Here is a 55,962-nt window from a genome sequence, read left to right on the forward strand (position 1 = left end):
AAATCATTACAAAAAATTCGACTATTTTCTACAAATGATGATACTTGACTTTCTCTTCATCATGAGACAACATCCAACGCTACACTGTGCAGCATAAAACGGCTGTTTCCTCTCCCGTCTAAAGGAGAGGCGCAGCTTTCCTGAATGCATCAAGACGTCTTGATCACCGCCAGCCATTCGATTCTCTTTTCGCCTCCGTCAAAACGACAGGCGCCCCCTCCGTTGGGGACGCCTGTTCCCGTTATTTTTTCAAATTGTAAAACGAGCGGATGCCTTGGTAAATGGCCGTGTGGCCGAGTTCATCTTCAATGCGGAGCAGCTGGTTGTATTTCGCGACGCGGTCGGTGCGCGACGGCGCGCCTGTTTTGATTTGGCCGGCGTTCGTGGCGACGGCGATGTCGGCGATCGTGCTGTCTTCCGTTTCGCCGGAGCGGTGCGAGACGACGGCGGTGTAGCCGGCGCGTTTCGCCATTTCGATGGCGTCAAACGTTTCGGTGAGCGTGCCGATTTGGTTCACTTTGATCAAAATCGAGTTGCCGACGCCTTTTTCAATGCCTTCGGCCAGTTTTTTCGTGTTTGTGACAAACAAGTCGTCGCCGACAAGCTGCACTTTTTTGCCGAGCCGCTCGGTCAGCAGTTTATGGCCTTCCCAGTCGTTTTCATCGAGCCCGTCTTCGATCGAGATGATCGGATATTTCGATACAAGCTCTTCATACCAAGCGACCATTTCTTCCGACGTTTTCACAACGCCTTCGCCTTCAAGATGATATTTGCCGTCTTCTTTGTTGTACAGCTCGGACGAGGCAACGTCCATGGCGAGCATCACTTGTTCGCCCGGTTTGTAGCCGGCTTTTTCGATCGCTTCGATGATCGTTTGCAGCGCTTCTTCGTTCGATTTCAAGTTCGGGGCGAAGCCGCCTTCATCGCCGACCGCGGTGTTGTAGCCTTTCGCTTTCAGCACCGCTTTTAAGCTGTGGAAAATTTCCGCCCCCATGCGCAGCGCTTCGCGGAAGCTTTCCGCCCCGACTGGCATGATCATAAATTCTTGAATGTCGACGTTGTTGTCCGCATGCACGCCGCCGTTTAAAATGTTCATCATCGGCACCGGCAGCGTTTTGGCGTTAAAGCCGCCCAAGTATTGGTACAGCGGCAAACCGAGCTCGTCCGCCGCCGCGCGGGCCACGGCAAGCGAGACGCCCAAAATGGCGTTGGCGCCAAGCTTGCTTTTGTTTTCCGTGCCGTCTAGTTCAATCAACTTCCGGTCGATCGCCACTTGGTCAGTGACCTCGAGGCCGATGATTTCCGGCGCAATGATTTCATTCACGTTTTCGACCGCTTTTAACACCCCTTTGCCGAGGTAGCGGTTTTTATCGCCGTCGCGCAGTTCGACCGCTTCATATTCCCCGGTCGAGGCGCCGCTCGGCACCAGCGCGCGGCCGAAGCCGCCGTCTTCTGTGTACACTTCCACTTCTACGGTCGGGTTGCCGCGCGAATCGAGCACTTCACGAGCGTAGACATCGATAATGGCAGACATTAAAACACACTCCTTTTTGTATCGTTTTCTCAAGATCATCGTTATTTGACAATCAACGATTTCCCGGTCATTTCGTTCGGCTGCGGCAAACCGAGCAAATCAAGCATCGTCGGCGCCAAATCGCCTAAGATGCCGCCGTCTCTCAGCTTGATGCCTTTTTTCGTCACGATCACCGGCACCGGATTCGTTGTATGCGCCGTTTGCGGCTTGCCGTCCGGCGTCAGCACTTCATCGGCGTTGCCGTGGTCGGCGGTGATGATGGCGATGCCGCCTTTGGCCAAAATGGCGTCGACGACTTTGCCGAGGCATTCGTCCACGGCCTCCACCGCCTTGATCGTCGGCTCGAGCTTGCCGGAGTGGCCGACCATATCTGGGTTAGCGTAGTTCAAAATGATCGCATCGTACTTATCGGCTTCAATTTCCTTGAGGAGCGCATCGGTCACTTCATAGGCGCTCATTTCCGGCTTTAAGTCGTACGTCGCCACTTTCGGCGAGTTGATCAAAATCCGGTCTTCGCCTGGAAATTTCTCTTCGCGACCGCCGCTCATAAAAAACGTCACGTGCGGATATTTTTCGGTCTCGGCGATGCGCAGTTGGCGCAGTCCGTGCTGCGACAGCACTTCCCCAAGCGTGTTGTCAAGGTTCGTCGGCTTGAACGCCACGTACCCTTTCACCGTTTCGCTGAAATGGGTCAAGCAGACAAAGAACAAATGCTTCGGATGTTTCGGGCCGCGGTCAAACTCGCGGAAATCTTCGTTCGTAAACGTGTTTGAAATTTGGATCGCCCGGTCAGGGCGGAAATTATAGAAGATAATCGCGTCATTGTCTTGAATCGTCGCCACCGGCCGGCCGTCTTCGCGGACGATGACCGACGGCAGGACGAATTCGTCGTAAATGCCGTGTTTGTACGAGTCCTCGATGCATTCGAGCGGATCGCGGTACGTCGGCCCTTCCCCGTACACCATCGCCCGATACGCCTTTTCGACGCGGTCCCACCGCTTGTCGCGGTCCATCGAGTAGTAGCGGCCCGATAACGTCGCGATTTCGCCGACCCCGTATTCCTTGATTTTTTCCTGCAGTTCTTTGATGTATTGCGGAGCCGTTTGCGGGCCGACGTCGCGGCCGTCCAAAAAGCCGTGGATGTACACACGCTTCACGCCTTCTTTCGCCGCTAAGCGCAAGAGGGCGTACAAATGGTGAATATGGCTGTGCACCCCGCCGTCAGAAAGCAAACCGAACAAATGAAGGCTCGTTCCGTGCTGCTTCACATGGTTCATCGCCGCCAAAAACGTTTCATTCCGGTCAAACTCGCCTTCGCGAATGGCAATGTTGACCCGCGTTAAGCTTTGGTACACAATGCGCCCGGCGCCGATGTTGAGATGGCCGACTTCCGAGTTGCCCATCTGCCCTTCCGGAAGCCCGACCGCCTCGCCGCATGCCTTGAGCGTTGTGTGCGGGTATTCGTTCCAATAGCGGTCAAAGTTCGGTTTGTTCGCCTGAGCGACCGCATTGCCGTACGTTTCGTCGCGCAGCGCAAACCCGTCCAAAATGATGAGCGCAACCGGTCGTTTACTCATGGCGGCCCGCCTCCACCAATTGCAAGAATGAAGCCGGCTCGAGGCTCGCCCCGCCGACTAAGGCGCCGTCGATCTGTTCTTGCGCCAAGAAGTCGCGGATGTTGTCCGGTTTGACGCTGCCGCCGTATTGGATGCGGATCGCTTCCGCCGCCTCCGGGCCAAACAGGCGCGAAACAACCGAACGGATATGGCCGCACACTTCGTTCGCATCTTCCGCCGTCGACGATTTGCCCGTGCCGATCGCCCAAATCGGCTCGTAAGCGATGACCGCTTGCTTCACTTGTTCCGGCGTCAAGCCGGCGAGCGCTTTTTCCACTTGCGAGGCGACAACGGCGTTCGTCTGCCCCGCTTCCCGCTCCTCAAGCGATTCGCCGCAGCAAACGATCGGCGTCAAGCCGCGGGTGAAAGCGGCCAATACTTTTTTGTTCACCGTCTCATCCGTTTCCGCAAACATCTGCCGGCGCTCCGAATGGCCGAGAATGACGTACGTCACGCCGAGGTCTTTCAGCATGACCGGGCTCACTTCGCCTGTGTACGCCCCTTGGTCGGCAAAGTGCATGTTTTGCGCCCCGATTTGCAAATCGGTGCCGTTTGTATTTTGCACCAACCGATCCAAAAACAAAAACGGCGCGCAAACGACGGAATCGACTTCCGCTCTCGGCGGTACAAGCCCTTTCACTTCCTCGACAAACTGAACGGCTTCCGCCAAGGTTTTATGCATTTTCCAATTGCCTGCAATGATGCGTTTTCTCATCGTTCACCCTTCCTTTCAATGGGCGGCGTCAGCCGCCATGCGCCAAATCCGGCGCCGCGGGTCATTTGTCTTCGAGCGCGACGACACCCGGCAGCTGTTTTCCTTCCATAAACTCGAGCGAAGCGCCGCCGCCCGTGGAAATATGATCCATTTTGTCGGCCAAGCCGAATTTCTCAACCGCCGCCGCCGAATCCCCGCCGCCGATGACCGAATAGGTGTCGGGCGCTTCCGCCAATGCTTCAGCGATCGCTCTCGTCCCGTGCGCGAACGCGTCCATTTCAAAGACGCCCATCGGGCCGTTCCAGACAACGAGCTTCGACTCGCGAATGACATCGCGGTACAATTCGCGCGTTTTCGGGCCGATGTCAAGCGCCTCCCAATCGGCTGGAATCGCGTCAATCGGCACGACTTTCGTGTTGGCGTCGTTCGCAAACCGGTCGGCGACGACCACGTCCACCGGCATATAAAAACGGACGCCTTTTTCTTTTGCTTTTTCCATAAACGATTTCGCCAGTTCGATTTTATCTTCTTCAAGCAGCGACTTGCCGACATCATGCCCAAGCGCTTTGACGAACGTGTACGCCAGTCCGCCGCCGATGATCAAGTTGTCGACTTTTTCAAGCAAATTGTCGATGACGCCGATTTTGTCTTTCACTTTCGCACCGCCGATGATCGCTGTAAACGGGCGGTCCGGATTCGAAAGCGCCTTGCCAAGCACTTCGAGTTCTTTTTCCATCAAAAATCCGGCCACCGCCGGCAAGTAATGGGCGATGCCTTCCGTCGACGCATGGGCGCGATGGGCGGCGCCGAACGCATCGTTGACATATAGATCCGCAAGCTCCGCAAACGCTTTGGCGAGCTCGAGATCATTTTTCTCTTCGCCCGGATAGAAGCGGACGTTCTCAAGCAAGAGCACATCGCCTTCGTTCAAACGGTCGACCGCCGCCTTCACCTCATCGCCGATCGCTTCATTCGTTTTCACGACCGGGCGTTCAAGCAGCTCGCCGAGCCGCTTGGCAACGGCATCCAAACGCAATTCTTCGACCACTTTTCCTTTCGGGCGGCCGAGGTGGCTCGCCAAAATGACTTTCGCCCCGTGCTCGATCAAATAGCGGATCGTCGGGAGTGCGGCGCGAATGCGTGTGTCATCAGTGATCGCGCCTTCTTCCATCGGCACGTTGAAATCAACGCGGCAGAAGACGCGCTTCCCTTTGACATCAACGTCGCGAACCGTCTTCTTGTTCATCGTTCCAGCCCCCTTCAACGATGGTGTTGGAAAAGGAAAAGGAGTGGGGATCATTTCCCCGCTCCCCTCCATTTTCCTATTATAGACTTGAACAGGCGGAAAACTCAATGCCGAGCCCGTCTTACAGCCCTTTCGACGCGATGTACGCCGCCAAGTCGACGACGCGGTGCGAATAGCCGGTTTCGTTGTCGTACCAGGAAACGACTTTCACCATTTTGCCCTCAATGACCATGGTCGAGAGCGCATCGATCGTCGACGAAGCCGGATTGCCGTTGTAGTCGCGCGAGACGAGCGGTTCTTCGCTGTAAGCCAAGATGCCTTTCAATTCGCCTTCGGCCGCCGCTTTCAATGCGGCATTCACCTCTTCGACCGTCACTTCTTTTTCCAGCTCCGCCACCAAGTCAACAACGGATACGTTCGGCGTCGGCACGCGCATCGCCATGCCGTTCAACTTTCCTTTCAATTCCGGCAAAACGAGCGCGACCGCTTTCGCCGCCCCGGTCGTCGTCGGAATGATCGATTCCGCGGCCGCGCGAGCCCGGCGCAAATCTTTGTGCGGCAAGTCCAAAATTTGTTGGTCGTTCGTGTACGAGTGAACGGTCGTCATCATGCCGCGGACGATGCCGAATTGTTCATGCAGCACTTTGGCAAACGGCGCCAAGCAGTTCGTCGTGCACGACGCGTTCGAGATAACATGGTGGCTTTTCGGGTCGTATTTGTCTTGGTTGACGCCCATGACGATCGTAATGTCTTCGTTTTTCGCCGGGGCGGAAATGATCACTTTTTTCGCGCCGGCTTCCAAATGCTTCGCCGCATCTTCGCGTTTCGTGAAGCGGCCGGTCGATTCGACGACGATGTCAACGCCGATTTCGCCCCACGCCAAGTTGGCCGGGTCGCGTTCCGCTTTGACGATGATTTCTTTGCCGTTGACGACCAAGTTGTTGCCGTTGACGGACACTTCGGCATCCAGCTGGCCGTGAACGGAGTCATACTTCAACAAATGCGCAAGCGTGTTGGCATCCGTTAAATCGTTCACCGCCACCACTTCAATGTTCGGATTTTTCAATGCCGCGCGGAACACATTGCGCCCAATGCGGCCAAATCCGTTGATCCCAACTTTTACTGTCATCGTGTTTTCCTCCTTAACTTTGCTGCTGAATAGTATCGGCAAGGGAAGTTATTCCCCTACTAACGCTTTGGCGGCACCTTCGTCGGTGACGAGCAGTGAATGCGGCGCCCGCTTCATATAGGCGCGAATGGCTTTCGCCTTCGATGCCCCTCCGGCGACGGCGATGACATGCTCGACATGCGGGAGGTGTTCAAGTTGAATGCCGACTGTTTTCACTTTATGGACGACGTCGCCGTACTCGTTGAAATAGTAGCCGAACGCCTCGGCGACGGCATGGCGGGCGATGATGTTCTCCATCTCTACAGGCGGCGTCTTCCGCCGCTTGGCCATCGTCACCGCTTCACCGATGCCATGGACGACCATGCGGCATGATTGGATGAGCTCCAGCACTTCCTTCACGGCTGGCTCTTCGACAAGCGACGCGTACGCTTCATCGCTCAGCTGGTCAGGCACGTGCAGCAACCGATAGCGGCCCATCGCTTTTTCCGCCATTTTCGCACAAATCGTGTTCGCCTGATTCTCGACATCTTCGCCAAGGCCGCCGCGCGCCGGCACGAACAACACATCGCGAAGCTTCGAATCCGGCGTCATCATCTCCGCGACCGCCGCCATCGTCGTTCCGCCGGCCACGGCGACGATGTCCCCGGGCTCAAGCAGCTCCTTCATGCAGGCGACACACGCTCTACCCATTTCTTTTTTTACCCAAGGGGAACGGTCGCTATCCCCGGCAACGACAATCACCCGCGGAATGCCGAGCTGTTCCTGCAGCGCGGCTTCCAGCTCTTTGAGTCCGAGCGCTTCCCGCATCAAATCATTGAGCGTATGAAGGAGCGCCTGGCCTTCCTCCGTCAACCGCATGCCCGACACATCGGCGGAAAGCAAGTTTTGTCCTTTCAAAAATTCTGTTTCCGACCGGAGCACCCGCTCACTCATGCCGAGGCTCGCCGCCAGCGCCCGCCGCCCGATCGGCGCCATAAGCGAAATGGAGTGCAAAATTTGATATCGTTTTTGCATAACGTCAAGCAAGTCAGGCAATAATTTTTTTTGTGCCTCCAATAACGGCTGCATGGATCCTTTCTCCTCGATTGAATATAGGGACATCTTATGTCCCGGTATGACATATTATGTCCCGCAGTGCCATAAAAAATTCCTCCCGCGCCATTTTCATTATAGCAGGAGGACGATAGCCGTTCAACTGTTTTGCGCCCGCCGCAACCGTTTTCTCACCGCTTCTTTTTCAATCGCTCCCCAGCCGATTTCTTCGCCATCCAATTCCACAACCGGGATCATCAGCTGATATTTTTCCAGCAGTTCATCATCTTTGTAAATATCAATTTCTTCCAGCGTAAACGAATAGTCCGCCCGCAGCTCCGTCAAAACGGCTTTCGCTTTGTCGCAGAGCGGGCAATTGGTTTTCGTATACAATCGGATATGCATTCATTTCTTCCTCTCTTTCTACAGCAGTTGCCGTTTCGATTGGCCGCCCGTTACGGCAGGCCGATATATTGCCTCCGCTTTGCCGAAGACGGGATGCGCAGCTGCTCGCGGTATTTGGCGACCGTGCGGCGCGAAATGGCGATGCCGTGCCGATCGCGAAGCAAATCAGCAAGCTGTTGGTCAGACAGCGGCGCCCGCCGATCTTCCTCGGAAATAAGGGCCTCAATGATCGCTTTCACGCGGGCGGACGATGCCGCTTCATCCCCTGCGGCCGTCGCGGCATTCGAAAAGAAACGGCGCAGCTCGATCGTGCCAAACGGCGTTTGCACATATTTATGACGCACCGCACGGCTTACCGTCGATTCATGGACGCCGAGCTCCTCGGCCACCTCGCGCATCGTCATCGGTTTAAGCGCCGCAAGACCGAACTCCAAACACGGACGCTGGCGCTCGACAATGACCGCCATGAGCCGAAGAAGCGTCTGTTTTCGCTGCTCTAGGCTTTTTGCAAGCCATGTAAACTGCCGATATTTTTCTTTGATAAACTGTTCGGCATGCCGGTCGCCGGATGCGGCGATGCGCCGCTCGTAATCCCGATTCCATCCGAGCTCCGGATGGATGTCATCATTATAGGCGGCCATCCAGTCTCCATCCGCCCCGCGGGTGACGATGACATCCGGCACGACCAAAGGCGGCGTTTCGCTCGAATAGTGAATGCCCGGCCGCGGCTCGAGTGTGCGAATGAGCTCGAAGACGCGCTGCAGTTCGCCAAGGCTGACGCCAAGCTGCTTGGCCAGCGTTTTCCACGACTTTTCCGCAAAAGGAACAAAATGATAACGGACGATCGTTTCCGCCAGCTCGTCGCGCTCAGGAAGACGTTCAAGCTGCAGCAAGAGGCATTCCGCCAAATCGCGGGCGCCGACTCCCGGCGGGTCGAGCGACTGCACAAGGCGCAGCCCCCGTTCCATCTCTTGTTCCGATGCGGAAAACCGCGCCGCCAGCTCGGCAAGCGGCACGCGCAAATAGCCATCCTCATCGAGCGAGGCAATGAGATAACGGACGATGCGCTCTTCCCGATCACCGAGCTTTAACGCAGGCAGCTGAGAAAGCAAATGGCCAACAAGTGTCTCTGCGCGGGCGCCAATGTTCTCGAGCCATTGCTTTTGGTCTCTTTCTGTCCGGCTTGGCCGTTGCCGCACCCGGGTGCGGCGAATTTCCAAAAACGGGTTTTCCAGCGACTGTTCATATAAAAACGCTTCCAAATCCACTGCGGAATATTGCAACAGTTCAATCGCCTGCACAAGTTCCTTTGTCAGCGACAACTGCAGCCGCTGCTCTTGCCATAACTCCGCCCTCATCGTCACGCCTCCCTTTCTTTTATTGTACACGACGGGAGCGGGAGGGGGTAGGAGAAATTTTTGACGGCGGAAAGCGGCCTTGTCGACCGCCCGAACCGGCGCCTGTTCAGACGAAAAAACCCAATGCCCCGCCCGAACCCTTGATTTGGGAACCCTCTCGAGGAAAGCGGCGCGTCCGCTGCTGATCTAAAAGAAAAACAGCCTCCTAGGCGGCTGTTTTGCCTCGGCAGGATTATAACCATATACCAAGTATATGTTTTTTAACCTAAGGGTCTTTATTCCTTCCCATTTCCTCCTCACCGCCCCGCGCACTCGTTTATACGTATCGCGCCGGACCCCATGATCTCCATCCAGTCGCCCCAGGTCATTCCGTCCTTTTTCTTCATGTGGTTTAGCTTTTGTTATCGTTCAATACCTCGTGCAACTTCTACACGTGTATCACCTCACCTAAATAAAAAACGCCGCCCAATCGGGTGACGCAACGGAAGGAGGATTCGGTTTGCACCTTTCACTTATTAGTGGCATTTACACGACAAAAAACAAAAAACTGTAGTCTGGATGAAGAAAGAGCGCTTCCAGATACTCCGTGGCGCCATACGCTTTGTCTGCGGACAAGGTCCGAATCGTGATCGACGGTTGGCGAAACCGAATCGAAGCCAGCTGCTCCAAACTCGTTTCCCGTTCCGCCATATTGTCACTACTCTGCAAACGTACTCGCATATTTTAGATGAGATGGAACAAAAAGAATCCCGGCAGGTCGATCTCGCGATGGCGGAACTGGATCGTACCAAATAGCCGTGCAAAATTCGTGCAAAATTTTTTCGGATTCTATCGTTTTTTTCGGGATTCCCCAAAAATGAAAAACGACCGCAAACGCGGTCGTATCAAGGAGTCTAGGAATTCCGATCCGAACAGGTCGGATACAAGTAGCGCCCTCGGCAGGATTCGAACCCACGCTAAGAGAACCGGAATCTCTCGTGCTATCCACTACACTACGAGGGCATGGAAGTTCATGATTTCTCTATTTCGTTCCGTCGCATGTTCTATTATAGCAGGATCGCGCAAAAATGCAAGAGGAAAAATGCCATCAAAAGCAGGAAAAATTGCACCTTTGTTCCTTCCCCCATCAACGGGGCAACAGGTTAAAAAAACGAAAAAGCGGTTATGATGAAAAAAGGGATGTTTGCCGCCAGCCGCGAATATGTTATAAAGGATGGGGAAGGTCGTTTTGTTTGACCTTCATTGACCATGCCTGTATGATTAAAGCGTACATATTGATCCATTAGGATGGAAAAGGAGGCGTTTTTGATGTATTTGATTCCAACTGTCATTGAACAGACGAACCGCGGGGAGCGGGCGTACGACATTTATTCGCGCTTATTGAAAGACCGAATCGTGTTCCTTGGCAGCCCGATCGACGACCAAGTGGCCAACTCGATCGTGTCGCAGCTGCTGTTTTTGGCGGCGGAAGACCCGGACAAAGATATTTCCTTGTACATCAACAGCCCGGGCGGCTCGATCACAGCTGGCCTGGCGATTTACGACACGATGCAGTTCATCAAACCGGACGTATCGACGATTTGCATCGGCATGGCCGCTTCCATGGGGGCGTTTTTGCTTGCCGCCGGTGCGAAAGGGAAACGGTTCGCGCTTCCAAACAGTGAAATCATGATCCACCAACCGCTCGGCGGCGCCCAAGGGCAAGCAACGGAAATCGAAATCGCAGCGAAGCGCATTTTGTTCTTGCGCGACAAATTGAACCGCATTTTATCGGAAAACACCGGCCAACCGATCGAAGTGATCGAGCGCGATACGGATCGCGACAACTTTATGACCGCGCAAAAAGCAATGGAATACGGCATCATTGACCGCGTGCTGACGCGCGCTGATGAAAAATAAGGCATGCACACGTTGGCAGAACCGCTATAGAGCTGCGCCTGCACCGACATTGACGAAAAAAGGCTGCTTCCGTCCAAAACGGAGCAGCCTTTTCCATTCCTTTCCCCGCCAGCCCCACATGCTGCTTTACTTTTCCTTTTGCACATAGGCGGCGAGCTTTTCGATCGCTTCTTGCTCATCCGGACCGTCGGCAATGAGCGTGATCACCGCTCCATGGCCGACAGCAAGGCTCATCAAGCCCATAATGCTTTTCGCGTTGACCCGTTTTCCGTCTTTTTCCAAAAACACATCAGCGGAAAAACGGTTCGCTTCTTGGACGAACAACGCCGCCGGGCGCGCCTGCAGCCCGGTTTTTAATTTCACTTCCACTTGTTTTTCCACCATTCTCCATCTCCCCTTTACAGCGATTTATGGAAATCGACCGGCTTTCCAGCCCGCAGCCGCTCCGCGATCTCATCAATTTTGCGCAGCCGGTGGTTGATGCCGGATTTGCTGATTTTTCCACCAGCAACCATCTCGCCGAGCTCTTTCAGCGTCACGTCTTGATGCTCGATGCGAAGCTTCGCGATTTCCCGCAGCTTGGCCGGCAGTGAATCAAGGCCGATCGTCTCGTCGATGTAGCGGATGTTCTCCACCTGGCGAAGCGCAGCGCCGATCGTTTTGTTCAAATTGGCGGTCTCGCAATTGACAAGCCGGTTGACCGAGTTGCGCATGTCGCGGACGATGCGAATGTCCTCAAAGCGGAGCAGCGCTTGATGGGCGCCGATGATGTTTAAAAACTCGGCGATTTTTTCCGCCTCTTTTAAATACGTAATAAACCCCTTTTTCCGTTCCAACGTTTTCGCATTTAAAAAAAAGTGGCTGTTCATCAATTCGCATAACGCCCGATTATGCTCCTCATACAGCGAAAAAATTTCCAAATGGTAGGACGACGTCTCCGGGTTGTTGACCGAACCGCCGGCCAAAAATGCGCCGCGCAAATACGAGCGCTTGCAGCATTTTTTCTTGACGAGCTCCGGGGAAATGTCATGGATGAGCGAAAAATCGCCGTTGACAATGTGAAGTTCACGAAGCAAAGAAGCCGCACCGTCGGTCACGCGGACGATGTAGACGTTGTTTTTTTTCAAGCGCATTTTCTTGCGGACAAACAGCTCGACGGCGACATCGTAGCCCTTTTTCAATAACGTATAAATGCGCCGAGCGATCGCCGCATTTTCCGTCTGGACATCGATGGCCATTCGCCCGCCGGAAAACGACAGTGAACCGTTCATGCGCAAAAGCGCCGACAGCTCGGCGCGCAAGCAGCAAGGCTTCACCTCTAAATGGGTCAATTCCTTTTTCGTTTCCGATGCAAAAGACACGATCGCTCCACCTCCATTCGTTCCCCGCATCCGGCCGGTTGGAGGTGCCTGACTTTCGGCGCGGCCATCGGGAGCATCACCGCCCATAATGGCGCTTTGCGGCCTACTCGGGTCCCGCCTTTAACGGTGAGGGAGAAGTCCGAGAAGAAGGGCGGCGACTTTCGCCGTATTATGGCGAATGACCCCATCCTCGTACGTGACAATATCGTCGCGGATGACTTGCAACGAAAGCCCGCTGCTGTCGTCACGCACCGGCTCGGCCCGCTCCGCCTCGTAGCGGCGGCGGATCGCTTCCGGGATCGCTCCGCTGTTGATGATCACCGCGTCCAAAAACGGGCCGCCAAGATGAGCATGAAGCGCCTCCACATGGTCGCTCACCGTATAGTGCGGCGTCTCGCCGGCCTGAGTCATAATGTTGCATATATAGACTTTTTTCGCTTTCGCCTTGCATACTTCCTGCCCGATTTTCGGCACGAGCAAATTCGGCAAGATGCTCGTGTATAGGCTCCCCGGCCCGATGACAATCAAATCGGCGCGGCGGATGGCATCAACCGTCTCCGGTAGCGGCTCAATGTCTTCCGGCGTTAAAAACACCCTCTTAATTTTTTTTCCCGCACTCGGGATTTTTGACTCGCCAGAGACAATGGAACCATCTTCCATCTCCGCGTGCAATACGACGCTCTTGTTCGCCGCCGGCAGAACCTGGCCGCGCACGTTCAACACTTTGCTCATCTCACGGATGGCTTTCACAAAGTCGCCGGTGATCGATGTGAGCGCCGCCAAAATCAAATTGCCGAGCGAATGGCCGGATAAGCCGTTGCCGTTTTGAAAACGGTGCTGGAACAGCTCGACAATGAGCGGTTCGACGTCAGACAGCGCGGCCAATACGTTGCGGACATCCCCGGGCGGCGGAATGTGCAGTTCATCCCGCAGCCGCCCGGAACTTCCGCCGTCATCGGCGACCGTGACAATGGCGGTCAAATCCAATTCATGCTGCTTCAGCCCCCTCAGCAGCACGGGAAGCCCGGTGCCGCCGCCGATGACGACCAGTTTCGCTGCTCGTTCGTTCCTCATCGGTGTATGTCCTTTCTCCTCTCCATGTCCCGGTGCGAGACAACCGTTTTATAGTCGGCCGAAAAATGGCGGGCGATATATTCTGCGAGCGCCACCGAACGGTGCTGGCCGCCCGTGCAGCCGATGGCGATCACCAGCTGGCTTTTTCCTTCTCGCTGGTAATACGGCAACATAAACGACAACAAATCAATGAGCTTTTCCAAAAACTTTTGCGTTTCCCCCCACTTGAGCACGTAGGACGATACGTCATCGTCCAACCCGGTTTTCGGCCGCATATGTTCAATGTAATGCGGGTTCGGCAAAAAGCGGACGTCAAACACCAAATCCGCATCAATCGGAATGCCGTACTTAAACCCAAACGACATGACGTTGATGGTAAACCCGGATTGAGCATGCGATGAGAACTGGCGGATGATTTTCTCCCGCAGCTCGCGCGGCTTGAGCCCCGTCGTATCGTAAATGATCTGCGCCCGTCCTTTCAGTTCTTCGAGCAGCTTCCGCTCCAAACGGATTCCTTCAAGCGGGGGCTCGTTCGGCGCAAGCGGATGCGTCCGCCGCGTTTCTTTGTAGCGGGCCACCAATGTCGAATCTTGGGCGTCCAAAAACAACACCTGGGGGACGACCCATGCCTGCTCAGCCAACTCATCGAGCGCAGCGAACAAATGATCGAAAAAGTCGCGGCTGCGCAAATCCATGACAAGGGCGACTTTGTTCATTTTATTCCCGGACTCTTTGACGAGCTCCAAAAATTTCGGCAGCAGCGTCGGCGGCAAGTTGTCAATACAAAAAAAGCCGAGGTCTTCGAAGCTTTGAATCGCCACCGTCTTTCCCGCGCCGGACATGCCGGTGATGATGACGAGCTGAATCGGCTGCAGCGCCCCATTTTGCCCCATTGTCGTCTCTCCTCTCCATCAACTCGGATCCAATCGATACGAAAGCAGTTCAAACTCCTCTGTATACACAAACACCCCGTACATAACCCCTTTGCCTTTCAAGGCGTAGTCCAAAATATGATAGTCGCCAGGGGCCATCGGCAGCGTCGAAAGCGTCTCCACCTGATGCCAAGCAAGCGTCCCTTCTTCGGAAGACGGCACGTTTTCGCCAATGAAGTCGTCGGCGAAAAACGTAAACATCATCCACTCCGACACTGTTTCATTCCCATTTTTCATCACGATCGTAAAGACGCCTTTCAGCTCTGGATTTTTCAAATAAATGCCCGTCTCTTCCCGGTATTCACGAATGCATGCTTCGCGCACCGTCTCGCCGGGCTCCATTTTCCCGCCCGGAGCGACCCACCAGCCGCGCCTCGGCTTTTGCAACAGCAGCACTTGGCCGTCTTTATATAATACGCAGTTTGTCACCCGTTGCAATTCGTTCACCCCAACCATCCGCAAACACGCACATAATCATCTTTATTTTACCATAAATAGTTAGGCCGCTCCACCTTCAAACCGCTGGAAACCGTCCGCTTCCCGTCTTCAAAAACCTCGGGGCCCAACATTCCGCTTCCAGCCGAAAGACGCCATCCCCGCCGTTTCAAGCGAAACGGCAGGATGCAAGCGCCCGGCAAAAAAAGAGACGCGGACAAACGCCCGCGCCAAAAAGGATCTATATAAAAGGGGGTCAATTACTTACTTATAGCATACGACAAATGTGTTGCGCCCGTGTTACATCTGGGTTAAATAACCATTACGATTTGATTGCGATTTGGTTACCGGATCAGCTGACCCCTTGCTTATGGAGCTTTTCTTTCAGTTCCTCAACGTAATGCTGGGCGCTTTGCGCGGCGATGCTGCCGTCGCCGGTAGCCGTCACGATTTGCCGGAGCGTTTTTTCCCGCACATCACCGGCGGCGAAAATGCCCGGCACTTTCGTCTCCATCTTTTCGTTCGTGACGATATAGCCGTTTTCATTCGTGATGCCAAGATTGGCAAACGGCTTCGAGAGCGGCACCATCCCGATGTAAATGAAAACGCCGTCGCACGGAAATTCGCGCTCCTCGCCCGTTTGCGTATGCACAAGCGTCACGCTGCCGACTTTTCCGTCCTTTTCGTTGATTTGTTTCACCGTATGGTTCCAGATGAAATCAATTTTTTCATTGGCGAACGCCCGGTCTTGCAAAATTTTTTGCGCCCGCAGCTTGTCGCGGCGGTGAACGATCGTCACTTTATTGGCAAACCGCGTCAAATAGACGCCCTCTTCGACCGCCGAGTCGCCCCCGCCCACGACGACCAAATCTTTCCCTTTGAAAAACGCCCCGTCGCACACCGCACAGTACGAAACGCCGCGGCCGCCGAGCTCCGCTTCACCCGGTACGCCGAGTTTTTTATATTCCGCTCCGGTGGCGATGATGACCGCGCGGGCCTTGTACTCTTTGTCGCCGACGATGACCGTTTTGTACGCCTCGCCATCGATGATTTCTTTCACATCGCCGTATGCGTACTCCGCGCCGAATTTTTTCGCATGCTCAAACATTTTCGTCGCCAATTCCGGGCCTAAAATCGTTTCAAAGCCAGGATAGTTCTCGACTTCCTCAGTGTTGACCATCTGCCCGCCCGGGACGCCGCGCTCGATCATCAGCGTCGACAAATTGGCGCGCGATGTATAGACAGCCGCCGTCAGCCCAGCCGGCCCGGCTCCGGCAATAATGACATCGTAAATTTTTTCGTCTGCCACACCGTCCACTCCCTCGCTTGAGAATCCTTCCATTTTCATCGTATAGAAGTCGATTCGCCCTGTCTATTGATTTGCTCATGTATAGAGCCGGCGCGCTTTTTGCACGTATTTTTGCACCGTCGCCGCCGAAACGCCGTATTTGGCCGCCATCTCTCTTTGCGTCACACGCTCTCCTTGCTGTCGGCGCCACATGTATTCGATCGCCGCCGCCCACGCGGCTCCGTTCGCAAATGGCTCGCGATCAGCCGACGGATGGACGGCCATCGCGAAGGCGAAGCGGCAGAGCGCTTCCTTTTCCTCATTATGCGCCGAAAGCGCATCGACCATGCGGCCGATGTTCGCCGCCCAAGCGGACGGGCCATCGGTTAAGCCGAACAAAAAGCAGTCGATAAACGGGCGCAGACGGGGATCGGACGGCAAGAGGCGGCATACCGCAAGCGACATCGATGCCTCTTTCGCCTGCGGCGAGCGGCTGAACAAGTACAATCCGTACAGACGGTCGGCCAGCTCGTCGCCCTCCAGCCAAGCCATCAAGCGGATGAGCGCCTCATCCACCGGCGCTGAAACGGCCCACGGCTCCTCACCGCGTTTTTCGGGATGAAGGGTGGCAAGCACCTCCCACATTTGCCGAGCGAGCGACTCATGGCCAGTATAGTAGGCAGCGCAAGCGAGCCAATAATAAAATGGCCCATCACCGTCAAAGCCTTGTTTATACAAACGGTGCAGCCAACGGAACGCCAGATCGAACCGCCCGACAAGCGCGAACGTCGCCCCGAGCTTGTATTGATGCTCGCGAAAAAACGGATACAAACCGGCCAGCGTCTCGCAAAGCGCGGCCGCCTGTTCTTCCTCACGCAAGTAATAGGCGAAGACAAGCGCGTTGCAAAGCGCATGCAAATTGCCGGGATCGCGTTTGAGCACTTCACGCACTTTCTGTTTCGCTTTGTCGACATCGCCGCTGTAAAAATAAGCAAGCGCCAAATTGTTATGCGCCGACCAAACGTCCGGATAGCGCGCGACGAGCGCTTCAAGCGCTTCAATCGCTTCCGCAAACCGCTCCTCCTCAAGCAAACGGCGGGCCCGATCCTCCAGCACCATCAGCTGCTCCTCTTCTTCCGTCCATTCCGATCCATCGAGCCGAAGCAGCTCAAGCAAGTCAGCGGCATCGTCGGCAAACTCTCCGGCCGGCTCATGCGCCAAATAACGCTCCGCGTATTGCCTCGCTTCACGAAACAAGCCGAGGCAGGCGAAATTGTTCGCCAAAAAATACAAACAGTCGTACATCGTTTCGTCCAAATCATGGATAATTTTAAACAGCCATTGATTGGAAAATTGATATTCACCAAGCTCCGACAGCACAAGGGCGAGCTGCAAGGCGAATGAGGCGTCGTACTCATCCAAACGAACGGCGCGCTCCAAATATTTCCTCGCCTTTTCCAAATCGCCTCGGTCGTATGCTTTCATTCCTTTTTTAAAAAAGTAATCTCCGCTTTGAATGAATGGTACAATCGTCGCTTTTCGTGATGATCGCTTCAGTTGTTTTCCCATTCTGTCCTCCGTCGTCCGTAAAATTCGTCGAACAACAGTATACCATATCGACGGCGAAAACAAGCAAGAAACTTTAGGAATGCGGTTTTTCCGTGCAAAAAAGGAACGCCGGCGCAATGACAGACGTTCCTTTTTCTCACCTAACCATCTTATTCTTTTTTGTCGCCCGCTCCCGCCTTTTGCGCGTGCCGCTCGGCAAGCGTCGCAAGCACCGCGTCAAGCGGTAGCTTTTGTTCGCGCAACAGCACAAGCAAATGGTACAATAAGTCGGCTGCTTCCCATTTCAATTCCTCGTGGTTTTGGTTTTTGGCGGCGATGATGACTTCCGCCGCTTCTTCGCCGACTTTTTTCAAAATCTTATCGACGCCTTTTTCAAACAAGTACGTCGTGTACGACCCTTCCGGCCGTTCGGCGTCGCGCTTGGCGATGATCTGTTCCAACTCGTTCAAAATGGCAAACCGGTCGGCCGCCGGCGTGCGCGCCGCGCCGTCCAGCGAGCGGGAAAAACAGGAATACGACCCGGTATGGCAAGCCGGGCCGGCCGGCTCGACGAGAACGAGCAGGGCGTCGGCGTCGCAGTCGTAGCGGATGTCAACAACGCGCTGCACGTTTCCAGATGTCGCCCCTTTATGCCATAGTTCTTGGCGCGAGCGGCTGTAAAACCATGTTTCTCCGGTCTCCAGCGTTTTTTTAAGCGACTCTTTGTTCATATAGGCAAGCGTGAGCACTTCCTTGCTTTGCGCATCTTGGACGATGGCAGGTACAAGCCCTTTTTCATCAAAGCGAATGTCCGCCGTCATCGCACGTTCACCCCTCTTTCTTTCAAGTACGCTTTCACTTGTCCGACCGACGTTTCTTTGTAATGGAAAATCGATGCCGCCAGCGCCGCGTCTGCTTTCCCTTTTTCGAACGCTTCGAGGAAATGCTCCGCCTTGCCGGCGCCGCCCGAGGCGATGACCGGAATCGGGACCGCTTCGCTCACCCGCCGCGTCAACTCAATATCAAAACCGTTTTTGCCGCCGTCCGCGTCCATGCTCGTCAGCAAAATCTCCCCGGCGCCAAGACGGACCGCTTCCTGCGCCCAAGCGACGACTTCCCAGTTCGTGGCGTTGCGGCCGCCGTGCGTATAGACGCGCCATGAACCAAGCGTTTCATCGTATTTCGCGTCAATGGCGACGACGATGCATTGCGAGCCGAAAAAGTCCGCCCCTTCGGTGATCAAGGTCGGATGGAGCACCGCGGCGGTGTTGAGCGACACTTTGTCGGCCCCGGCGCGAAGCATCCGCTTCATATCCTCAAGCGAGTGGATGCCGCCGCCGACCGTAAACGGAATCGCTAGCTGGGCGGCGACGCGCTCGACGACATCGACCATCGTTTTCCGCCCTTCATGGGAAGCGGAAATGTCCAAAAACACGAGCTCGTCCGCCCCTTGCTCATCGTACGCCTTCGCGAGCTCCACCGGATCGCCGGCATCGCGCAGCTGGACAAATTGCACTCCTTTGACGACGCGCCCGTCTTTCACATCGAGGCACGGGATGATGCGCTTCGTGATCATCGCTCGTTCACCGCCTTGAGCGCTTCCGCGAGCGTAAACTGATTCGTATAAAGCGCCTTGCCGACGATCGCGCCGCCGATGCCTTGTCCAGCATATTGGCAGAGCGCGCGCAAATCGTCAAGCGAGCTGACGCCGCCAGAAGCGATCACTTCTTTTCCCGTCGCCTCGGCCAACCGGACCGCGGCGGCGATGTTCGGGCCCGACAGCGTGCCATCGGTCGCAATATCGGTGAAAATAAACGTCTCCGCCCCCGCCTCAGCGAGCATCCGCCCGAGCTCTTCCGCCTTGACGTTCGACGTCGCAAGCCACCCTTCCGTCGCCACGAAGCCGTCGCGGGCGTCAATGCCAATCACGATGCGGCGGCCGTATTTTTGGAGCATCTTTTTCACAAACGGCGGGTCGGAAATGGCCGCACTTCCTAAAATGACGCGGGCGACCCCATTTTCTAAATAATGCACGATATCCTCTTCCGTCCGGATGCCGCCGCCCACTTGCACGTTGACGCCCAAACGGGCCGCCTCAACAACAAACCGGTCGTTGACGCGGCGCCCTTCTTTCGCTCCGTCCAAATCGACCATATGAATCCACTCCGCCCCTTGAGCGGCGAATTGCTCGGCCATCGCGACCGGCGAATCGCCGTACACCGTTTCTTTGTTGTAATCGCCTTGCAGCAGGCGGACGCACTTGCCGCCGCGCATATCGACCGCCGGATAAATCGTAAACGCCGCCATCAGCCGTTCCCCCTTCCCGTGGCGATGCCGACATAATTGTTCAAGATGCTCATGCCGACCGCACCGCTTTTTTCCGGATGAAACTGTGTGCCAAACACACAGCCGCGCCCGACGATCGCCGGAACATCAACGTCATATTCACTGCTCGCGAGCACGACGTCCTCATCCCCTGGAATGACATAATACGAATGGACAAAATAGACATGCCCTTCCTCGACGCCACGAAGGAGCGGCGACGGACGATGAAAGCGGAGCCGGTTCCAGCCCATGTGCGGCACTTTGTATGGCTCGCCGGTTTTCGTGACGCCCGGAAAGCGGACGACGCGGCCGCGAAGCAAGCCAAGCCCTTTTGTCGGCCCGTTTTCTTCGCTTTCGTCAAACAACAGCTGCATCCCTAAACAAATGCCGAGCAGCGGCGTGCCGTTTTCAACCGCCGAACGGATGAAAGCAGCTAGGCCTGTCTCATTTAAAATGTGCATCGCATCGCGAAACGAGCCGACACCGGGCAAAATCAGCCCGCGCGCCTGCTCGAGCTCCTCTTTGTCGCCGCTTAGGACATACGGACAGCCGAGCCGCTCGAGCGCTTTGCTGACGCTGTATAAGTTGCCCATGCCATAGTCGATGATCCCGATCATCGTCATCCCATTCCTTTCTTCCCTGATCCATGCCCATCCCCTTGTTCAATGAACAACGGTATGGCGGCATGCTTTTTTACGGCGCTCCTTCCATGTGCAAACCTCTCCTTGGCATCCGGTCGCCTTTCCTGCATCCATGGAGCTTTTCCCGCAGGAAGCGCTGCCTCGATCCGACCGCCTTTCCTGCGCCTGCGGAACTCTTTCCCCACGGGGGGCGCCCCACTCCATCGGCTACAGCATCCCTTTCGTCGACGGGACGCCTTTGACGCGCGGGTCGATCATCGTCGCTTCATCGAGCGCCCGCCCGAGCGCTTTAAACACCGCTTCGATCATATGGTGCGTATTGCGCCCGTAATGGACGATGACATGCAAGTTCATGCGCGCCTCCAGCGCCAGCTTCCATAAAAACTCATGGACGAGCTCGACATCGAACGCGCCGACTTTCGCTGCCGGAAACTCGCCGCGAAACTCGAAATGCGGGCGGTTGCTCAAGTCAATGACCACTTGCGCCAAGGCGTCATCCATCGGCACAAACGCGTTGCCGTACCGCTTGATTCCTTTTTTGTCGCCAAGCGCTTCCTTGACCGCCTGCCCGAGGCAAATGCCGATGTCTTCCGTCGTATGGTGGTCGTCAATATGCGTGTCGCCTTTCGCGTCAATGCGCAAATCGAACTGGCCGTGCTTGGCGAACAAATCGAGCATATGGGTTAAAAACGGCACGCCCGTTTCCAGTTCGGCTTTTCCTTCGCCGTCAATCGCCAAACGCAGCTCAATGCTCGTCTCGTTCGTCGTTCTTGCGATCGTTGCTTCCCTTGCCATCATTCATTCCCCTTTCTCGAGCCGCACCTCAATGGCGCGCGCGTGCGCCTCCAGCCCCTCGAGGCGGGCAAAGGCGGCGATTTTTTCTCCATGTTGTTTCAATGCGGCTTCGCTGTAAACGATCACGCTTGATTTTTTCACAAACTCATCAACGCTCAAGCCGCTTGAAAACCTTGCCGTACCGTTCGTCGGCAGCACGTGGTTCGGCCCGGCGAAATAGTCGCCGACCGGCTCGGAGCTGAAGCGGCCGAAAAACATCGCTCCCGCATGGCGGAGCCGGCCGAGCAGCGCGAGCGGTTCCGCCGTCATCACTTCCAAATGCTCCGGCGCCAGTTCGTTCACAACATCGACCGCTTCCTCAAGCGTCTCGGTGACGTAAATGGCGCCGTAGTTCTCAAGCGCCGCTTGGGCAATGTCGCGGCGCGGCAGCGTTTCAAGCTGCCGTTCGACTTCGCTCGCCACCGCCAGCGCCAATTTCATCGACGGCGTCACCAAAATGGCCGACGCCCGCACGTCATGCTCGGCTTGCGACAACAAATCGGCCGCAATCTCATCCGGTCGGGCCGTTTCATCCGCCAGCACAACAATTTCGCTCGGCCCTGCGATCATGTCGATCGCCACATGCCCGAACACTTCCCGCTTCGCCAATGCCACATAAATATTGCCCGGCCCGAAAATTTTGTCAACCGGCCGGATCGTTTCCGTCCCGTAAGCAAGCGCGGCGATCGCCTGCGCGCCGCCGACTTTGTAAATTTCCGTCACGCCGAGTTCATAGGCGGCGGCCAGCACCCCAGCCGGGAGCGTGCCGTCTTTGTTTGGCGGCGAGGTGATGACAATCCGTTTCACCCCCGCCACTTGTGCGGGAATAACGTTCATCAGCACAGACGACGGATAAGCGGCCGTCCCGCCTGGCACGTACAACCCGACCGCATCGAGCGGCGTCACCTTTTGTCCGAGAATGGTGCCGTCTTCTTTCGTCATCCACCATGATTCGCGCTTTTGCCGCTCATGGTAGTCGCGAATGTTCGCCGCCGCTTGGCGAATGATCTCCAGCATCTCCGCGTCCATCGCCGCATGCGCGCGCTTCATTTCCTCTTCCGTCACCTTGAGCGAATCCAAGCTTACGCCGTCAAACCGTTCTGTATATTCTTTGAGCACCGCATCGCCGCGGGCGCGCACGTTGGCGATGATATCAAGCACCGCGCGCCGCTGCTCCTCCGTTCCGCTTTCAATCGTGCGCCGCAGCGAAACGCCGCCTCGGATCCGTTCGATTTTCATCGTTCGCTCCCCTTTCTGTGACGTCCATCGGTTTTCGTCCATTGGCAATCTGTATAGATACAATTTGAAGCTTTACCATTTGCAGCTTTTACCGAGTATTTGATCGACTGTCGGACGACCGAACAACACCGCTTAAAGACCCATATATGGGTCTGTGAAGCAGGCGGTTGTTCGATCCTCCGTCACGCCTTGGCGTGACGGAGGCAAGCCTGTGGCTTGCCTCCGACAGTCGAAAATGGACAAACCGCTTTTCCGTCAAGGATATGTTAAACTTCTTCGTTGCATCTATATGCTATTTTCCAACGGCGTTGTCAACGCCGCTCCGCCATTCCCGAATCTCCACCAACCCATTCTTCGGAAACCGCCCATTTCCGCTCTGTCACACCTTTTTTCCTACGGCTGGGGAATGACCGCCGCCAATCGGTCGACCAACCGTTCAATGTCCCCGCCGTTTAGCCGGTAGCTCGCCGGGTTGACAATCAGGCGCGACGTCACCTCGGCGATCCGTTCAAGCTCGACAAGCCCGTTTTCTCTGAGCGTCCGCCCCGTGGAAACGATGTCCACGATCCGGTCGGCAAGGCCGATCAGCGGGGCGAGTTCAATGGATCCGTTCAGGCGGATGATTTCGACTTGCTCGCCTTGCTCGCGAAAATACGTTGACGCGATGTTCGGGTATTTCGTCGCCACCCTTGGTGCGATCTCGTTCATCTTGGCGCCGGGCAGCCCGGCGACCGCCAAATGGCAGCGGCTGATTTGCAAATCGAGCAGTTCGTACACATCCCGTTCTTCTTCCATCAGCACGTCCTTGCCGGCAATGCCCAAATCCGCGACCCCATGCTCGACATAGGTGACGACATCCATCGGTTTCGCCAAAATAAAGCGCATGTTTTCCTCTGGCACATCAATGACGAGCTTGCGCGACTCGGTAAATTCCGGCGGCAGCGCATAATCCGCTCGCCGCAGCAACTCGACCGCCTCTTCAAAAATGCGCCCTTTTGGCATGGCAATCGTCAGCATCATTCTTCCTCCTTGCTCCTCATCATGTCAAATGCGGCGCTGGTCCTCGATTACACCGCATGCTCTCCACCGCCATGGGCAGCCTCTCCCGTCCGTTCTTCGCATCCGCTCTGTCCCGCCAATCGCTGCCGTTTTCAACAGCGTCGATGACCAACCGGCGGCCCCTTCTCTGTTATGTTCACTGCCCATCGCGCCCGCTGCGGCCAAGCAAATACACGATCGACCGGTAGCGCTGGCTGTAGGCGTCAATATCACGAATGCCGGCAATGTGCTGCAAGACGACGCGCTTGCCTTCCGCCCGTTTCGCTTCGGCCAATTCCACCGCTTCCGCCAGCCGCTCTTGGCTGAACACGATGCACTCGATGTCATCGCGCACATCCGTTTCCCCAATCGCCTCAATCAACCGATCGACGCGCAACCCAAACCCCGTCGCCGGCGCCGGGCGCGAGAACTTCGCCAATAAATCATCATACCGCCCGCCGTTGCCGATCGGGAATCCAACCTGCTCGGCGTACACTTCAAACAAAATGCCAGTGTAATAGCTCATATGGCTGACAAGCGCCATATCGAGCTTCACCGCCTCGGCCACTCCGTACGTCCGAAGCGCCGCCATGAGCGCCGCCAGCTCATCGGCCGACCGCCGCCCCTCCTCGCTTGTGACGAGCGTTTTCGCCTGTTCGATCACGTCCGTTCCGCCACGCAAGGAAAGAAGATCCAACAGCCGCTTTTGATCGATCGACGAAAGCGGCCACGACTTCACATGTTCGCGGTAGCCGACGTAATTTTTCTCATATAAAAAACGGCGCAATACACTCGCCCGCTCCTCATTCCCTAAAATCTCCAAAAACAGTGCGTTCACATACCCAATATGGCCGACCGCCACCGAAAAGCGGCCCAACCCCACGCGCTTCAACAACGCGACCATTAAGCTGATGACCTCGGCGTCGGCCGTCACCGTGCCGTCGCCAATCAACTCCACACCGATCTGCTCAAACTCCGCCGGCCGCCCGCCTTCGCGCTGCTGGGCGCGGAACACATTGGCGTTGTACGCCAACCGGAGCGGATTGCCGTCTTCATAAAGCCTTGACGCCGCCACCCGGGCGATCGGCGCCGTCATATCCGGCCGAAGCACGAGCGTATGCCCTTGCTGGTCGAGAAGCTTAAACAGCCGATGATCGGCAATCGCCGACGCCGCCCCGACCGTTTCATAATACTCAAGCGTCGGCGTTTCAATAAACTCGTACCCCCAGCGCTCAATTTCCTCCGCCATCACCGAGCGCACTTGTTTTTTCAACTCATATAAAAACGGCAGCGTATCGCGCATGCCTAACGGTTTTTCAAACATAAACAGCTTTTTTGCCATGTCCCCACGCCCTTTATCAAAATGCTTTAGTTTGCTAATATGGTAGAGAAGTGAAGTTATTAGTAGTTTACTCCTTTGCGGCCACAGCGTCAAGGGGGGAATGCTTTACAAATAACAAAACGGACAAGATCGCTTCAAAAACAAGAAGCGCTTCGTTCCACACGGCATAGGCAGTGATCTGCACTCTAATGAAAATAGCGGCGATCCATCTTGCCAAAATCCCCAATTCTCCTTTTTTGTTTCTTTCCTTTTTTCCTATTCCAAAATGGAAAACCGCCCCCGTTCAATCGGAAGGCGGTTCATTCCGGCGGACGATGCGCATCGGGCAGCCGGCGACCATCGCCCCGGACGGGACGTCTTGATGGACGACGGTGCCCGCGGTGACGACGGCGCGGTCGCCGATCACCACGCCGGGCAAAATGGTCGAGTTCGCGCCGATCATCACCTCATCGCCGATCACGACATCGCCGAGGCGGTATTCGTCCACTAAATATTCGTCGGCGAGAATCGGCTTGAGAAAATCAAAGAGCACAAAAAAATACCACATCTACAAGTGCAAGAACAACGATTGCCCGTTTTACTAAGCCAATCTTCGCCGGATGACCAAGAAGGAGCGCTGACGTTTCAAGCAAGATTCTCAAGCCTTCGAGTTGCAGTGTCGATTCCGGGAGTTCCTGTTTGACTTTCTCCCTTTGGTTCCATCATCACTCATCAAACTGAAGGTCGATTTGTCCCGGATGGCCGTTTCACCGCACATTCTGGGGGCTCGTATTGACGTACCACGTCAACTTCGTGATGTTCTCCCGCATGACGGAGGCAGCCATGAAGGACATCCACGGCGGGCGTGTCGATCTCACATCAGACGGTGCTCAATGATGAATATTATAAAATATTCGATGTTTTAGTGTTATAATTGTTGGTAAGTGAAAATATTAGAAAAAATTTCTAGATGGCATAGGACTTAAGCACACTTTAAAAATCATGATGGCCGAATCCGACATAGACAGCATGACTGCGATCGCCAAGCATTTGAACATTAAAGAGACAACATTTCGTTCATCTATTATAATGGAAAGGGAGGAGAAGCCTTGTTAAAAAAGTTGCATGAGAATAAAGATTTGGTAAGAGAAATGAATAGACAGCTAATGGAACTGCAAAAAATCATTGAGAATATGGACGAAAAGCGGGGAAGAATATTTATTGAGTGGCTTGAAACACAAAACAAATATCTCGTCTGGGAAGAAACATTTGCCCCATCTTACCTAAGAGCTTATAAGCGGTCAGAAATCGTTTTAGCGCATTTTGGCTTTAATGTTGGCGCTGAATTCGGCGGCATGCACTATGCTGTTGTCATTCGCGATAGTTCAAAAAACAATCCCGTCGTCAACGTCGTTCCTTTATCTTCATTAGACGAAAACGAAACAGAACAGGATGTACATAAAGACTCGGTCTTTTTAGGTACGATTGAGGGACTGAACGAAAAAAAGGCAGTGGCCATTCCAAACCAAATGCGCCCTATAAGCAAAATTCGCATTTTCAAACCCAAAAAAGCAAAAGACGGCGTTTTCAAATTAACAAGCGAACAAATGGACTTGATTGACGAAAAAATCCGTAGGATGTACACTAAACTTAGAAAAGATCCAGAAAACCGTTCTTGACACTTCTGTCAAAATGCTTTATTATTTTCTTTGCATGAGATTCGGAAAACAAGCATACGATAAATAATGCCCTTTGAGTTCCTTGAACTCAAGTGCGGCCAAAAATATTTTTCAACTGACCGCCGCATGCGCGGTCCAAAAGGAAAAGCCGCCCCATTTACGGGGCGGCTTTTTACGTGTTTCGCTGACTTTGCATCTTGTGAACTCTCTCTTATACACCTTCACCGAAAGTTGTTATTCCCATTCTCACCTAAACAGGTTAGACGTCAACTACCCCCACTTCGCTAACGCTTGAAGTGGGGGCTTGCAACTCCCCAGAAGTGCGAGCGGACTTCGTCCTCCTTCCTTGACTTGGGGTTGCATCAGGGGCAGGTTGACAGCTGCCCAACGACGCAGGTCATGCCTGTGTCGTTCCTTCAACGATGTACTCTATTCCTTTTCGTTGAAGGTTCATGGCACCAATGCGGTCATCGTTTGAGGTATATCCGCATGTTCGGCAACAAAAGGTGTGTGTACGCTTGTTTCGATTGGCTTTTTCCGTATGCCCGCACTTTGGACATGTCAAAGAGGTGTAATGCGGAGCAACCACCATCACTTTTGACCCATGCAAACGCGCCTTATACTCTAACATTTGACGGAACTGATAGAAAGCCCACGATACGGTTTCATATCGGTCATGGATCCATACACGTTCTGTTTTTTCACGAATGCCTGTTAAAAAGAGATGTGTGGTATAAAAAAGGAAAAATGATGTTTTGATTTTCTCTATCATAATCGTCTTTCTTTGTCAAGTACACTTTGTGGTGAAGAGCCAACAATTTTTAGTTCTGCCACCTAAAGTTTCATATTTTCATCATTGATCCTATATAAATCCAACTGGAAGTTTAACTTATAGGGGGCAAAAAAACAGACTCTCTGTTTTTTCGTTTCTTTCATTTTTTCCTATTCCAAAATGGAAAACCGCCCCCGTTCAATCGGAAGGCGGTTCATTCCGGCGGACAATGCGCATCGGGCAGCCGGCGACCATCGCCCCGGGCGGGACGTCTTGATGGACGACGGTGCCCGCGGCGACGACGGCGCGGTCGCCGATCACCACGCCGGGCAAAATGGTCGAGTTCGCGCCGATCATCACCTCATCGCCGATCACGACATCGCCGAGGCGGTATTCGTCAACCAAATATTCGTGGGCGAGAATCGTCGTGTTGTAGCCGATGACGCAGTTGCGGCCGATGTGAATTTTTTCTGGGAAGAGAATGTCCGGCATGACCATAAAGGCGAGCGCGGTTTGCTCGCCGATCTTCATGCCGAGAAACGTGCGGTACAGCCAGTTTTTCAGCGGCAAAAACGGCGTGTAGCGCCCGATTTGAATGATGATGACGTTTTTCAGCACTTTCCAAAACGATACGGTGCGATACAACTGCCAGAGCGAGTTCGCCCCTTGGACAGGGTGTTTCGTCGTTCGTCTCACCGGGAGGACGGCTCCTCCTTTCATTCGTTGATGCCGACAATGGCCAACAAGTCTCTCATTTTTTCCAGCATATAGTCCGGTTCATATTGTTCCAAATACTCGCGCCCTTTAATCGCCCAGGCGACGCCGGCTGTTTTCACTCCGGCGTTTTGGCCGGCCAAAATGTCGTGGTAGTTGTCCCCGACCATGAGCGCTTCGTCCGGCGTTGACTGCAACATGCCAAGCGCTTTGTGAATCGGCTCGGGATCGGGCTTTGGCCGCGTGACGTCATCGAGGCCGATGACGCACGAGAAAAACGGCGCCAGCCGCGTTTTTCTTAACCCCATCAGGGCGGTGTCGTGCATTTTCGTCGTCACAACGCCGAGGCGAAAGCCATGGCGGTGGAGCGTTTCGATTGTTTCATACACGGTGTCAAACTCGCGGATCAGTTCGTCATGGTGGGCGTGGTTGAACGTGCGATACGTCTTCACCATCTCCTCGACCCGTTCCGGATCGAGGGAGCTGAACGTCTCATACAGCGACGGGCCGATGAACGGCAGGACGTCCTCGCGCCCGTAGCGGCCCGGGTAGTACTTCTCCAGCGTATGCAAAAACGACTGGATGATGAGCTCATTCGTATCAATCAATGTGCCGTCAAGATCAAACAAAATCGTGCGAATCGTCATGAAGCGGCTTCCTTTCTCATGGGATGTTCAAAACGGCGCCAAACGAATGCCACCGCCATGGTCAACAGCACCGCCGTCACCAAGCGGATGAAAAGCAGCGGCCAAACAGAGATGCCAAGCGGAACGAAAATGAGCGTATCTTCGACGACTGCATGGCATGACACGAGAAAAATGAACGCCAGCGTTAAATCGCGCTTCGAGACGCCGTCTTCTTTCGCCGCCTGAATCATGACGCCCGCTCCGTACGCCAGACCGAACACAAAGCCGGCCGCGAGCGTGAGCGATGTGTTCGGGCTCATGCCCAGCATCTTGGTCGCCGGCGCCATCCAGCGCGAAACCGTCTCGATCCAGTGGCGTTCTTTTAAAATTTGAATGACCGTCATGAGCGGGATGACGATCGCGACGAGCTGGACGATGCCGGTCGCCGCTTTTTTCAGCGCCGCCAAGATGATCTCTCCCCAACCGGACGGCGGGGCGGCTTCATGCGCGACAAACCCGTATCGGGCGATCTCCTGCCCCCCATCCCATAGATGGGCGATCAACAAACCGGAGACAACGGCCAAGCCAATGCGCACGGCGAGCATGAGCCAAACGCTCATACCCGTCCGCGAAGCGACGGAAGACTCGACGATCAAGTTATGAGAAAAGGAAAGCATGACAGCGAGAATGAGCACTTCTTTCACTGTAAACTCGATCGTCAGCATCGCCCCGATCGCGGCGTACAGCCCGAGCAAATTGCCGAGCACAAGCGGCACAGCCGCATCGCCGGATAAGCCAAACCATTTCATGAACGGCGTGACAAAGTCAATGAGCCACGAAAACAGCGGCGTCGGCTGCAACAGCGCTAAAATGAGCGTCACTGGAAAAATGATTTTGCCGAGCGCCCACGCGGTCTTCAGCCCGGCGAGCACGCCGCGCTGCAACATTCCTGTCATGTTCTCCTCTCTCCTTTGCTTGCCTTCATGCCGCGGTGCGATGAAACCTCAATTCTCTGGATGCCGCGCACAAGCATCTTTTTAATTCGCCCCAGGCCAACCTAAAAAAGAGGGAATGCGGCTCCCAACACGGTTGTTCCCATTAAGAAGCGCGGCGGCGAAGCAGCTTCATTCATCGTGGTTTCCCGCAAACCGAACAAGTCCGCAGCGTTTCGCCGCCTCTAACGGCTATTCATCCCGATAGCGCGCGTCCGCCCAGCCTTTCGCCCGGCGCGCGATCCAAAGCGCTACGGACAAAACAATGAGCGTCACAGACATTACTTGCGCCGCACGCAGGCTGCCGGCCAGCATCAAGCTGTCGGTGCGCATCCCTTCAATCCAAAAGCGGCCGACGGAATACCAAATCAAATACGACAAAAACAGCTCGCCGCGCCGCAAATTGACGCGCCGAAGCCAAAGCAAAAGACAAAAACCGGCCAAATTCCAAAGCGATTCATACAAAAACGTCGGATGCCAATAGCGGCCGCCAATGTACATTTGGTTGATGATCCAATCCGGCAAATGCAAATTTTCAAGAAACTGGCGCGACACAGGGCCGCCGTGCGCCTCTTGGTTCATAAAATTGCCCCAGCGCCCGATCGCCTGGCCTAAAATGATGCTTGGTGCGGCAATATCAGCGAGCTTCCAAAACGACAGCCCACGCACGCGGGCAAACACGACGCCCGTCGCCACCGCGCCAATCAAACCGCCGTGAATGGCGAGGCCGCCTTGCCAAACTTTTGGAATCTCTGACAAATGCTTTGAATAATAGTGCCATTCAAACAGCACGTAGTACGCCCGTGCGCACACAATGGCGATCGGCACGGCGAACAGCACCAAATCGACAAACGTCTCTTTCGGCAAGCCGCGCCGCACCGCTTCGCGCGTCGCAAGCCACAAGCCGATCAAAACGCCCGTGCCGATAATGACGCCGTACCAATAAATCGTAATCGGGCCAAGGTGCAAAAACACGCGGTCAAGCGGCTGAATCGTCGATTCCATCGTTTACCACCTCCTATGCTTCATGCCCAAACGAGATCCATTCCTTTGACGCAAGAAACGCCGCCGATCAGTCGTAATCGTGCGCGCCGTCTTCGATGGCGTCGCTCAAGCGCGCCGAAAACTCCTCGGCCGCATTGACCCCCATCCGTTTCAGCCGGAAGTTCATCGCCGCCACTTCGACGATGACCGCCAAGTTGCGGCCCGGACGAACCGGAATCGTCAGTTTCGGCAATTCGGTATCCAAAATTTTCACTTTCTCTTCTTCCAACCCGAGCCGATCGTACTGCTTCTCCGGATCCCAAAGCTCCAAGTCGACGACGAGCGAAATGCGCTTATGCGTCCGCACCGCCCCTGCGCCGAACAGCGTCATCATATTAATAATGCCGAGGCCGCGAATTTCAAGCAGATGCTCGATCAGCTCCGGCGCGCTGCCGACGAGCGTATCTTCATCTTCTTGGCGGATTTCCACACAGTCGTCGGCGACCAACCGATGGCCGCGTTTGACGAGCTCGAGCGCCGTTTCGCTTTTGCCGACGCCGCTTTTGCCCGTGATCAACACCCCGACGCCGTACACATCGACAAGCACCCCGTGCACCGCGGTGGTGGGGGCGAGCTTGCTTTCCAAATAGTTTGTCAATCGGCTTGACAGGCGGGTCGTTTTCATCGTCGAGCGCATGACCGGCACCGACTGGCGCTCCGACGCTTCGATCAGCTCCGGCGGCACCTCAAGTCCACGCGAGACGATGATCCCTGGCGTAATGTCGGTGCAAAGCCGTTCCATCCGCGACTTTTTTTCTTCCGGCGTCAACGTTTCATAAAACGACAGCTCCGTCCGTCCGAGCAACTGCAGACGCTCCGCCGGGTAATAGGCGAAATAGCCGGCCATTTCAATCCCCGGCCGCGATAAATCGCTTGTCGTAATCGGGCGGTAAATGCCCTCCGCGCCGCTGACGAGCTCGAGCTGGAACTGTTCAATGATGTCTTTCGTCCGCACTTTTGGCATACGTCGCCTTTCTCCCCTTTCTTCATCTTTTTCCATTGTAACACGTTTCGTTCCGCCATTGAATGGAAAACATCGGGGAAAACAAAACAGGGACGGCTCCCCCCGTCCCGATCAAGCCAAACACATCAAACCGAAACGATCTTCACCGCATCGTTTCTCCCATTGCAACCCCTTGCCGCATTCGCCATCTTTTCACACGATCACGGAAAACCATGGCGCCACCGGCCTTCCAATGGATCACGCCCCCGTTACGACCGGTTGCGCAGCGGCTCGATAATCGCTTTTTGCACAAGCAAATGGAAAAACGACAAGACGATCGACGCAAGCAGCGCGGTGCCAAAGCCGCCGATTTGGAACGCATCCCCCATCAGCGCGGCGGTCATCATGAGCGTGATGGCGTTAATGACAAACAAAAACAAACCGAGCGTCAACACCGTCACCGGCAGCGTCAACAAGATGAGCACAGGGCGGACGACGGCGTTGAGCACCGCCAAAATGACGCTCGCCAAAAACGCCGCGCCGATGCCGCTGAAATGAATATCATCAAAATAGCCGTCAATCGCCATGAGCAGCACCGTATTGATCAACACACCGATCAGCCAATTAAGCATCCCATCACCATCTTTATTCGAGTCTCGCGCCCGCCGGCCAATGCCTTTTTACAGGCTTCATGCGGCGCTGTTCGCTGCTCGCGCGGCATCGCTGGCAAACGGACGCTTTCTCTTATTTTAACACTTGAATCCCTTTTACGACATTCCAAACGATGACAACGAGGTTCACCGCTCCAGCAACAAGGAATCCAAGCCAGACGAGCCCGCCGCCAAAAAGAAACGATTCCCCACTCCAATGGCCAAACAACACCGGCGACGCGGCCAACGCAATGAACAAGAGGATCGTAACGGCCGGAATCAAATGCGACACGAGCGACCGCTTCGCATGGCGTTTGACTTCAAGATCTTCGACAACAAAATAGACGACAATCGGCAAAATGAACGGCGCAAAAAAGACGCTGAAATAACAAAGCGCGGATAACACTTTGTTCGTCGACAATCGGCAATCCCCTTTCCAAGTTTCCTTTACCTGTATATACGACGGCCGCTAGGAAAAGTTTCCTGCCGACGGCAAAAAAAGGCGGCGGCCGCCGGTGTCCCAAGCGGCGGACAAAGCCGCAAAGGCCTTTACGCCTTCACCGCTTCATATTGCGCCTGCATGCGCGCCCGGTCGCGCTCGAGAATCGGTTTTAAGTAGCGGCCGGTGTGCGACTCCTCCACCTCGGCCACCTCTTCCGGCGTGCCGACAGCGACGATTTGTCCGCCGCGGTCGCCGCCTTCCGGACCTAAGTCAATGATATAGTCCGCGGTTTTGATGACGTCCAAGTTATGTTCAATGACAAGCACGGTATCGCCGTTGTCGACGAGCCGGTGGAGCACATCAAGCAGCCGGGCGATGTCATCGACATGAAGCCCGGTCGTCGGCTCGTCCAAAATGTAGAGCGTCCGGTCGTTGGAGCGGCGGTGAAGCTCAGCGGCGAGCTTGACACGCTGCGCCTCGCCGCCCGAGAGCGTCGTCGCCGGCTGGCCGAGCTTCATATAACCGAGCCCGACGTCATAGAGCGTCTCGAGCTTGCGTTTGATTTTCGGGATCGAGGCGAAAAAGTCGAGCGCATCTTCGACCGTCATGTCGAGCACCTCGGCGATGTTTTTTCCTTTATACGTCACCTCGAGCGTCTCGCGGTTGTACCGTTTGCCGTGGCACACTTCGCACGGGACGTACACGTCCGGCAAAAAGTGCATCTCAATTTTGATGATGCCATCGCCATGGCACGCCTCGCAGCGCCCGCCTTTGACATTGAAGCTGAACCGCCCTTTTTTGTAGCCGCGCACTTTCGCTTCGTTCGTCGAGGCAAACACGTCGCGGATGTCGTCAAACACCCCGGTGTACGTCGCCGGGTTCGAGCGTGGCGTGCGGCCGATCGGCGACTGGTCGATGTCAATGACTTTATCGAGATGCTCCAGCCCGCGGATGCCGCGATGTTCGCCCGGTTTCGCCTTCGCCCGGTGCAGCTTTTGCGCCAGCGCCTTATACAACACTTCGTTCACGAGCGTGCTTTTGCCCGAGCCCGACACCCCGGTGACAGCGACAAACGTGCCGAGCGGGATTTTCACCGATACGTTTTTCAAGTTATGCTCGCGCGCGCCGACGACCTCAAGCCAACGTCCGTCCGGACGGCGACGCTCGGCCGGAATCGGGATGAATTTTTTCCCCGATAAATACTGGCCGGTGAGCGAGTTCGGGTCGTTCATCACTTCTTCCGGCGTGCCGGCGGCGACGACCTCGCCGCCGTGGATGCCCGCCCCCGGACCAATGTCAATCAAATAGTCCGCGGCCAGCATGGTATCCTCGTCGTGCTCCACCACAATGAGCGTATTGCCGAGGTCGCGCATGCTTTTCAACGTCGCGATCAGCCGGTCGTTGTCGCGCTGATGAAGCCCGATCGACGGCTCGTCGAGCACATACAGCACCCCCGTCAGCCGCGAGCCGATTTGCGTCGCCAAGCGGATGCGCTGCGCCTCGCCGCCGGAGAGCGTTCCTGCCGAGCGGCTGAGCGTCAAATAGTCGAGGCCGACGTTTTGCAAAAAACCGAGCCGGTCGCGAATTTCACGCAAAATAAGGCGGGCGATTTGCGCCTCTTTTTCGGCCAGCTCGAGCCCGTCAAAAAAGGCGAGCGCCTCGGTCACCGACATGGCGGTGACCTCGCCGATATGCTTGCCGCCGACAAGGACGGCCAGGCTTTCTTTTTTCAGCCGGTAGCCTTGGCATGTCGGACATGGTTGTTCCGCCATATACTTTTCCATCTGCTCACGGATGTAGTCCGAGCTCGTCTCGCGATAGCGGCGTTCGACGTTCGGAATGACGCCTTCAAATGCGATGTATTGTTCGCGCACTTGCCCGAAATCATTCGTATAGCGGAAATAAATCGGCTCTCCGCCGCTGCCGTACAAAATTTTATCGAGCTGCTCTTTCGGCAAATCCTTCACCGGCACGTCCATCGGGATGCCGTAATGGCGGCACACGGCTTCGAGCAGCTGCGGGTAATATTGCGAGCTTTGCGGCTCCCACGGAGCGATGGCGTGTTCTTTTAACGTCAGCTCATCGTTCGGGATGACCAAATCGAGATCCACTTCGAGCTTCGCCCCGAGCCCGTCGCAGTCCGGGCAGGCGCCGAATGGACTGTTGAACGAAAACAGACGCGGTTCAAGCTCCCCGATCGAAAAGCCGCAGTACGGACAAGCGTGCTTTTCGCTGAACAAGAGCTCCCCCTCGCCGATCACGTCAACGACAACTTTGCCGTCGGCGAGCTTCAGCGCCGTCTCAAGCGAATCGGCAAGCCTTGATGCGATGCCGTCTTTGATGATGATGCGGTCGACGACGACATCAATCGAATGTTTTTTGTTTTTTTCAAGCTCAATGTCCTCCGTCAACTCGCGCATCTCGCCGTCAATGCGGACGCGCACATACCCTTGTTTGCGAATATCCTCCAATGTCTTGGCGTGCGTCCCTTTTTTTCCCGAGACGATCGGCGCCAAAATTTGCATTTTCGTCCGCTCCGGGTAAGCGAGCAGCCGGTCGACCATTTGCTCGATCGTCTGCGATTGGATTTCAATGCCGTGCGTCGGGCAAATGGGGCGGCCGATGCGGGCGAATAGAAGCCGCAAGTAGTCGTAAATTTCCGTCACCGTGCCGACGGTTGAGCGCGGGTTGCGGCTCGTCGTTTTTTGATCGATCGAAATGGCCGGCGACAAGCCTTCAATCGCATCGACGTCCGGTTTTTCCATCTGCCCTAAAAACTGGCGGGCATACGCCGACAGCGATTCGACGTAGCGCCGCTGGCCTTCCGCGTAAATCGTATCAAACGCCAGCGACGACTTCCCCGACCCGGACAGCCCGGTCAAGACGACGAGCTTGCCGCGCGGGATTTCGACGTCAATGTTTTTCAAGTTGTGGGCGCGCGCCCCTTTGACGATAATTTTATCCATTCCGTTCACCCGGCCATCACCCTTCCGCTTTCAATTCGAAAATGATATCGCGCAGCTGGGCGGCCCGCTCGAAGTCGAGCGCTTTGGCCGCCTCTTTCATTTCCGCTTCGAGCTTTCGAATCAGCTCTTCCCGCTCTTGTTTCGTCATCGCTGCCGCCGGCTTTGCCTCGTACATCTCCGTCTCTTCCGCCGCATACGTCGCGCGGATGACGTCGCGAATCTCCTTTTTCACCGTGCGCGGCACGATGCCGTGCTTTCGGTTGTACTCTTCTTGAATCGCGCGGCGCCGCTTCGTCTCTTGAATGGCGATTTCCATCGATTTCGTCACTGTATCGGCGTACATGATCACATGGCCGTTCGCGTTGCGCGCCGCCCGGCCGATCGTCTGGATGAGCGAGCGCTCCGAGCGCAAAAACCCTTCTTTGTCGGCGTCCAAAATGGCGACAAGCGACACTTCTGGGATGTCGAGCCCTTCGCGAAGCAAGTTGATGCCGACCAGTACATCGTATTTGCCGAGCCGCAAATCGCGGATGATTTCAATGCGCTCGAGCGTCTTAATTTCCGAATGCAAATACGCCACCTTGATCCCCGCTTCTTTCAAATAATCGGTCAAATCCTCCGCCATCTTTTTCGTCAGCGTCGTCACCAACGTCCGCTCGTTCCGCTCGACGCGCTCATGAATTTCGCCGATCAAATCGTCGATTTGCCCTTTCGTCGGGCGGACGTCGATCGTTGGGTCGAGAAGCCCGGTCGGGCGGATGATTTGTTCGACAACGCCCGGGCTGTGTTCAAGCTCGTACGGCCCTGGCGTCGCCGAGACGTAAATAATTTGATTGATTTTTTGCTCGAACTCTTCAAACGTGAGCGGCCGGTTGTCAAGCGCCGACGGCAGGCGGAAGCCGTGGTCGACGAGCACTTGCTTGCGCGCCCGGTCGCCGTTGTACATGCCGCGCAACTGCGGCAAGGTGACGTGCGACTCATCAACGATGATCAAAAAATCGTCCGGAAAATAGTCAAGCAAGGTGTACGGCGTCGAGCCCGGCGGCCGCAGCGCCAAATGGCGCGAGTAGTTTTCGATGCCGGAACAAAAGCCCATCTCGCGCATCATTTCAAGATCATAGCGCGTCCGCTGCTCGAGCCGCTGCGCCTCCAAAAGCTTCCCTTGCGCACGCAGTTCGGCGAGCCGCTCCTCGAGCTCTTGTTCGATGTTTTGAATGGCGAGCCGCATTTTCTCCTCGCGCGTCACGAAGTGCGACGCCGGAAAAATGGCGACGTGCTCCCGCTCGCCGAGCACCTCGCCGGTCAAGGCGTCCACCTCGCGGATGCGGTCGATTTCATCGCCGAAAAATTCGACGCGAATGCAATGTTCATCGCGCGACGCGGGGAAAATTTCGACGACATCGCCGCGGACGCGGAACGTGCCGCGGCGAAAATCGATGTCATTGCGGTCGTATTGGATGTCAACGAGCCGCCGCAGCAACGCGTTGCGCTCGATTTCCATCCCGACGCGCAATGAAACGACGAGCTCCCGGTATTCTTCCGGCGACCCTAAACCGTAAATGCACGACACGCTCGCAACGATAATCACGTCCCGGCGCTCAAACAAGGCTGATGTCGCCGAGTGCCGCAATTTGTCGATTTCATCGTTGATTTTCGCGTCTTTTTCAATGTACGTATCCGTCTGCGGCACATACGCTTCCGGCTGATAGTAATCGTAATAGCTGACAAAATATTCGACGGCGTTGTGCGGGAAAAACTCTTTCAGCTCGCTGTACAATTGACCGGCGAGCGTTTTGTTGTGGGCGATGACAAGCGTCGGTTTGTTGACTTGGGCGATCACGTTCGAGATCGTAAACGTTTTGCCCGTCCCCGTCGCCCCAAGCAGCGTTTGATGTTTCACACCCCGCTGCAAGCCGTCCACAAGCTTGGCGATCGCCTGCGGCTGATCGCCTTGCGGTTCGTATGGCGACACTAATTGAAAACGGCCCTCCACCGTTTCGCCTCCTCCTTCGTACCATCTTTCCCCATTGTATCACATCGTGATGATCCATGCATCAAAAATGCGAACTCATATTCGCACCATTCTGCACAGCATTTTCCATTCCCCTAACGCGAAAAAGCGGACCCATTCATGCCCAAGGTCCGCGTCTTCGCTCCGTTCCGTTTCGACAATCCGAGGTTCAGCCGACGATGCCTTTTTCCAAAAACAGACGGTTGAACCGACAACGCCGCTTCATTTTTGCTTCAGATGGTCGAGCATGCGGCCGGCCCAAAGAAAGCCGGCGATCGTCGATGCAATGTCAGCGACGATTTCATGCAGCTCATCCGTATAGCCTTTCAAGTAGGAAGCGACAAGCAGCGCCGTCGTCAACAGCACAGCAATGTACCGATTGTACGTCACCCGCGCAAACAACAGCACCAATAGGCACGGAATGATGAGTGCCGCCAAAAACCACATGATCCATTCTCCTTTACGAAACAGCTTCAGACGCTGATGCGTTCCGATCACGGACGAACAGCAGCCCGAGTTCATGATGCTCATCCTCATAGAGCGCCCCTTGGACGAAACGGACTTCGCCGTTATGTCCGACGACATCCAACTTGCAGAACGCGCGGTTGCGTTGGAGCGCCTCGTAAAACTCGGTTTCGGTCCGCACCGGGGCGCCGTTTGTTTTGATGATGACTTCTCCGATCGAAAGCCCCATTTTTTCCGCTTTCGAGCCAGGAAGCACGCCGACAATCACTAAGCCGTGCGGATGGCGGGCAAAGCGGGGCGGACGGGCGCGGTCGGCGCGATGCCCGGAAAACGCGATCCATTCGCGGCCGATGATGGCCATAGCCCCCGCCGCCACCGCCAGCGGTGGATACCATATACCGGAAGCAGCCAATAGGGCGACAACGAACGCCAGCCGAACAACAAGCCGCCCCTCCGCGCGCGCCGCTTCCGCCGGCAGCATGTGCTGGCGGCGCTGGGAAAAGCCGAGAAGAAACGGCACGAGCCAAAATGAATAGCCGTCTCCCGGCGAAACGAGCGGCCACCAGGAAGCCGGAGGCAGCGCGCCGCCTGATACGGGCAGCACAACCGGCACAAACCAAAGACGCTGCGTCCATTGCAAGCCGACCGTCATCCCCCGCTTGCTTTTCGCAAGCTGCGGCGAGGCCGCCTCGTTTCGCGTGCGAATGATGAGCCATCCTTCCGAAAACAAAAGCAACGCAAGCCACACCGCCAAAGCCGGCGCCGCCGTCATGCCATCGGGAAGCCAGCGGGACAACGCGCCGCTTCGCTCCGCCAAACCGAACACGAGAAGCGCGCCGCCTGCCGTATACGCCGCTGACAACAACCGCGCTTCCATCGCCAAGCTAAAGAGCACCGTCAGCACCGTCACCGTCCAAACCGCTTCCTGCGGCACCGCGATCCCGATGCCGACGGCCGCCGCCGACAACACCAGCCCAACCGTCCATCCTTTTGTCCAAAGCCCGCGCCATTCGTTCCATAGGTTGTAGACGCGCACATGAAAATCGCGGCGCTCCCGCTTCACCCGCCGCCAACCGACGGCCAAAGCGAGCGCGGCGCCATAATAAAGAAGCGGCTGCCGCCAAACCGACGCGACGCCCTCAAGCCATTCCAGCCACCATGTTGCCATCCGCTTCACCCCTTGCGTCGTTCATCATTCTTTATCTTCTATTCTACCAAATGGCATGACCAATTCCCATGCCCACAGCCATCTTTTTTCGCCAATGGCGAATCTTCGCTGTTTTCCACTTTCTTTGCCGAATCAACACTAGTTTTGTCGGCTGGGAAGGATTTTCAAAGATGCAGAGGAAAAAGGATAAACAAGACGAAACAAGGAGGAGTGAAACGATGGAATTGAAAACGTCCGACGTCGCTGCTCGCCTTGGTGTATCGCCGAAAACGATCCAGCGCTGGGTGCGCAAATACGACATTCCGTTGCGGAGAAACGAGGCCGGCCACTACTTGTTTGATGAAAAAACGGTCGCCTTGCTCGAACGTGTCAAATTTGAACAAGGCGCCGCCATGGAAGCACCGCCAGAAGCAACACCCGAAGCACCGCCGGCCTCTAGCCGTTCTTCCACAACGCCGCCAAACGTTCCCATTCACGCTCTGTTCCAAGAATATATCGAACCGGAAATGGACCGCGTCTCCTCGCGTTTGGATGAACTCGAGCAACAATTGGAACAAAAAGCGGATGATGTTGTCTCCATTCAACTGTTGCATCACCGTCAAGAAATGGAGGAAATCGCCGCCCGCCTCGCCGTGCTGGAGCAAACGGTCGCCCGTCTTGAACAGCAGTTGAACACCCGGCCCCCATCCCCGCATGAACCGCCGAAAGAAGCGAAACGAAAACGGCGCGGCTTTAGGCGCGTGATGGGGCTGTTTGCCTGACGGGTTTCATGCAGGTTGGACCGAAAAGATCGTCGCCCTTTCAAGAAAAGATGATCGATCATTTTGTGAAGGTGTTTCACGCGTATATGATGGTGGTCATAAACGGTGCACCATTGGGCGTTGGAACACTTTCTTTTTTTATGGCTGTTCACCCTAAAGTTGTCCTGGACGGTTTCCAATTATGTCTTACTCACGCGCATAAAGAAAAATCAGTCCATCCATGTTTGAGCTATATAGCGGATCCAAAAACGCCTTGCTTGTCAAGTACGTGTTGTGGTGATAAGCCTTTTTGTTTTTCTTCTTCACTACTTCTTTACGATTTTTTTATTCTCTTTTAATCGCAGCGGTTTATAATGGATCATGTTGTGCAATCTTCCCGTATGGGAAAGGAGGGCGCGCGAGATGGAACAAAGAGAACGAAAAGCGGTCGCCATCGCGTTCATCGTATTGGCTCTCTACCTTTCTCCGCTGTACATGTTAGGCGAACACGCCCATATTCGCGTGCACGACAATATGGATTCGAACATCGCTTGGTATCGCGTGCTCGTTCGCAGCGGCCAACTGTTCGGCCCAATCGATGCCGTCATTCCGCAAGTGATCAACGGCTTGCCGCGCAACGCCTTCGGCACCGAATTCAGCGGCATCGTGTGGCTGCACGCTTTGTTTCCCTCCATGGTGGCGTACGCGCTCAGCCAGACGATCACGAGGGTATTCGCCTTTTTGGGTATGTATTGGCTGCTTAAGCGCCATTTTTTGCCTGACCGTGAATCATGGCTCATTCGCGTCGGGGTGGCGCTTGCTTTTGCGTTGACGCCGTTTTGGCCGTCCGGCATGTTAAGCACGCTTGGCATGCCGCTGGCGCTTTGGGCGTTCCTGTCAATCCGCAACGGAGAAGCGACATGGAAGGAATGGCTTGTCATTGTCTTGCTTCCGTTTTACTCCAGCTTTGTGCTTGGGTTTTTCTTTTTCTTAGCTGCGATGGCGGCGCTTTGGCTGTTTGACGGCGTTGTCCGCAAGCAGTGGAACAAGCGGTTTTTCGCCGCGATCGCCCTGATGACAAGCTTGTTTTTGGCCATCGAGTACCGCCTCGTGTACTCGCTTGTCTTCAGCGGCGAACCGACGAGCCGGAACGAGTTCCTCTCCTCGCGGCTCAGCTTCGTCCACTGCCTTCGGTTGACGTTGAAAAACTATGTGCTCGGCCATACGCATGTGATGACCGTCCATGGGCCGATCATCTTGCCGGTGCTTTGGGCGGCGTTTTTTCTCGTTTTGCGCCGCCGTCAGCGCGGGCCATTGGAGCGGCGCTTCCTTTTGCTGTTTTGGTTGAACATCGCCTTATCGGCTTGGTATGCGTTTTGGTTTTACAAAGGGTGGCAGCCGCTGAAAGAACGGATTTCCCTTTTGAATACGTTCAATTTCGCCCGCTTCCATTTTTTGCGGCCGATGGTCATTTACGTCGATTTTGCCTTGGCCTTGCAAATCTTAGCCAAGGAACGGACCGCATGGCGGCGCCTCGTGCCGATCGCCTTGGCGCTACAGCTGCTTTTGCTTGGCGGGTTTAACGAGGAAATCCGCTATCGCCTCGCTGGCACGCCGTCGTTCGAGCAGTTTTATTCCGAACATTTATTTACCAAAATCAAGCAATACATCGGCAAGCCGGTATCGTCCTACCGCGTCGCCAGCGTTGGGCTTCACCCGGCCATCGCTCAATACAACGGGTTTTATACGCTCGATACGTACAACAATTTTTACCCGTTATCGTATAAGCGGAAGTTTCGCCGCATCATTGCCAAAGAATTGGACAAAAGCCCAGTGCTGAAAGACTATTTCGACCATTGGGGCAACCGCGTCTATTTGTTTTCGGCAGAGCTCGGGAAACATTACATGTTCACGAAACGCTCGCATAAAGTCATTCGTCATTTCGAGATCGACACAAAGGCGTTCAAACAGCTTGGCGGCAAGTACATTTTTTCCTCCGTCCCGATCGAAAACGCCCGCGACATCCATCTCCGCTTCTTGCGGGCGTTCACCGATCGACAGTCAGTCTGGAAAATTTATGTATACGAAGTGGAGTGAAAGGGAGGCAAGAAACATGGTGGACAAACCATTGTTAGCCATCGTCGTCCCATGCTACAACGAAGAAGAAGTGTTGCCGGAAACGGCCCGGCGGCTGACCGCTTTGCTTGAGCAGCTGCTCGAAGAAGGAGCGGTCGCCATCGGCAGCCATATCGTGTTTGTCGACGACGGCAGCCGCGACCGGACATGGACGCTCATTGAAGAAGAAAGCGAACGAAACCCCTTCGTGGCGGGCATCAAGCTCGCGCGCAACGTCGGTCATCAGCGGGCGTTGCTCGCTGGGCTTGACACCGTCCGCGCGTACGCCGATTGTGCCGTGTCCATTGACGCCGATTTGCAAGATGATGTGGAGGCAATCCGCGAATTTGTGCAAAAATACCGCGAAGGGTATGACATCGTGTATGGCGTGCGGCGGAGCCGAAAGACAGACACGTGGTTCAAGCGTACGACCGCCCAAGCCTTTTATCGGTTCATGAGGGCCATCGGAATCGAGCTGATTTACAACCACGCCGATTTCCGTCTGATGAGCAAGCGGGCGCTCGATGAACTGAGCCGTTACACGGAAGTCAATCTCTTTTTGCGCGGGTTGGTTCCGCTCGTCGGCTTCCGCTCGACGTGCGTCTTTTACGACCGGCATGAGCGGTGGGCTGGACAGTCGAAATACCCGCTCAAAAAGATGCTCGCCTTCGCCTTTGACGGCATCACGTCCTTAAGCGTCGCACCGATTCGCGCCATTACGCTCATCGGTTTTTTGGCCTTTCTCGCGAGCGGTGCGGCCGGGCTGTACGCCCTCATCAGCAAACTTCTCGGGCGCGCGGAATCAGGCTGGACGTCGCTCATGATTTCCGTTTGGTTCATCGGCGGGCTGATGCTGATGAGCCTCGGCCTCATCGGGGAATATATAGGAAAAATTTATCAAGAAGTGAAACGGCGGCCGCGGTTTGCGATCGAAACGACCGTGCAGCTGCCGCTTCCGTCAGAAAGGGAGAAAACGCCGGCCCGCTTATAGAACGTCATAGATGATTCACGGGCCAATATAAAGATAAAAAGGACGCCTCGGGCTAAAAGCCGAGGCGCCCTTTTCTTTTTATCCGTCATCATTGGCCCGCTCACGACGAAAACAGCACACCAAGCGCTTTTTTCAGCTGCATATCATGCTTCGGGTCGCGGACGGCTTCCATAATTTTTGTTTGCAGCGCATCCGCCGTCGCCTCATCGATGCGTCCGGTAACAGGCAGCTGATTCGCTTTTTGGAACGCTTGGACGGCCTGTTCGGTTTCTTTGCTGAAGTAGCCGTCCGTGCGGCCCGGGTTGAAGCCAAGCCCTTTGAGCATTTTTTGCGCATTGGCGATTTGCTCGTCGTTCATGTCATACCGAAGCGGTTTTTCCACATGAAGCGGAGCGACGTGGAAGTAATCCGGCTGTACCACCGCGACATCGGGCTTAATGCCTTTTTTATGGATCCAATGCCCGTCCGGCGTCAGCCATTTGTACAGCGTCAATTTGATGTTGCTGCCGTCGCCCATCGGAATCGCCTGCTGCACCGTCCCCTTGCCAAACGTCGTCTCGCCGACCAGCTTGTAGCCGCCCGCTTCCTTCATCGCACCTGCCAAAATTTCCGACGCGGATGCGCTTCCTTTGTCGATGAGCACAACGATCGGGTATGGCTTTTTCGCCGTTAAATCGGAATAAAACTTTTGCCGATCGCCATCGCGTTCTTCAATTTGTACATATGGTTTGCCTTTCGGGATGAGCTGCTTCAAAATTTCCTCAACGCTTTGCAAATAGCCGCCCGGATTGCCGCGCACATCGATGATCAAGCCATCAATATGTTCGGCCTCAAGCTTCGCCAACTTCTTTTTAAAGTCGGCGGCCGTGTTTTCCGAAAACGACGTAATTTGCAAATAGCCCGCCTTTTTGCCGTTGTATGTTTTGATCGAGTCATACACCGTCTGAATCGGAATTTCGTCGCGGACGACCTTGACTTTCATCACGTTTTTGACGCCGGGGCGCAAAATGTCAAGCTCCACCGTTGTTCCTTTCTTGCCGCGGATTTTCAATACCGCTTCATATAAATCAAGCCCTTCCAGGCTTTCTCCGTTGACGCGCAAAATTTGGTCATTCGGCTTCAGCCCCGCTTTTTCCGCCGGCGAGTTTTTGATCGGAGCCACGATCGTCACCTTGCCATCGATCATGCTCACTTCGGCGCCGATCCCCTCAAACGACGAGTCGAGCGACTCGTTGAACTGCTCCGTCGTTTCCGCATCCATGTAGACGGAATACGGGTCATGGAGCGTGTTGATCATACCTTGAATGGCGCCTTCCGTCAGTTTTTCTTCATCCACTTTCTCCACGTACCGATTCTTAATGAGCTCATACGCTTGCCGGATTTTTTTCATCTCTTCGCTGTCGTTCGTCGACTTGGACGGCTCATTCGAAACAATCGTCGAAAGCGAGCCTTCCATCGGGCGGTCCGCCAACTGAAGGCCAGCGTACGTCCCTCCCGCCCCAATGAGCATCGATATGGCCATCAATGCGGCCGTCGTCGATTTTTTCACGTTGCTTCCTCCTCACCCTATGCTTGACCTTCCCCACCGCTTGCTGCGGTGCGAGAAGGGGGCTTTCTCCTCGCTCCTCCGTCAGTGAAGCAAATGAACATCCCTTCCGCCCCAACGCTGACGGCTTTTGCAAAACACGAAAAGGAAAAGCACCGCCTCACGCCGTGCCATGCCTTTATCTCCATCATATGTTAGGCTTGTACCGAGTATGCTAGTGCGTTGCCCATCCTTTACTAGTTTACACGCTCCTTGTTGATTTCTCAACTCATACAGAGCGGAAAAAGAGGCACCCCTCGCCCTTGGCGGCGAACGATGCCTCTTCTTGATTCGTCTTCTTGGCACGATCTAGGAGGGCGGTGAAAAACGGCTGATTCCCTTACTCAATGGGGGGAATGGGCGAAAAGCAGGATCGATGCAACAAGGTTTTTCTAATTGAGAAATGACATGGTAAAGCCGTATTCACGATTAAATCACCAGCCTCCTAGAATGGAAGCCAAACCAATGAACCGCACAAAAACGAAACGCTTTCACCCCTCTTTTGGCAAGTCGATGAGCATCAACCGCGATCCTTCGTTCGTCGCCAGGCGAAGCGCCGGTGTGTCCGTAATGCGGGCCGCGTCGCGCCGCTCGAGATGGGCCTCGCCGTTTAACGTCAAATCCCCCTCAATGACAAAGACAAAGATGTTCCGTCCTTCCGGCTGGGTAAACGTCAGCTCATGCCCGGCTTCCAAATCGGAAAGATAAATCGTCAAATCTTGATGAATGTGAGCAATCCCCGGGGAAGACGGGTGTTTCGTGACAATCGGCAGCAAGGCGTTTTTCATCTTGTCGACCGGAAACTCGGTCCGCTCGTACGACGGCGGCAATCCGTATTGTTCCGGCAAAAACCAAAGTTGCAAAAAGTTCACCTCTTCCGTCGCCGACGGGTTCACTTCCGAATGGACGATGCCGGTGCCGGCCGACATCCGCTGCACGCCGCCGAACGTTGTCACCGCCTTATGTCCGGTGCTGTCTTCATGTTGCAAATAGCCTTTCAGCACGATCGACACAATTTCCATCTCCCGGTGCGGGTGAGCGCCAAAACCGGCAAGCGGCGCAACGAAATCGTCGTTTAACACCCTTAGCGGGCCAAACTGGATGTTGTTCGGATCATAATACTCGCCAAATGAGAAGCTATGGTATGTTTTCAGCCAGCCGTAATCGGCATGATATCGGGACGACGCCCGGTCGATGCGGATCATCTTTTCCACTCCTTCATTGCAAGAAATGATGGGCCATCAAGCGCTTGCTGTTCCGAATCCGCAAGCGCCATAACCACCACCGCCTACGCTATTGATTCCCGTTTTTTTCTTGTCTCATCCTCGTTAGGCGCAACCATTTCTCTTCATTCAATAAATCTTGAATTCGAGATAATTATATAAAACTTCCGTTCGCCTGTCAACCTAAAAACAGGCGAAAAATGTCCCCCGGCTCGTAATGGGCATTTTGGACCGCTTGTCTCGCCATGTCAACGTCCGTGTCCTCAGGCAACGCGAATACCGCTTCACCGCGCTGGAAGCTGACATCCATCAGCTTGGCCCCAATCGCCCCCAGCGCTCTGGCGACATGTTGTTCACAGCCGGTGCATGTCATGCCTCGGACGGTCATTCGGTATGTTTTCATGGTAAAAATCACTCCTATCCAGAAATGTCTCTTTCTTAATTTGTTCAGATCCTCGCTCATGAAACCTATATCACTCATCCTCCTTTCGACAACGGGAAGATTTCCATTGTTGTGTACCATTATAAACAGTGTACTAAGGTACAGAGTCAAGGGGGATGTGGTGCGGCCAAACCATTTCCTTGATGTCCAATCAATCAAAAAATACGCAACTTGTCCTGCCAAAAGACAGACAAGTTGCGCAATGCCACCTACCGTTCGAAATTAGAAAGGAATATAGTCAAGCGGATTGACCGCATTCGTTTTCGCCTCGTTCCAGCCGCCGCGGTGCAGTTCAAAATGAAGATGCGGACCGGTCGAATGACCGGTATTGCCCATGTAGCCAATCATTTGTCCTTTACGGACGTGCTGCCCTTCGCCAACAAGACGCGCTTCTAAATGAGCGTACACGGTCGTATAGGTTTGCCCATTCATCACATGGCTGATGAAAATGACGTTGCCGTAGCTGCTAGAATAGTAGGAGCGGAACACAATGCCGTCCGCTGCAGCGACAACCGGCACAACGGGAGCTCGCTTGCCGATGTCGACCCCTGGATGGAAGTCCGTGCCGCCAAACCGGTAGCCAAAGCCCGAGGTGATCGGTCCGTTGGCCGGCCGGGTAAACGCCCCGCTCGATACAGGCGGCGTGCTGCCGCCGGATGGCGTTTCTCCTGATGACGCTCCTCCACCGTTTGGCGAGGCATATGTACGTCCTCTCTGTTTCGCTTCTTCTTCGGCCCGTTTTTGCCGTTCGAGTTCGGCAAGCTGCTCTTTCACCGCCGCTTCTTGTTTGGCGATCAGTTCTTTTTCTTCTTCAAGCGCCATCTTATGATCATGCTCTTCTTCCTCTCTTTGCTTCAAATCGGCCATCAGGCGATTTTTTTGCTCCAGCTGGCCCGCGAGTTTCGATTGCAGCTGCTTCAATTCTTGCAAATCCTCTTGCAGCTTGTTCCGCTTCTCCGTCAATTCGGCTTCCTTTTTCTCTTTTAACGCTTTATCGGCTTCCTGCTCGCGGATGATTTGTTGGTCCGCTTCCATGATCGTCGTCACGGCGCTCATCCGGTCAATGAAGTCGCTGAAGCTTTGCGCGCCGAGCAACACTTCCAAGTAGCTGATCGCTCCGCCGCTTTCCTGCAAGGAACGAAGCCGCTCCTTCAAAATTTCATTCCGCTTTTCAATCCGTTCTTGAATTTCGGCAATTTCTTGTTTCAATTGGTCAATGGCCTGCTCCGTTTGGTCAATATCGGCGCTGACGCTACGGATTTTGCCGCTCGTTTCCTCAATGGCCATGTTCAGCTTTTCCATATCGTTGGCGACTTGTTTTTGCTGCGACTGAAGGGCTTCGATGTTTTTTTGCGCCTCGCTGATTTGTTCCTGCACCTCTGACCGTTTCGAACGAAGCGCGTCGATCTCGCCTCGCTTTTGTTCGATATCACGAGTGCTGACCGCATCCGCCGCCGGCGGCAGAACGCCAAGGCCGAGCGCCGCGGCGACCGCGAGCGCCATCATGTTTTTCTTTTTCATCGCTTTCCCCTCTCCCTATGATTCTTATACTTTCAAAAACTTACGCACGGACATGACGCTTCCCCAAATGCCGATGCCGGCGCCAATCACTAGCAGCAGCCCGCTTAACTGCCACATAAACGGCGAAAACGGAAGAAGTTCAAAAAACGGCAAGGAAACCCACTGTTCATACACCTGATACACGTTGTAGTACACGATCGAAAGCGCCGCGATCGGGAAGAGAGCGCCGAGCATTCCAAGCCATAGCCCTTCCAAAAAGAACGGCCAGCGGATAAACCCGTTCGTCGCACCCACGAGCCGCATAATTTCGATTTCGCGGCGGCGGGCGAAAATCGTAATTTTGATCGTGTTGGAGATGAGAAACATTGCCGTAAACAACAATCCGAGAATGAGCACGAGCCCCACGTTGCGCGCCACTTTCAGTGCGTCAAACAGCTTCTCGACCGTCCCTTGGCCATAATTGACTTTATGGACGAACGGCAATGTTTCGATTTGTTTGGCGATTTTCACTGTATCTTGCGGGCGGGCCGCTTTCACGACGTATACATCGCTTAGTGGGTTGTCCTGTTCAAATAAGCGGAACGACGAGCCTTCCTCCCCCATGCTTTTGATCAGCCGCTTCAGCTCTTCGTCCTTTGATGAATAGCGCACTTCCTTCACGTTTGGAATGGCTTCAATTTGCCGGCGCAAGGCGTCTTTTTGCCGGCTGTCGGCCGTCAGCTCGATATGGACGCGAATTTCGACATCGTTTTCGACTTTTTGGGCAAAATGGTTGATGTTGAACATGACGACAAAAAAGACGCCGACAAGCAAAAGCGTCACCGTGACGGCGCTCGCGGAGGCAAACGTCATCCAACCGTTGCGGCCAAGGCTTTTGATGCTTTCCCGGACGTGGCGCTTAAACGTATGAAGCGTCATAGCCGTATTCCCCCTTCGCCTCGTCGCGGACGATTTTCCCGTTTTCGATGGCGATGACGCGCCGCCGGGTCGCGTTGACAATCTCTTTGTTGTGGGTCGCCATCACAATCGTCGTTCCCCGGTCGTTGATTTTTTCAAACAGCTCCACAATGCCCCATGAGGTTTCCGGGTCCAAGTTTCCTGTTGGTTCGTCGGCAATCACGATCTTCGGGGAGTTGACGATTGAGCGGGCGATGGAGACGCGCTGCTGTTCGCCCCCGGACAGTTCGTTCGGATAAGAGCGGATTTTATGCTTGAGGCCGACTAAGTCGAGTACTTCCATCACTTTTTTGCGGATCACTTTCGGCGATTCTTCAATGACTTCCAAGGCAAAGGCAACGTTTTCGTAAACGTTGAGCTTCGGAAGCAACTTGAAATCTTGGAACACAACACCGATATGGCGGCGCAAAAGAGGGACTTTGCTGTCTTTGAGTTTGGCAAGGTTGACGCCGTTGACCATAATGGTCCCGCTCGTCGGCTTTTCCTCGCGGTACATCATCTTAATAAACGTCGACTTCCCAGCTCCGCTGGGTCCAACGACATAGACGAATTCTCCTTGCTTGATGCGGACGTTGATGCCGTTTAACGCCACAACGCCGTTTGGATACGTTTTGTATACATCTTGCATTTCAATCATCATCATCACCTATTTTCGACTTCCCTGTTGCCATTTCTCGAGCTGTTTCGAATGAATCTTGCAAAATTCCGCAAGGATTATTATAACACGATTTTCTATTGTCGAATTTTACATTTATATTTCAAATGGGGAACAATGGAGAAACTAGGACAAAAGATGCAAAAACAGAAAACACCGCCCCGTTCTTAAGCGAACAAGGCGGTGCACCTTCCTTGAATGAAGCGATCTTTTCCTTTCAAAGAGTCAGAAACATCCGTCCATTATTTTTTCGCAGCCAGCCATTCCGCCACTTTGTCGGCGTCTTCCCCTTTAATGATTCCTGCCGGCATCGCGCCGCGGCCGTTGGCGATAATGTTTTTAATTTCATCTTTGGAATACTTGCTTCCAACCTTTTGCAAGTTCGGGCCGACCCCGCCCGACAGGTCTTGTCCATGACAGGACGCACAGTTTTGTTTAAAAATTTGCTCGGCAGCCGCTGCTGTATCCCCTCCGCCGTTGCTGCCGCCGTTTTTCTCCCCGGCATTGTCCCCGCCACCGCCGCACGCGGCAAGCGCGAGCGAAACGCCAAGGAACATCGCAGCCAATTTCCATTTCATGGCGAACTCCCCCCAGAAAACAAAAATTTCATTCTCCTTTATTATAACCGATTTCTTCCGCTTTACGTACGTTGAAATCCTTCGCCGAGCACCTCAGCGGCGTTCGCAACGATGACAAACGCTGTCGGATCAATGGTTCGGACCAATTGTTTCAATTTCGTGAACTCCGATTGCGCGACGACGCACATCAACACCGGCCGCTCATGTTCCGTGTAACCGCCATACGCGGGCAAGCGTGTCACTCCGCGGTCGATTTCGTGCAAAATGGCGCGGCGCACTTTTTCTTCTTCATTCGTAATAATAAGAGCGATTTTCGAATACCCAAGCCCGACTTGGACGAGGTCGATCGTTTTGCTCGTCACATACAACGCGATCAACGCATAGAGCGCCCGTTCAATATCAAACACAAACGCCGCGGTCAACACGATCAAGCCATCGATCAAAATGACGCACATGCCAAGCGACAGCCCGGTATATTTATGGATGATTTGCGCGGCCAAATCGGTGCCGCCGGTCGACGCCCGGCCGCGGAAAACAACGCCGAGGCCAAGCCCGACGCCGATGCCGCCAAAGATCGCGCCAAGAAGCGGATTCGTCGTCGCCGGCTCCATCCCTTTCGTCAAATAGACGACAAGCGGCAAGAACACCGTCCCGACAAACGTTTTCACGCCAAACTGCCGGCCCAAAAGCACAACGCCAGCGATAAAGAGCGGAATGTTGAGCGCCCATTGAACATAGGCAGGCTCAATGCCAAACAACGCGTGCATAATCGTGCTGATGCCGCTCACTCCGCCCGAGGCGATCCGATTCGGCAGCAAAAACACGTTAAACGCCACAGCGACGATCGCCGCGCCGATCAGAACATACGCATACTCCAAAGCCGCCTCCACCGCCGGAGGCATCGCTTTCTCTCTTCGCTTCCGCATGCTTCCCCACCCTCCTCTGTGAGTATAGCATGCCCGTTTTGGCAAGTAAATGACAGCCGGTTAACGCGATAATGGTCTGCTATGCTAAAGGAAAAAAGGACGATCCGATGATCGCCCTAGCCAAAAAATACAAGCCTCAATACACATCCCCGCGGTTGCCGATCGCCTCAATATAGATGATTCGTTCATCATGATCGATGCGAAACAAAACACGATATGTTCCGACCCGCAGCCGATATAATCCATCCTGCCCCTTCAACTTTTTTATATCCCCCTGCGGCGGGATCGCAAGCAACCCTTGCAGCCCGAAAGCGAATCGTTCTTGAACATCTTTGTCTTGACGAGCGATGAATTTGACTGCAGCCTTACGGTAAATCAACTTGTAGCCCGAATTCACGCTTGGCTTCTCCCCCGGTGATATATCCTTCATCGCTTTGCAGCTGCTGGCGCTCTTCTTCCGTCAACGCTTCTTCTTCATCTGTTTCGTCAATCCGCTCCCATACCATTCGTTCCTTTCTGGACCGATCAAGCAAGTACATCAAAAAATCGTACACTGTTTGATGATCCGTTTCATCCAACCGGTCAATCAGTTCGTAAAGCAATTGTTTGCGCACAGCCAAAGCCATCGCCCTCCTTTTGCCTTTCGTTACCTTCAGCATACCACCGGGATGCAGATGCGTCAAAATCAGAAAAATGATTTTTGAAACGAAAAAGGACGATCCGATGATCGTCCCTTTACTTCAACTTCGCACGCAAATACGCGTCAATAAACACATCAATCTCCCCATCCATCACCGCTTGCACATTGCCGACCTCGACGTTCGTCCGATGGTCTTTGACAAGCGAATACGGATGGAAGACGTACGAACGAATTTGGTTGCCCCAGCCGATTTCTTTTTGCTCGCCGCGCAGCTCAGCGAGTTCGGCTTGTTGCTCCTCGAGTTTCTTTTGGTACAATTTCGCCTTCAACATATTCATCGCTTTTTCGCGGTTTTTGATTTGCGACCGCTCCGATTGGCACGTGACGACAATCCCGGTCGGCAAGTGGGTGATGCGCACGGCCGAGTCGGTCGTGTTGACGTGCTGCCCGCCCGCGCCGCTTGAGCGGTACGTGTCGATTTTCAGCTCTTCCGGCCGGATCTCAATTTCAATGTTATCATCCATCTCCGGCACAACCTCGCACGACACGAACGACGTATGGCGGCGGCCTGAGGCGTCAAACGGCGAGATGCGAACCAGCCGATGCACCCCTTTTTCCGCTTTTAAATAGCCGTAGGCGTTGTGCCCTTTAATGAGCAGCGTGACGCTTTTAATCCCGGCTTCCTCGCCCGGGAGGTAATCGAGCGTCTCGACTTTAAACCCTTTTTTCTCCGCCCAGCGCGTGTACATGCGCAACAGCATCGACGCCCAGTCTTGCGACTCCGTGCCGCCCGCACCCGGGTGGAGCTCCAAAATAGCGTTGTTTTGATCGTACGGCTCATTGAGCAGCAACTGCAACTCAAACTCGCTGAAGTCTTTCATCAGCTTTTTCGCTTCCTCGACGAGCTCAGCTTGGAGCTCGTCATCCGGCTCTTCCTTGAGCAATTCGTACGTCACTTCCAAGTTGTCAAACCGTTCTTCAAGCGAGGAAAATTCCTCGACGAGATCTTTGAGCGCATTCACTTCGGAAATGACCGCCTGCGCCGCCTTTTGATCATCCCAAAAGTTGGGCGCCGCCATTTGCTCTTCTAATTCGCGAATGCGCGCCTGCTTCGCTTCGAGGTCAAAGAGACCCCCTGATTTCCGCTAATCGCTTAGCCATTTTCTCAAGCTCTTGCTTGATTTCCACCAAATCGATCATGTTGTCCTCACCTCATCATCAATATAGTATGCCAACGATGAATGTCTGCCATTCAAAAGGGAGGCCGAGCCTCCCTTTATTATTTATAAACGGTTATACCACTCTTCCGCAACAATGTTTATATTTTTTCCCGCTCCCGCACGGGCACGGGTCGTTTCGGCCGACGCGCACCGCCTTGCGGACCGGTTTTCTCTTCGGTTCTTCGCCGTCTTCTTTCGGGTGAACCGCTTCGCCTTTGGCCACCTCTTGGCGCTCAAGGTTATGGTGAATTTCCGCCTTCATAATATAGGTGGCGACTTCCTCTTCAATCGCCGCAATCATCTCCTCAAACATGGCGTAGCCTTCCATCTGATATTCGCGCAGCGGGTCGACTTGCCCGTAGGCGCGCAAATGGATGCCTTGGCGAAGCTGCTCCATCGCGTCGATATGGTTCATCCATTTCATATCGACAGCGCGCAAGACGACGACGCGTTCAAACTCGCGCATCTGTTCCGGCGGGATTTGCGCTTCTTTCTCATCATAGCGCGCCTTCACTTTCGCCCAAATGAGCTCGATCATCTCTTCGGGCTCTTTGCCACGCAAGTCAGCTTCCGTTACATCCCCTTCCGGAAGCAGATGGGCGTTGAGATACTCAACGAGCCCTTTCAAATTCCATTCTTCGGGAACCTCTTCTTTCGGCGTATGAGCGTTGACGACGCGCTCGATCACCGATTGGATCATCTTTTCGATAATGCCGCGCAAGTTGTCGGAATCGAGCACTTCATAGCGCTGGCGGTAAATGATTTCCCGCTGCTCGCGCAGGACATCGTCATATTGAAGCAGCTGTTTGCGGGCGTCGAAGTTGTTGCCTTCGACCCGCTTTTGCGCCGACTCGACCGCTCTCGTCACCATTTTGCTTTGGATCGGCTGCGAGTCGTCCATTCCCAAGCGGTCCATCATCGCCATTAAGCTTTCCGAGCCGAAACGGCGCATCAATTCGTCTTCAAGCGACAAGTAAAACTGCGACACCCCAGGATCGCCTTGACGCCCGGAACGGCCGCGCAGCTGGTTGTCGATCCGCCGGCTTTCGTGACGCTCCGTGCCGATGACGGCAAGCCCGCCAAGCTCCTTTACCCCTTCGCCAAGCTTAATGTCCGTCCCGCGCCCGGCCATGTTCGTCGCAATCGTCACCGCACCTTTTTGCCCAGCTTGGGCGATGATTTCCGCCTCTTTCGCATGGTTTTTCGCGTTTAAGACGTTGTGCGGGATGCCGCGTTTTTTCAGCATCTCCGACAACATCTCGGACGTTTCGATCGCCACCGTGCCGACAAGCACGGGCTGCCCTTTCGCATGGCGGGCGGCGATGTCCTCAACCACGGCGCGGAACTTCCCTTCCATCGTCCGATAAATCAAATCCGGACGGTCTTCGCGGATGACCGGGCGGTTCGTCGGAATGACGACGACGCGCATGTTGTAAATGTTGCGGAACTCTTCCTCTTCCGTCTTCGCCGTCCCCGTCATCCCCGCCAATTTTTCGTACATGCGGAAATAGTTTTGGAACGTGATCGTGGCTAAGGTCATCGACTCGTTTTGAATCTCGAGCCCCTCTTTCGCCTCAATGGCTTGATGAAGCCCATCGCTGTAGCGGCGGCCGTGCATCAAGCGCCCGGTGAACGGGTCGACGATGATCACTTTTCCGTCTTGCACGACGTAGTCGACATCGCGCTGCATCGTCACGTGCGCCCTTAGCGCCAGCTGAATATGGTGGTTGAGCGTGACGTGTTTCAAATCGAACAAGTTGTCGATGCCAAACGCGCGCTCCGCTTTGTTGATTCCTTCTTCCGTCAGCTGGACGCTTTTCGTTTTTTCATCGTATGTGTAATCGACATCTTTGCGCAACGTGCGGACAAACGCATTCGCCTGCACATACAGCTTAGTCGACTTCTGCGCCGTGCCGGAAATGATGAGCGGCGTCCGCGCTTCATCGATCAAAATCGAGTCGACCTCGTCGATGATCGCATAATAGAGCGGCCGCTGCACAATGTGCTCTTTATAGAGCACCATGTTGTCGCGCAAATAGTCAAAGCCAAACTCGTTGTTCGTCCCGTACGTAATGTCGGCGTTGTACGCCGCCTGCTTCTCCTCGCGCGACATGCCGCTTAAGTTCAAGCCGACGGTCATGCCTAAAAACTCATACAGTTTGCCCATTTCCGTCGCATCGCGCGTCGCCAAGTATTCGTTGACCGTCACGACATGCACGCCGCGCCCCGTCAAGGCGTTCAAATAGACAGGCATCGTCGCCGTCAACGTTTTCCCTTCACCCGTTTTCATCTCGGCGATGTCGCCTTCATGCAAAACGACGCCGCCCATAATTTGCACTTTATATGGGTACAAACCGAGGACGCGCTTCGCCCCTTCGCGCACAACGGCAAACGCCTCAACAAGCAAATCATCGAGCGATTCGCCTTGTTGGTAGCGGGCTTTGAATTCCTCGGTTTTTTGCCGCAGCTGTTCATCGGACAGTCGGGCCATCTCCGGACCGAGCGCATCCACTTGATCCGCAATTTTCTCGAGCCTTGCCAACTGACGCTTGTTCGGGTCAAATACTTTTTTTAAGACTCCAAGCATAGGAAACGCTCCTTATTTTTCATGGACTCACTTCTTCATCATATCATTTACAGGGATAGGTGACAACTGTTGCACAGGCTTAGAGAGGGGCATGTCCAAAAGAGGGAATCACGCCTTGGACGGAAGCTGCTCAATCGCCGCTTCCGCATGGTGAAGCCGCCGGTTCAGCGCATAAATTTCAAAACTTTTCTCCTCAACTTTTTCATGAATTTTGCGAAGCAATATTTGCACATCATCCACAAGCTGCGTTTCGACCCGATGAAGCGTCTCTTTCACTTCCTCCAATTCAGTTTCCACACCATTCAACCGCGTTTCCACGCCGTCCAACCGGGTCTCTACA

53 protein-coding genes, 1 tRNA gene and 4 pseudogenes are annotated in these 55,962 nt (G+C 54.6%); 6 read left to right on the plus strand and 52 right to left on the minus strand.

The window, feature by feature from the left end:
- Positions 1-241: 241 nt before the first annotated feature.
- The 10 genes from eno to GZ1_RS07680 all read right to left on the minus strand — a co-directional run bounded on the left by eno (position 242) and on the right by GZ1_RS07680 (position 10,037).
- Positions 242-1,534, minus strand: coding sequence for a phosphopyruvate hydratase (gene eno / locus GZ1_RS07635; protein ID WP_060788252.1), 1,293 nt, complete (start codon positions 1,532-1,534; stop codon positions 242-244).
- A gap of 41 nt (positions 1,535-1,575) precedes the next feature.
- The gene (gpmI, locus tag GZ1_RS07640; RefSeq protein ID WP_060788253.1) at positions 1,576-3,111 is read right to left on the minus strand and encodes a 2,3-bisphosphoglycerate-independent phosphoglycerate mutase; all 1,536 of its coding nucleotides are present in this window, start codon (positions 3,109-3,111) and stop codon (positions 1,576-1,578) included.
- Positions 3,104-3,865 carry a triose-phosphate isomerase gene (gene tpiA / locus GZ1_RS07645; RefSeq protein ID WP_060788254.1) on the minus strand — a complete coding sequence of 254 codons (762 nt, stop codon included), beginning with the start codon at positions 3,863-3,865 and terminating at the stop codon, positions 3,104-3,106. The genes gpmI and tpiA overlap by 8 nt, the downstream gene beginning before the upstream one ends.
- Positions 3,866-3,926: 61 nt before the next feature.
- Positions 3,927-5,111: a phosphoglycerate kinase gene (locus GZ1_RS07650; RefSeq protein ID WP_033006439.1), complete on the minus strand. Its 1,185-nt coding sequence runs from the start codon at positions 5,109-5,111 to the stop codon at positions 3,927-3,929.
- Positions 5,112-5,232: 121 nt separating this feature from the next.
- Entirely contained in the window at positions 5,233-6,240 is a 1,008-nt protein-coding gene (gene gap / locus GZ1_RS07655) for a type I glyceraldehyde-3-phosphate dehydrogenase (RefSeq protein ID WP_033006441.1), read from the minus strand.
- A gap of 48 nt (positions 6,241-6,288) precedes the next feature.
- Complete coding sequence (locus tag GZ1_RS07660) at positions 6,289-7,308, minus strand: sugar-binding transcriptional regulator (protein WP_060788255.1); 1,020 nt, start codon at positions 7,306-7,308, stop codon at positions 6,289-6,291.
- A gap of 123 nt (positions 7,309-7,431) precedes the next feature.
- Positions 7,432-7,677, minus strand: a complete 246-nt coding sequence (locus GZ1_RS07665) for a glutaredoxin family protein (protein ID WP_014196719.1) — start codon at positions 7,675-7,677, stop codon at positions 7,432-7,434.
- 50 nt (positions 7,678-7,727) lie between these two features.
- Complete coding sequence (rpoN, locus tag GZ1_RS07670) at positions 7,728-9,035, minus strand: RNA polymerase factor sigma-54 (RefSeq protein ID WP_060788256.1); 1,308 nt, start codon at positions 9,033-9,035, stop codon at positions 7,728-7,730.
- A gap of 525 nt (positions 9,036-9,560) precedes the next feature.
- The gene (locus GZ1_RS18860; protein ID WP_015375785.1) at positions 9,561-9,725 is read right to left on the minus strand and encodes a hypothetical protein; all 165 of its coding nucleotides are present in this window, start codon (positions 9,723-9,725) and stop codon (positions 9,561-9,563) included.
- A 240-nt stretch (positions 9,726-9,965) separates the two neighbouring features.
- Positions 9,966-10,037 (minus strand) — tRNA-Arg (locus GZ1_RS07680).
- Positions 10,038-10,343: 306 nt separating this feature from the next.
- Here GZ1_RS07680 and clpP point away from each other — a divergent pair.
- A complete protein-coding gene (gene clpP, locus GZ1_RS07685; protein WP_011232532.1) occupies positions 10,344-10,934 on the plus strand; it encodes an ATP-dependent Clp endopeptidase proteolytic subunit ClpP in 591 nt (196 codons plus the stop codon).
- A gap of 126 nt (positions 10,935-11,060) precedes the next feature.
- On the opposite strand, the gene GZ1_RS07690 is transcribed toward clpP, so the two are convergent.
- The 17 genes and pseudogenes from GZ1_RS07690 to GZ1_RS18875 all read right to left on the minus strand — a co-directional run.
- Positions 11,061-11,318, minus strand: a complete 258-nt coding sequence (locus tag GZ1_RS07690; protein WP_015375787.1) for an HPr family phosphocarrier protein — start codon at positions 11,316-11,318, stop codon at positions 11,061-11,063.
- A gap of 14 nt (positions 11,319-11,332) precedes the next feature.
- Positions 11,333-12,295 carry a DNA-binding protein WhiA gene (whiA, locus tag GZ1_RS07695; RefSeq protein WP_011232534.1) on the minus strand — a complete coding sequence of 321 codons (963 nt, stop codon included), beginning with the start codon at positions 12,293-12,295 and terminating at the stop codon, positions 11,333-11,335.
- Positions 12,296-12,415: 120 nt separating this feature from the next.
- Positions 12,416-13,369: a gluconeogenesis morphogenetic factor MgfK gene (mgfK, locus tag GZ1_RS07700; RefSeq protein WP_013146373.1), complete on the minus strand. Its 954-nt coding sequence runs from the start codon at positions 13,367-13,369 to the stop codon at positions 12,416-12,418.
- Positions 13,366-14,262 (minus strand): RNase adapter RapZ, encoded by an 897-nt coding sequence (rapZ, locus tag GZ1_RS07705; RefSeq protein ID WP_013146374.1) that lies wholly within the window; start codon positions 14,260-14,262, stop codon positions 13,366-13,368. Before rapZ ends, mgfK begins: the two co-directional genes overlap by 4 nt.
- A gap of 18 nt (positions 14,263-14,280) precedes the next feature.
- On the minus strand, positions 14,281-14,757 hold the full coding sequence (locus GZ1_RS07710) for an NUDIX hydrolase (protein WP_014196721.1): 477 nt from the start codon (positions 14,755-14,757) through the stop codon (positions 14,281-14,283).
- A 331-nt stretch (positions 14,758-15,088) separates the two neighbouring features.
- Positions 15,089-16,045 carry a thioredoxin-disulfide reductase gene (trxB, locus tag GZ1_RS07715; protein WP_013146376.1) on the minus strand — a complete coding sequence of 319 codons (957 nt, stop codon included), beginning with the start codon at positions 16,043-16,045 and terminating at the stop codon, positions 15,089-15,091.
- 75 nt (positions 16,046-16,120) lie between these two features.
- Positions 16,121-17,593: a tetratricopeptide repeat protein gene (locus tag GZ1_RS07720; protein ID WP_033005999.1), complete on the minus strand. Its 1,473-nt coding sequence runs from the start codon at positions 17,591-17,593 to the stop codon at positions 16,121-16,123.
- Between the two features lie 149 nt (positions 17,594-17,742).
- The gene (gene hisIE, locus GZ1_RS07725) at positions 17,743-18,393 is read right to left on the minus strand and encodes a bifunctional phosphoribosyl-AMP cyclohydrolase/phosphoribosyl-ATP diphosphatase HisIE (RefSeq protein WP_060788257.1); all 651 of its coding nucleotides are present in this window, start codon (positions 18,391-18,393) and stop codon (positions 17,743-17,745) included.
- Complete coding sequence (gene hisF / locus GZ1_RS07730; RefSeq protein WP_060788258.1) at positions 18,390-19,148, minus strand: imidazole glycerol phosphate synthase subunit HisF; 759 nt, start codon at positions 19,146-19,148, stop codon at positions 18,390-18,392. Before hisF ends, hisIE begins: the two co-directional genes overlap by 4 nt.
- Positions 19,145-19,879: a 1-(5-phosphoribosyl)-5-[(5-phosphoribosylamino)methylideneamino]imidazole-4-carboxamide isomerase gene (hisA, locus tag GZ1_RS07735; protein WP_060788259.1), complete on the minus strand. Its 735-nt coding sequence runs from the start codon at positions 19,877-19,879 to the stop codon at positions 19,145-19,147. The genes hisF and hisA overlap by 4 nt, the downstream gene beginning before the upstream one ends.
- Positions 19,879-20,520: an imidazole glycerol phosphate synthase subunit HisH gene (gene hisH / locus GZ1_RS07740; protein ID WP_015375792.1), complete on the minus strand. Its 642-nt coding sequence runs from the start codon at positions 20,518-20,520 to the stop codon at positions 19,879-19,881. The genes hisA and hisH overlap by 1 nt, the downstream gene beginning before the upstream one ends.
- 225 nt (positions 20,521-20,745) lie before the next feature.
- Positions 20,746-21,333: an imidazoleglycerol-phosphate dehydratase HisB gene (gene hisB, locus GZ1_RS07750; protein ID WP_033006014.1), complete on the minus strand. Its 588-nt coding sequence runs from the start codon at positions 21,331-21,333 to the stop codon at positions 20,746-20,748.
- Between the two features lie 3 nt (positions 21,334-21,336).
- Positions 21,337-22,611: a histidinol dehydrogenase gene (hisD, locus tag GZ1_RS07755; RefSeq protein ID WP_033006003.1), complete on the minus strand. Its 1,275-nt coding sequence runs from the start codon at positions 22,609-22,611 to the stop codon at positions 21,337-21,339.
- Between the two features lie 393 nt (positions 22,612-23,004).
- Entirely contained in the window at positions 23,005-23,628 is a 624-nt protein-coding gene (hisG, locus tag GZ1_RS07760; protein WP_013146384.1) for an ATP phosphoribosyltransferase, read from the minus strand.
- A 178-nt stretch (positions 23,629-23,806) separates the two neighbouring features.
- On the minus strand, positions 23,807-24,991 hold the full coding sequence (locus GZ1_RS07765) for an ATP phosphoribosyltransferase regulatory subunit (protein WP_013146385.1): 1,185 nt from the start codon (positions 24,989-24,991) through the stop codon (positions 23,807-23,809).
- 67 nt (positions 24,992-25,058) lie between these two features.
- Positions 25,059-25,208 (minus strand): hypothetical protein, encoded by a 150-nt coding sequence (locus tag GZ1_RS18870; RefSeq protein WP_020755656.1) that lies wholly within the window; start codon positions 25,206-25,208, stop codon positions 25,059-25,061.
- Between the two features lie 66 nt (positions 25,209-25,274).
- Positions 25,275-25,499: pseudogene (locus tag GZ1_RS18875) on the minus strand (acyltransferase); the annotation flags it as partial.
- A 4-nt stretch (positions 25,500-25,503) separates the two neighbouring features.
- Between GZ1_RS18875 and GZ1_RS19855 the strand changes: the two are divergent.
- Together GZ1_RS19855 and GZ1_RS07775 are read left to right on the plus strand one after the other, a co-directional pair.
- Positions 25,504-25,865, plus strand: a pseudogene (locus tag GZ1_RS19855) (DDE-type integrase/transposase/recombinase); the annotation flags it as partial.
- A gap of 214 nt (positions 25,866-26,079) precedes the next feature.
- Complete coding sequence (locus tag GZ1_RS07775; protein WP_015375798.1) at positions 26,080-26,649, plus strand: type II toxin-antitoxin system PemK/MazF family toxin; 570 nt, start codon at positions 26,080-26,082, stop codon at positions 26,647-26,649.
- 397 nt (positions 26,650-27,046) lie between these two features.
- Here the strand turns inward: GZ1_RS07775 and GZ1_RS18190 are convergent.
- The 12 genes and pseudogenes from GZ1_RS18190 to GZ1_RS07830 form a co-directional block, all read right to left on the minus strand.
- Positions 27,047-27,367 (minus strand): annotated as a pseudogene (locus GZ1_RS18190) (zinc ribbon domain-containing protein); the annotation flags it as partial.
- Between the two features lie 252 nt (positions 27,368-27,619).
- Positions 27,620-28,117, minus strand: a complete 498-nt coding sequence (locus GZ1_RS07780) for an acyltransferase (RefSeq protein WP_033004897.1) — start codon at positions 28,115-28,117, stop codon at positions 27,620-27,622.
- Between the two features lie 20 nt (positions 28,118-28,137).
- Positions 28,138-28,782 carry a pyrophosphatase PpaX gene (gene ppaX / locus GZ1_RS07785; protein ID WP_020754151.1) on the minus strand — a complete coding sequence of 215 codons (645 nt, stop codon included), beginning with the start codon at positions 28,780-28,782 and terminating at the stop codon, positions 28,138-28,140.
- Positions 28,779-29,717 (minus strand): nucleoside recognition domain-containing protein, encoded by a 939-nt coding sequence (locus tag GZ1_RS07790; RefSeq protein ID WP_060788260.1) that lies wholly within the window; start codon positions 29,715-29,717, stop codon positions 28,779-28,781. The genes ppaX and GZ1_RS07790 overlap by 4 nt, the downstream gene beginning before the upstream one ends.
- Positions 29,718-29,945: 228 nt before the next feature.
- Complete coding sequence (gene lgt, locus GZ1_RS07795) at positions 29,946-30,758, minus strand: prolipoprotein diacylglyceryl transferase (protein ID WP_020754153.1); 813 nt, start codon at positions 30,756-30,758, stop codon at positions 29,946-29,948.
- 67 nt (positions 30,759-30,825) lie between these two features.
- Complete coding sequence (gene hprK / locus GZ1_RS07800) at positions 30,826-31,761, minus strand: HPr(Ser) kinase/phosphatase (protein ID WP_033004901.1); 936 nt, start codon at positions 31,759-31,761, stop codon at positions 30,826-30,828.
- 248 nt (positions 31,762-32,009) lie between these two features.
- Positions 32,010-32,372: a phage holin family protein gene (locus tag GZ1_RS07805; RefSeq protein ID WP_015375803.1), complete on the minus strand. Its 363-nt coding sequence runs from the start codon at positions 32,370-32,372 to the stop codon at positions 32,010-32,012.
- Between the two features lie 112 nt (positions 32,373-32,484).
- Positions 32,485-32,811 (minus strand): magnetosome magnetite crystal formation protein family, encoded by a 327-nt coding sequence (locus GZ1_RS07810; protein ID WP_015375804.1) that lies wholly within the window; start codon positions 32,809-32,811, stop codon positions 32,485-32,487.
- 128 nt (positions 32,812-32,939) lie between these two features.
- Positions 32,940-35,798: an excinuclease ABC subunit UvrA gene (gene uvrA / locus GZ1_RS07815; RefSeq protein ID WP_060788270.1), complete on the minus strand. Its 2,859-nt coding sequence runs from the start codon at positions 35,796-35,798 to the stop codon at positions 32,940-32,942.
- 16 nt (positions 35,799-35,814) lie between these two features.
- Complete coding sequence (gene uvrB / locus GZ1_RS07820) at positions 35,815-37,791, minus strand: excinuclease ABC subunit UvrB (protein WP_020754158.1); 1,977 nt, start codon at positions 37,789-37,791, stop codon at positions 35,815-35,817.
- A 240-nt stretch (positions 37,792-38,031) separates the two neighbouring features.
- Positions 38,032-38,256 (minus strand): CsbA family protein, encoded by a 225-nt coding sequence (locus GZ1_RS07825; protein ID WP_013146398.1) that lies wholly within the window; start codon positions 38,254-38,256, stop codon positions 38,032-38,034.
- A 13-nt stretch (positions 38,257-38,269) separates the two neighbouring features.
- The gene (locus GZ1_RS07830; RefSeq protein ID WP_060788261.1) at positions 38,270-39,442 is read right to left on the minus strand and encodes a PDZ domain-containing protein; all 1,173 of its coding nucleotides are present in this window, start codon (positions 39,440-39,442) and stop codon (positions 38,270-38,272) included.
- A gap of 218 nt (positions 39,443-39,660) precedes the next feature.
- On the opposite strand from GZ1_RS07830, the gene GZ1_RS07835 reads away from it, so the two are divergent.
- The 3 genes from GZ1_RS07835 to GZ1_RS07845 all read left to right on the plus strand — a co-directional run bounded on the left by GZ1_RS07835 (position 39,661) and on the right by GZ1_RS07845 (position 43,288).
- Entirely contained in the window at positions 39,661-40,203 is a 543-nt protein-coding gene (locus GZ1_RS07835) for a MerR family transcriptional regulator (protein ID WP_015375808.1), read from the plus strand.
- 402 nt (positions 40,204-40,605) lie between these two features.
- Positions 40,606-42,279: a DUF6044 family protein gene (locus GZ1_RS07840; protein ID WP_060788262.1), complete on the plus strand. Its 1,674-nt coding sequence runs from the start codon at positions 40,606-40,608 to the stop codon at positions 42,277-42,279.
- Positions 42,280-42,295: 16 nt separating this feature from the next.
- A complete protein-coding gene (locus GZ1_RS07845; RefSeq protein WP_060788263.1) occupies positions 42,296-43,288 on the plus strand; it encodes a glycosyltransferase family 2 protein in 993 nt (330 codons plus the stop codon).
- Positions 43,289-43,388: 100 nt separating this feature from the next.
- Here GZ1_RS07845 and GZ1_RS07850 read toward each other — a convergent pair whose 3' ends face one another.
- From GZ1_RS07850 to GZ1_RS07910, 13 genes and pseudogenes are all read right to left on the minus strand, one after another.
- Positions 43,389-44,837 carry a S41 family peptidase gene (locus GZ1_RS07850; protein ID WP_060788264.1) on the minus strand — a complete coding sequence of 483 codons (1,449 nt, stop codon included), beginning with the start codon at positions 44,835-44,837 and terminating at the stop codon, positions 43,389-43,391.
- A 527-nt stretch (positions 44,838-45,364) separates the two neighbouring features.
- Complete coding sequence (locus GZ1_RS07855) at positions 45,365-46,078, minus strand: pirin family protein (RefSeq protein WP_033004912.1); 714 nt, start codon at positions 46,076-46,078, stop codon at positions 45,365-45,367.
- A gap of 196 nt (positions 46,079-46,274) precedes the next feature.
- Complete coding sequence (locus GZ1_RS07860) at positions 46,275-46,499, minus strand: heavy-metal-associated domain-containing protein (RefSeq protein ID WP_015375813.1); 225 nt, start codon at positions 46,497-46,499, stop codon at positions 46,275-46,277.
- A gap of 261 nt (positions 46,500-46,760) precedes the next feature.
- Positions 46,761-48,059, minus strand: coding sequence for a murein hydrolase activator EnvC family protein (locus GZ1_RS07865; protein ID WP_060788265.1), 1,299 nt, complete (start codon positions 48,057-48,059; stop codon positions 46,761-46,763).
- A 24-nt stretch (positions 48,060-48,083) separates the two neighbouring features.
- Positions 48,084-48,977, minus strand: coding sequence for a permease-like cell division protein FtsX (gene ftsX, locus GZ1_RS07870; RefSeq protein WP_060788266.1), 894 nt, complete (start codon positions 48,975-48,977; stop codon positions 48,084-48,086).
- Positions 48,958-49,653 (minus strand): cell division ATP-binding protein FtsE, encoded by a 696-nt coding sequence (ftsE, locus tag GZ1_RS07875; protein ID WP_011232571.1) that lies wholly within the window; start codon positions 49,651-49,653, stop codon positions 48,958-48,960. The genes ftsX and ftsE overlap by 20 nt, the downstream gene beginning before the upstream one ends.
- A 260-nt stretch (positions 49,654-49,913) precedes the next feature.
- Positions 49,914-50,249, minus strand: a complete 336-nt coding sequence (gene cccB / locus GZ1_RS07880) for a cytochrome c551 (RefSeq protein ID WP_013146412.1) — start codon at positions 50,247-50,249, stop codon at positions 49,914-49,916.
- 62 nt (positions 50,250-50,311) lie between these two features.
- Positions 50,312-51,175, minus strand: coding sequence for a YitT family protein (locus GZ1_RS07885; RefSeq protein ID WP_060788267.1), 864 nt, complete (start codon positions 51,173-51,175; stop codon positions 50,312-50,314).
- Between the two features lie 136 nt (positions 51,176-51,311).
- The gene (locus tag GZ1_RS07890; RefSeq protein ID WP_060788268.1) at positions 51,312-51,572 is read right to left on the minus strand and encodes a type II toxin-antitoxin system RelE family toxin; all 261 of its coding nucleotides are present in this window, start codon (positions 51,570-51,572) and stop codon (positions 51,312-51,314) included.
- Entirely contained in the window at positions 51,541-51,801 is a 261-nt protein-coding gene (locus GZ1_RS07895; RefSeq protein WP_014196753.1) for a hypothetical protein, read from the minus strand. The genes GZ1_RS07890 and GZ1_RS07895 overlap by 32 nt, the downstream gene beginning before the upstream one ends.
- Before the next feature lie 109 nt (positions 51,802-51,910).
- A protein-coding gene (prfB, locus tag GZ1_RS07900; protein WP_122983794.1) for a peptide chain release factor 2 occupies positions 51,911-53,015 on the minus strand; the annotation gives its coding sequence in 2 pieces (ribosomal slippage) (positions 51,911-52,939 and positions 52,941-53,015; 1,104 coding nt in all).
- Between the two features lie 93 nt (positions 53,016-53,108).
- Positions 53,109-55,622: a preprotein translocase subunit SecA gene (gene secA, locus GZ1_RS07905; RefSeq protein WP_060788269.1), complete on the minus strand. Its 2,514-nt coding sequence runs from the start codon at positions 55,620-55,622 to the stop codon at positions 53,109-53,111.
- Between the two features lie 108 nt (positions 55,623-55,730).
- Positions 55,731-55,962: pseudogene (locus GZ1_RS07910) on the minus strand (hypothetical protein); the annotation flags it as partial.

It is taken from the genome of Geobacillus zalihae NBRC 101842 (genome assembly GCF_001544135.1).
Lineage (GTDB): Bacteria > Bacillota > Bacilli > Bacillales > Anoxybacillaceae > Geobacillus > Geobacillus zalihae.

Bases quoted from the DNA above. Each gene is read 5' to 3' on its own strand.
- ftsE (WP_011232571.1), bottom strand. From the start codon at position 49,653: ATGATTGAAATGCAAGATGTATACAAAACGTATCCAAACGGCGTTGTG.
- ftsX (WP_060788266.1), bottom strand. From the start codon at position 48,977: ATGACGCTTCATACGTTTAAGCGCCACGTCCGGGAAAGCATCAAAAGC.
- gap (WP_033006441.1), bottom strand. From the start codon at position 6,240: ATGACAGTAAAAGTTGGGATCAACGGATTTGGCCGCATTGGGCGCAAT.
- gpmI (WP_060788253.1), bottom strand. From the start codon at position 3,111: ATGAGTAAACGACCGGTTGCGCTCATCATTTTGGACGGGTTTGCGCTG.
- uvrA (WP_060788270.1), bottom strand. From the start codon at position 35,798: ATGGATAAAATTATCGTCAAAGGGGCGCGCGCCCACAACTTGAAAAAC.
- lgt (WP_020754153.1), bottom strand. From the start codon at position 30,758: ATGGAATCGACGATTCAGCCGCTTGACCGCGTGTTTTTGCACCTTGGC.
- GZ1_RS07885 (WP_060788267.1), bottom strand. From the start codon at position 51,175: ATGCGGAAGCGAAGAGAGAAAGCGATGCCTCCGGCGGTGGAGGCGGCT.
- GZ1_RS07860 (WP_015375813.1), bottom strand. From the start codon at position 46,499: ATGAAAACATACCGAATGACCGTCCGAGGCATGACATGCACCGGCTGT.
- hisIE (WP_060788257.1), bottom strand. From the start codon at position 18,393: ATGACGGCGGACATTCGCTTTGATGAAAAAGGGCTTGTACCTGCCATC.
- GZ1_RS18860 (WP_015375785.1), bottom strand. From the start codon at position 9,725: ATGGCGGAACGGGAAACGAGTTTGGAGCAGCTGGCTTCGATTCGGTTT.
- tpiA (WP_060788254.1), bottom strand. From the start codon at position 3,865: ATGAGAAAACGCATCATTGCAGGCAATTGGAAAATGCATAAAACCTTG.
- rapZ (WP_013146374.1), bottom strand. From the start codon at position 14,262: ATGGGGCAAAATGGGGCGCTGCAGCCGATTCAGCTCGTCATCATCACC.
- GZ1_RS07765 (WP_013146385.1), bottom strand. From the start codon at position 24,991: ATGGCAAAAAAGCTGTTTATGTTTGAAAAACCGTTAGGCATGCGCGAT.
- secA (WP_060788269.1), bottom strand. From the start codon at position 55,622: ATGCTTGGAGTCTTAAAAAAAGTATTTGACCCGAACAAGCGTCAGTTG.
- eno (WP_060788252.1), bottom strand. From the start codon at position 1,534: ATGTCTGCCATTATCGATGTCTACGCTCGTGAAGTGCTCGATTCGCGC.
- hisF (WP_060788258.1), bottom strand. From the start codon at position 19,148: ATGATCACGAAGCGCATCATCCCGTGCCTCGATGTGAAAGACGGGCGC.
- GZ1_RS07825 (WP_013146398.1), bottom strand. From the start codon at position 38,256: ATGTGGTTTTTGGCGGCACTCATCATTCCGTGCCTATTGGTGCTGTTG.
- GZ1_RS07840 (WP_060788262.1), top strand. From the start codon at position 40,606: ATGGAACAAAGAGAACGAAAAGCGGTCGCCATCGCGTTCATCGTATTG.
- GZ1_RS07720 (WP_033005999.1), bottom strand. From the start codon at position 17,593: ATGGGAAAACAACTGAAGCGATCATCACGAAAAGCGACGATTGTACCA.
- GZ1_RS07805 (WP_015375803.1), bottom strand. From the start codon at position 32,372: ATGCTTAATTGGCTGATCGGTGTGTTGATCAATACGGTGCTGCTCATG.
- GZ1_RS07710 (WP_014196721.1), bottom strand. From the start codon at position 14,757: ATGGTTGGGGTGAACGAATTGCAACGGGTGACAAACTGCGTATTATAT.
- hisG (WP_013146384.1), bottom strand. From the start codon at position 23,628: ATGCTGACGATTGCCATGCCAAAAGGGCGCATTTTTGAAGAGGCGGTC.
- hisD (WP_033006003.1), bottom strand. From the start codon at position 22,611: ATGAAAATCGAACGGATCCGAGGCGGCGTTTCGCTGCGGCGCACGATT.
- GZ1_RS07895 (WP_014196753.1), bottom strand. From the start codon at position 51,801: ATGGCTTTGGCTGTGCGCAAACAATTGCTTTACGAACTGATTGACCGG.
- GZ1_RS07835 (WP_015375808.1), top strand. From the start codon at position 39,661: ATGGAATTGAAAACGTCCGACGTCGCTGCTCGCCTTGGTGTATCGCCG.
- mgfK (WP_013146373.1), bottom strand. From the start codon at position 13,369: ATGAGGAACGAACGAGCAGCGAAACTGGTCGTCATCGGCGGCGGCACC.
- hisB (WP_033006014.1), bottom strand. From the start codon at position 21,333: ATGGCAAGGGAAGCAACGATCGCAAGAACGACGAACGAGACGAGCATT.
- GZ1_RS07660 (WP_060788255.1), bottom strand. From the start codon at position 7,308: ATGCAGCCGTTATTGGAGGCACAAAAAAAATTATTGCCTGACTTGCTT.
- GZ1_RS07790 (WP_060788260.1), bottom strand. From the start codon at position 29,717: ATGACAGGAATGTTGCAGCGCGGCGTGCTCGCCGGGCTGAAGACCGCG.
- hprK (WP_033004901.1), bottom strand. From the start codon at position 31,761: ATGCCAAAAGTGCGGACGAAAGACATCATTGAACAGTTCCAGCTCGAG.
- GZ1_RS07845 (WP_060788263.1), top strand. From the start codon at position 42,296: ATGGTGGACAAACCATTGTTAGCCATCGTCGTCCCATGCTACAACGAA.
- GZ1_RS07865 (WP_060788265.1), bottom strand. From the start codon at position 48,059: ATGAAAAAGAAAAACATGATGGCGCTCGCGGTCGCCGCGGCGCTCGGC.
- hisA (WP_060788259.1), bottom strand. From the start codon at position 19,879: ATGGCGGCGTTTACGATTTATCCGGCGGTCGATATGCGCGGCGGCAAG.
- hisH (WP_015375792.1), bottom strand. From the start codon at position 20,520: ATGACGATGATCGGGATCATCGACTATGGCATGGGCAACTTATACAGC.
- GZ1_RS07690 (WP_015375787.1), bottom strand. From the start codon at position 11,318: ATGGTGGAAAAACAAGTGGAAGTGAAATTAAAAACCGGGCTGCAGGCG.
- ppaX (WP_020754151.1), bottom strand. From the start codon at position 28,782: ATGACGATTCGCACGATTTTGTTTGATCTTGACGGCACATTGATTGAT.
- GZ1_RS07830 (WP_060788261.1), bottom strand. From the start codon at position 39,442: ATGGCAACATGGTGGCTGGAATGGCTTGAGGGCGTCGCGTCGGTTTGG.
- GZ1_RS07665 (WP_014196719.1), bottom strand. From the start codon at position 7,677: ATGCATATCCGATTGTATACGAAAACCAATTGCCCGCTCTGCGACAAA.
- GZ1_RS07650 (WP_033006439.1), bottom strand. From the start codon at position 5,111: ATGAACAAGAAGACGGTTCGCGACGTTGATGTCAAAGGGAAGCGCGTC.
- GZ1_RS07855 (WP_033004912.1), bottom strand. From the start codon at position 46,078: ATGATCCGCATCGACCGGGCGTCGTCCCGATATCATGCCGATTACGGC.
- cccB (WP_013146412.1), bottom strand. From the start codon at position 50,249: ATGAAATGGAAATTGGCTGCGATGTTCCTTGGCGTTTCGCTCGCGCTT.
- rpoN (WP_060788256.1), bottom strand. From the start codon at position 9,035: ATGAGGGCGGAGTTATGGCAAGAGCAGCGGCTGCAGTTGTCGCTGACA.
- clpP (WP_011232532.1), top strand. From the start codon at position 10,344: ATGTATTTGATTCCAACTGTCATTGAACAGACGAACCGCGGGGAGCGG.